The organism is Microbulbifer flavimaris (genome assembly GCF_001641755.2).
GTDB lineage: Bacteria > Pseudomonadota > Gammaproteobacteria > Pseudomonadales > Cellvibrionaceae > Microbulbifer > Microbulbifer flavimaris.
On sequence record NZ_LRFG02000002.1, the window covers coordinates 115344 to 173014 of the forward strand.

Consider the following 57671-nt stretch of genomic DNA (forward strand, 5'->3'; position numbering starts at 1 on the left):
CACCATTCCAGCTCACTTCCCCGGCAACACTGCCGCGCAGCGCCGGGTGCAGAACTGGCCGCCCCTCGGTGCGATTGATGGGCACACCGGAGAACATCCGGTCCCGCCAGCGCTCCACTTCCGCCTCGCGCGCCAGCTGTAATAAATTTACAAAAACCCCGTCATCCACAAGGTTTTTGGAGTAATCCAGCAGAAACGAGGGCAGCTCGAGGGAATAGCGCTTGGCGCGCGCGGGATCAGTCGCAAACAGGTCCCGCAGATGGGTGTTGCGCATTCGCCCGGTCAGCGCCTCCAGCTCGCGCCAGCTTTGGGTTTGAGTAATATCCATAGTGCCCCCAATAAATGCGGCCCATGGGAGTCAGGGCCGCAAGGTCGAATTATTCTTGCTTATTGACTAGCGCCACCTCTCAAAAACCGGGATGACAACGCTGTCATTTCGACTAGAGAGTCCCACAGAGAGACAACGCTGTCAATCCACTCTTGTAGTAAAATTTCAGGATGTGTCGTGAGCCGCAAAGCCCCCCCCGCAGGCTGCCACCTGCGCCCAACGAGGTGTTTTTTGCTGCTAAAATGCCACCCCTTGGCCCGCGAGGAACGCACTGCGGGGCCGCAAACAATAAGGATCAGCGCCCTCAATGAAAGTCACTATCAATGATGTCGCGGCCAAGGCCGGCGTCTCCATCAAGACCGTGTCCCGGGTCATCAACAATGAGCCCTCGGTGCGCCCAGCCACCAAGAAGAAGGTTATGGACGCCGTCAAGGAGCTTAACTACCAGCCGAATCTGGCCGCCCGCAACCTGGCCGGCACCCGCTCCTACACCATCGCCTTTATCTACGATAACCCCAACGCCTACTACGTCATCGATATGCAGAACGGCATCCTGGACGCGTGTAAAGCCAGGGGTTACGAACTGCTGATCCACCCGAGCAATTCCAAGTCACCCGACGTGCATAAGGAACTGGAAGATCTGGTGGAACACTCCAAAGTGGCCGGGCTGGTCCTGACACCGCCCTTTTCGGAAACACCCGAAGTGATCGAGACAGTCAAGAAACTCGGTGTGGACTATGTCCGCATCGTGTCTTCCGAGGCTGCACAGAAAGACGAAGACAACTGTATTCAGGTGGATGACAGCAGTGCAGCCTACGAGCTGACCAAACACCTGCTCGACCAGGGGCACAAGCGCATCGGCTTTCTCTGTGGTGGCGAGGAGCACGTTTCTACCCACGGCCGACTGGATGGCTTCAAACGTGCCCTGCAAGACGGCGGCATTGCCCCGCAACAGGAGCTGATTCTTAAAGGTGAGTACTCCTTTGACTCGGGGGTGCAGGGAGCCAAGAAGCTGCTGCAGTCAGACAATCCGCCCACAGCCATCTTTGCCAGCAACGATGAAATGGCCGCTGGTGCGCTATTCGCGGCGCGACTGATGAATATCGACATCCCGGCACAGCTGTCCATTGTCGGCTTCGAGGACAGCCCCTTCTCCCGCCAGACCTGGCCGAAACTGACCACCGCCCACCAGCCCAACAACGAAATTGCCAAGTGCGCAGCGGCCCTGGTGCTCAGCAAGGCCCGCAGCAAGGGCGCAGCCGAGAGCGGCTCCGCCAGCAAAGAGGCGGGCATTCAACGCACCTTTACCCCCTCTCTGGTCGAACGCGACTACAGCGGCCCCGCCCCCTCCTGATCGACCATGGCGGGCTGCCCCCTCCTCTTGCCACAACCGAATTCCACTTAAAAAAAAGCCCTCAATATTGAGGGCAAGATGACGAGAACCAACGAGAAACAGAGAGACTTAAACAGACACTCGGGGTTACAAATTCATCGATTGGGGATTCACTTCCAGCTGCGCATCTTGTGCCCCTTCAGGGCGTAGAACAGGATGAACAGATAACAGGGCAGTGCGACCCAGTAGCCTACCTGGGTACTCTCTGCGGCGTGGGCCAGCTTGCCGAACCCAAGCGGGATAATGGCACCACCCGCAATACCCATAATCAGCAGCGCGGAACCCTGGGCGGTGAAGCGCCCCAGCCCCTGCAGCGCCAGCGGCCAGATAGCCGGCCATACCAGGGCGTGAGCAAGCCCCATCAGGGCGACAAAGGCGACCGTGTCCGGCACCATGGGTACACCGCTCCAACCCCACAGCACGCTGGCAATAGCCGTGCTTTCCGAAGATCCAAACAGGGCACCCATGACACACAAACTGCCGGCAATGGCAGAGCCGAACAGTGCCTGCTGCTGACTGATAAAACGGGGAATACCAAACACGCCGATCAGGTAACCGATCACCATAAATACCATGGTGTAGGAGGTGAGTGAGGCGTAATTGGCAAGGCCCAGGCGCTCACCGTAGAGACCGATGGTGTCACCGGCGATCACTTCAACGCCCACGTAGGCAAACAGGGCCAGTGCACCCAGGACCACCTGCGGGTACTGCAGAATGCCGGACTTTTCCTCAGTATGCTCGCCGGTCTCCTCCTCGATGTCGGGCAAGCCGGAAAGCTTCACCAGGCCCACCAGCAGGAACAGCAGTGCCGCCATATAGATGTACGGCATGATCAGGCGGTTGGAGACTTCCTCCAGTTTTGCCGCCCGCTCGGCTTCACCCAGCTTGCTGATAGCCTCAGTATTGAAATCCGCCAGACCCGACAACACCAGGGCAGTGAACGCGATTGGCGCCAGTATGCCGGCACCCTTGTTAATGATGCCCATCACCGCAATACGGGTGGCCGCACTTTCGGCCGGCCCCACTTTCACCACGTAGGGGTTAGAGGCCGTTTGCAGGATTGTCAGGCCAGCGCCGAGGCCAAAGAGAGCCAGCAAGAATACGGGGTAGCTACCGGTCTGGGCGGCGGGGATAAAAATCAGCGAAGCCACGCCCATGATGCCGAGGCCAATCGCCATACCGTCGCGGTAACCAGTACGCCGCAGGATATAAGACATCGGCAATGCCATGACCGTGTAGGCGATATAAAAGGCGAAGGTAACGAACAGTGCCTGGAACTCGTTCAGCTCACAGAGGACTTTCAGAAATGGGATCAGTGACCCATTCAACCAGGTCACAAACCCGAAAATAAAAAACAACATACCGATGATGGCCATCGGCAGCAGGCTGCTTCTTCTCGATTCGCTTTGTTGCAGGACTGCAGTTTCCATAGAGCACCTTTATTATCGTTGTCGTGGTCTTCGCCACGGTCGTGGAGCCGGTCGTCTACCCGGCAAATACTTCCCGGCCGGAAATCCAGGTCTTTTGAACCTGGAGTTCGTCATTCAGCAAAATCAGGTCTGCGGGGCCACCCTCGGTAACACACCCACCCTCGTAGCCGAGGAACCGGGCCGGATACAGAGAGGCCATACGCAGTGCTTCAAAGAGATCGACACCACACCAGCGGTGCGTGTTACGCACCGCGCTGATCATATCCAGGTGAGAGCCAGCGAGCTCACCGGTGGTGGAAGTCAGCTTGTCCCCCTCCCGTGTCACCACGCGATCAAACAGCGGAAAGCTGGTCTGCTCACTGCCCACCAGCGACATGGCATCGGTGACCAGCATGATCTTGCCTTTCGGCTTCGCCTTGATCGCCAGCCGCATCGCTTCGGCACTGACATGGTGACCGTCAGCAATAAGGCCGCACCAGGCCTCGTCACTGATCAGGGCCATGCCAACCATGCCCGGCTCGCGGGAATGCAGTGGCGACATGGCGTTGTACAGGTGGGTAAAGCCGGTCGCCCCCGCCTCCAGCGCCGCCGCTACGGTTGCACCGTCGGCATTGGAATGGCCAAGACAGACTTTCACCCCCAGCTCCACCAGCTTGCGGATATCCACCGGGTCAACATTCTCGGGGGCCAGTGTCACCATCTTGATACCCAGGTCGTCCCGGGCGTAAATTCCAAATTCTTCATCCGTCAGCGGACGGATAAACCGCTCTTCGTGGGTTCCCTTCTTGGGCGCACTCAGGTGCGGCCCCTCGAAGTGCACCCCGAGAACCCCTGGCACAGATTCGCGGATCGCGGCACTAACCGCCTCAGCGGCATCTTGCATGACCGCCACCTCGTCGGTGATCAGGGTCGGCATGAAACCGGTGGTGCCATAACGGGCATGCGCCGTACTCATTTTGCCCAGCGCATTGATGGACGGGTCATTGTTGAACAGCGCACCGCCGCCACCGTTCACTTGCACATCCACAAGCCCTGGGGCCACCAGTCCCTGCAGGCGCACAGCACCCGCAGGGGCTTCCCCCCCAAGCTCGGCGATACGGCCATCGTCGCCCAGCGTGATAGCGACATCCGTGCGGATACTCTCGCCATCGAACAACTTTTCCGCGATCAGGGTACGCGCCACGTCTACTTTCCTTCCCGGCATTCAGACTGTCTGGGTGACTTTCTTGAGACCAGCCGGCTCATCCGGGTTGATACCCCGACTCACTGCCACATGGGCCACATCGATATAGAAACGCTGCAGCAATGCCAACGGCGCCACACGCGGATGCACGCCTTTACTCGGCACGTGCAGGTTCACCAGGGTGCCGCCGCGGCGGATGATGTCTGCAATCTGTTCGCTGTGAGCCTCAAAGGACTCGTCCTCGATCGGCACGTTCACCACGGTCAGCTTCTGCTCTACCAGTGTCACCGGGCCGTGCAGGAATTCCGCACTGGAGAAGGACTCCGCATGGATATTGCAGACTTCCTTGAGCTTCAGTGCCAGCTCGCGGGTGATGCCGTAACCCGGGCCGCGCCCGAGCACCACCAGGTTTTTCACCGCCGCCAGATCCTCCGGCCGCAGCTGAATCTCAGAATTCACCGCCTCGCGCAGGGTTTGCGGCAATGCCTCGACAGAGGAGAGCAGTTCCTGGTCCTGGGTCCAGTTCGCCACCAGCTGCAGCACTGCCGACAGGGTAGCGAGGTAGCTCTTGGTAGCGGCAACCGCCTTTTCCGGCCCGGCTTTCAGGGGCACCATCAGGTCGACGATCTCGCCGATGGGCGCAGACTCGTCGTTAACCAGCGCCACCACATAGGCACCCGCCTCCTTGGCCATGCGGGCCTGGGCGAGGATATCGGGGCTGCGGCCGGACTGGGAAATCACCAGCACCAGCGCATCCTCGAGTTTCAGCTTGCGGCCGTAAACGCTGGACACGGAGGGCGCGGCGGCAAATGTGGGAGTTCCGGTCTCGATCTCGATCAGGTACTTGGCGAACACCCCGGCGTGATCGGAGGAACCGCGACCGACAATCATGACAAATCGCGGCGGTTCGCGGCGCAGCCGCTGTCCCAGCTCCGCCATCATGGGGGCGTTGTTCTGCAGTTGCTCCGCAATGCGGTCCGGCGCCTCGCGGGCCTCAGATTCCATCACAGTGGTGACCATCGCGTTGTCTACCTGTGTTGCCTCTGCCGTGTTTGCTGCACTCATATCACTCTCAGTCGTTATCCGTTAACCAAACAGGGCGCTGCTGCCCGCTTTGTTCGTTGCACTCTTCACTTCCTCGGCTTCGCGAGCCAGGGACTGCTGGGCAAAGTACATGCAGCCCACCTCCGGCGGATCCAGCGGATCGGTCAGCCGCTCCACCACATGGGGGGCCAGCCAGGGACGCAGGCGCGGCGCCAGGCCGCCGATCATGGACAGCCTGGGGGGCTTCTGCTCCCACAGCTTGTCGGCCAGGTCACTGATGTAGCCTGCGCCGTCGCGAACGATCGCCACCGCCACAGGATCACCGGATTCCGCGCATTCGATCACGGGCACCGCCATCCGCGCGTAGTGGCTGGAGGACTTGCCGCCGATCTTCTCGAATACCTCGTTGGCATCGCGGGCATCGAGGGCTTTCAACAATTCATCTTTAAGGCGTGAGTCTTCAGCCAGGCCGTCCAGGGCCATAAGTAGATACTTGATGGCTTCCATTCCCATCCACGCGCCACTGCCCTTGTCGCCATGGGGAAACCCGTGGCCACCGACCAGGAGACTGCGGCCATTGACCCATGAATAACCGCAGGAGCCGGTGCCGGCAATGATGACAGCGCCATCGCCACCACGGTGGGCACCGAGACAGGCGGAGTGCTGGTCGGTGGTCAGATACATCTTCTTGAAGGGATGCGCCCAGGAATCCATCTCGTGGTAGAGCCGCGGCATGTTGACGCCGGCAAGACCGACGCCTGCCACCAGCTCGCTCAAGGTATCCGGTGGCAACTCGGCATCGGCCAGCGCCAGGGCGGCGGAACGGACGATGGAATCAATCGTCTGGGCATAGCCATGAAGGGGATTTGCAGGGCCGGCGACTCCGGTGCCGAGTACCCGGTTTTCGGCATCGATCACAGAGGCGCGGCACTTGCTGCCGCCGCCGTCGATGCCAATGTAAAGTGTATCCCTGTCTCTCAAAGCAACCATCTAAACCGGCCTCTAAGATTTTGTATTGTTATGTGTCCTCGCCGGGCTTCCCAACTTTTCCCCCGGGGAAACGCGGCTGACGCATTGCAGGCGCCAGTACGAATAGCTTGGATACTACAGGACGGATGACAGCGTTGTCATCCCATTTCCCAAGAAAAATAGAACTAATACCGCACTGCGCTGCACACTTGCACAGAATTTAAACAACTTCTGCCCAATCACCTGCAGTATAGGAGACCTCAACCGACTCTATCAGCGGCAGAAGCCACAAATATGCCGCCATTGCCACCGCCAGCTCCCTGCCCTCTGGGCCGTCATACCACCTCACAATTTCTGCAATAACCACGTCACACATTTTTGCGATAAAGCGCGCGCCAGTACTTCACCGGCGAGGCCGCTCAGGGACACACAGGAGGTTACGCAAGTTGAACATTACAGGGAGCTTGTTGCAGCGGGTACTGCTTGCCGCGCTGGTCTGGTGTTTTTGCGCCGGGGCTATGACCCAAGAGGCCCAGGAAGCCCAGGACGCCCAGGACGCCCGTGGGGCGCAGACACTCTTTCGCATGACGGGCTCCAATACCATCGGCGCCGAGCTGGCACCGCTGCTTGTACGTGGCTACCTGGCCGACCTGGGTGCCACTGACATTCGCCAGCGCAGCGAGGGCGAGCGTCACTGGATCAACGCCAGCTTGGAGGGCCGCGAGATCACAGTACCCATTGTGGCGCTAGGCTCCAGTACGGGGTTCAAGGCCCTGGATTCCGCCAGTGCCGATATCGGTATGGCCTCGCGCCGGATCAAACTCGCTGAGGTCGAAAAACTCGCCCGCTTTGGAAACATGTCCGGCGCAGAAGCGGAACACGTCATTGGCCTGGATGCTCTGGTAGTTGCAGTCCATGCCAGTAACCCGATAACGCAACTGACCATTGGCCAGCTGCGTGGGATCTACCGTGGCGAGATTCGCAATTGGCGCGAGCTGGGCGGTCCCGACCTGGCTATTCGCGCGCTGCACCGCGATATCGAATCCGGCACCCGGGCCACCTTTGACAAGGAGATTTTTGGCGGCGGCCATCCTGCCGCCCGCGGGGTGCACGAGGTCTCCGGTAACGCTGAAACCCACCAGATCGTCCTGCAACAGCCCGGCGCTATCGGCTACCTGCCGTTCGCCGACGCCGGAGATGTCCGAAGGGTGGCCATCAAGGCCGGGGACCTGTCTGCGGTGATACCGGACCGGGGCATCATCGCTACCGAAGATTTCCCCCTGACCCGGCGTCTCTACCTGTATAGGAACCCGAGCCAATACCATCCGCATGTGGAGAGCTTCTTGCGCTTTGTCGAAGGCAGGGCAGGCCAGGCACTGGTGGCCCAATCCGGGTTTATCAACTTGACTCCTGTCGCGCTGTCGATGACACCCTATCCGAATGCACCGGAGGAATATCGCGCCCTCATGGAGCGAGGCCAACGCCTGAGCATTTCCTTCCGCTTCGCCGACGGCAGCACCGAGCTGGACAGCCGCGCGCGGAAAGACCTGCGTCGCCTGCAGGAGTACATCGAGCAATCCGATCGTGCGCTGACCCTGACACTGGTGGGCTTCTCGGATCGCAAATCCAATGAGAAGATATCCGACATCATCTCCCGGTTTCGCGCCCTCAAGGTACAGGGGGCCCTGCTGCGAGATCACCAGCTGGGCGACAGCGATATTCTTGCCCTCGGCGCCTTTGCGCCACTCACCAGCAACAGTGAGCACGCGCCGGTGAAAAACAGCCGGGTTGAAGTCTGGATCGATAGCGGCGACGTAGGAAACCCTGACTGAGGGAGCGATCACCGGTCAGGAGCGTCGCCCCGCGGCGCCAGGGTGGCGACTATATTTGTGGTAATCGCTGCGTTTTCATTCTGGCGCATCGATCATCGCAAGTGGACAAAGATGATAAGCAAAGCGTTCACGGTACGCAGGGCAGAGACGATGGCCACTCAAACCGTTACCGGCACAACCGCTTTTACTGCATCCCTCACCGGCCGCGCCGCGCGGCTGCTACTGGCACTGTTTTGCCTGCTGGCGCTCACGAGCTGCTCCAGTATCCAGTTTGCCTACAACCAACTGGACACCTGGTTGCGCTGGCAACTGAATGACTATGTCGATCTCAACCGCAACCAGAAAGACCAACTGGCCTCGTCCCTGGAAAGCTTCCACATCTGGCACCGGCAGACCCAGCTACCCCGCTACGCCGAGTTCCTGGAACAGCTGGCGTATGAAGCATCTAATGGCGATCTCGAGGAAGTCTCCCTGCCCGCCCTGGAAGATGACATCAATCAGTTCTGGGACACCACCAGCGGTCAGCTCTACCAGCAACTTTTGCCGCTCACCGCACAGCTCACACCGGCGCAAATCGATGAGCTCGAGCAAGCCCTGCTGGAAAAGAGAATGGAGTCGCTGGAAAAGTGGCAGACATCCCCGGAGAAAGTTCGCGAGCGTCGCAACAAACGCATCCGCAAACAGAGCCGCCGCTGGCTCGGTTCCATCAATGAACGGCAGGAACAACTCATTGGCGCCTTTGTCCACCAAGTGGCCTACAACCCGCTAATCCGGGATCAACAGCGACAGATCTGGCAAGCGCGCTTTATCTCCCTGCTGCGGGAGAAACCACCGGGATACCAGGACAAACTACTGGACCTGATGCACAATCCGGAACAACTCTGGTCTGAGGATTACCGGCGTATGCAGGACGAGCGACGCAAGCAGGCGATGCAACTCAGTCGCGAGCTTCTGGCCAGCACCACGCCGGCACAGCGCCGTCACTTGACCGAGACTTTGCGGGACTATGCCGTGGATTTCCGCACCCTCGCCCAGCGCTGACCACAGTTTCTCCTGACTTACCTGACCGCAAGTGGTTTTGCCCCTCCTCCGCTGGCGAGCGCTCACTGCGACTGATAAGCTCGCCGCTTCCATTTAGCGAAGCGAGGAAAACCTGTGCGTATCGACTCCGCCACCCGAGATCAGTTACAGGCGTGGGAAAAAGAACTGAGTGCGCAATACCAGCGCATCTGCCAACACGAGCTCAACCTGGACATTACCCGCGGCAAACCCTCCGCCGATCAGCTGACCCTGTCTGACAAGCTCGACGGTATCCTGGGCGGTGAATACCGTGCAGGCGACGGGACAGATACACGCAATTACGGCGGTCTGGACGGCCTGACCTGTGCCCGTGAAATGGGTGCCGACATCCTGCAGGTCCCCACCGCTGAGGTCATCGCCGGCGGCAACAGCTCCCTCACCCTGATGTATCACGCAGTCCTGACCGGCTACCTGTTCGGTTTTGCCGGCAATACCCCCTGGCGTGAAATGAAGGAGCCAAAGTTCCTGTGCCCGGTGCCCGGCTACGACCGTCACTTCGCGATCTGTGAACAACTGGGTATCGGCCTGGTCAATGTCCCGATGACCGCTACCGGACCGGATATGGATGCGGTGGAACAACTGGTGAAAGAAGACCAGGAAATTATAGGCATGTGGTGTGTGCCGAAATTCTCCAACCCCACCGGGGTTACCTACGATGAGGTAACCGTTGAGCGCCTGTCCCTCCTGGGCAAGATTGCCAACCCCGGCTTCCGCATTTTCTGGGACAACGCCTACGCGATCCACGATCTGGAGCAGCAGGTCAACCTTCCCAACCTCCGCACTGCCACTATTGAGAACGACACAGTGGACTGCGTGTTGCAGTTCGCCTCTACTTCCAAGGTGACCCATGCAGGCGCGGGCGTGGCATTTGTCAGCGCGAGCCCGGCCAACCTGGCTTCCCTGAAACAACAGATGCAGGCCATGACCATCGGTCCGGACAAGGTGAACCAGCTGCGCCACTCGCGCCTGTTCCCCGAGTTCTCGATGCTCAAGGATCACATGAAACAGCACGCGAAGATCCTGCAACCCAAGTTCGCGCTGGTGCTCAAGCACCTGGGCGATGCTTTTGGTGATTCGGATCTGGGCGAATGGGAAGAGCCCAAGGGCGGCTACTTCGTGTCCTTCGATACCCGCCCCGGCTGCGCCAGGGCCGTGGTGAAGCTGGCGGCGGATGCCGGCGTCAAACTGACCCCCGCCGGTGCCACTTTCCCCTACGGCAAGGATCCGGAAGATCGCAATATCCGCATCGCCCCCAGCTTCCCACCGATGGAAGAGCTGGATACGGCCATGTCCGTATTTGTACTGTGCGTAAAGCTGGCCAGTGTGCGCAACGCGCTGGAATCTTGATAAGTAGCTAGACGACAGCCTGATTAATCACTCAGGCTGCATGCGAAGGTAAAGTGCTGGGTCGGCCATTTCGAAACCGTCGGCGACAGGGACGTCGCCGACGGAGCATACAGGGACGTACCTGTGCGTTTTCGAAATGGCCGACCCAGTGCTTAAGCGCCACTGCCCTCGATAAACACCACCGCCTCCCGGACCACAACTCAAACATCGGCGAGATACCGCCGGGCGAACTTCGGATCCACCTGCTCCAGGTCCACCACCACCAAGCCATCCACCGAATCACAGAAATCCGGATCCACGTTAAAGGCATGGAAGCTGGTGCCGCCGGGCTTGGTGACAGAGGCGTACTTCCTAAATAGTGGCGGTAGCATCACGCCCTCCTCTTTGAGCAGTGTTTTCAACTGAACCATGTCCTGTACCGGATCACCGCCCAGGACCGGCAGATCACTGCGCGCCTCCGCAAAGGGTATACGCGCATCGCCCAGCGGAGCCTCGGCCGCATAATGATGCAGGAAGTAGCGCACGATGGCGGACTTGGCCCGCACTGAGAAATCCCCGGGCATGGATACCGGCCCGAATAGGTAACGCACCTGATTGCGGGCAATCCACTGGCCGATCCCGCACCACAGCAGGTCCAGCCCGCGACCGCGCCAGTATTCGGGCTGCAGGAAACTGCGCCCGAGCTCCGCCGAGCCCGGCAGGCTGTCTCTTGGCGGCTGACGGTAATGAAACAGGGTGCTGCTATACACCTGCTCCGGTGTCAGACCGTCAGTTTTTGCCAGGCGATAGGCACCGGCAATCTGCTGTCTGTCCTCATCCCATAACAACAGGTGATCGTAGTGGGCATCGAACGCATCCCAGTCCCGGCTGAGACCTGTGCCCTCACCCACCGCGCGAAAGGTCATTTCCCGCAACCGGGAGAGCTCGCGCATCACCGGACAATCCGGCCGTTGCCGATATAAGCGCACGGTAAAGTTTCCCTGACGAACCAGCTCTTCACAGGTAGTGATCATCTCCGCAACTTCTGCCACCGGCTCGGCAGCGGCTATGGGCTCTGGACCCAGGGCCTGTGGTGAACGGTGCAACTGGTAGACATGCTTGCGCCACAGGGCCGCCTGAGCCCTCGGTGCCAGCGGCCACTGCTGTGCATGCTGCGCGGCCACCGGGTTGCCGATACGGATATCGATACTGCGCCGCTGCTGCTTGAACATCTCCCGGATCAGCCATAGTGTCGAGAGCGGGCGGTTGACCATGGACAGGCCGTAAAACCACCAGGAATTGCGGCCGCGCACCTGTATGGGCAGAATCGGCGCTCCTGTCTTTTCTGCAAAGCGCACAAAGCCCGGGTTCCAGCGACCATCGCGCACGCCTTTGGGGGTCAGGCGGGACACCTCACCGGCGGGAAACACAATAATCGCACCACCGGCATTCAGATACTGATAGATTCCCTCCACGTCGCCCCGGCGGGTGCGACCCTTGAAGTTGTCCACCGGCAGCAGGTATCCGCGCAGCGGTTCCAAGTTCCAGAGGAGCTGGCTGGCGATGGCTTTCACATCTTTGCGCACCCGCGCCACCATATCGATCAGCGCCAGCCCATCCAGACTACCGAGCGGATGGTTGGACACAATCACCAGCGGGCCGCTGGCGGGGATACGCTCCAGCTCCAGCGGATTCACGTCATAGCGGAATTCGAAAGAATTGAAGACCTGGCGGATAAAATCCAGCCCGCCCAGGTGGGGGTACTGGCGACCAAATGCCTGCAAGTGCTCCTCGCAACAGATCTTTTTCAGGGCGGCGGTGGCCAGCTTGCGGGTCGGCCTTTCCGGCGCTTGGCTGAACCAGGGGTTCTTTTCCAGCAGGGTGTCCAGTTGAATCATGCCGCAACAGCCTCCGTCATGATCCGGGAAATTTTCGGTGAGCGGTGCCAGTTCAGCAGGTCCAGCTCTCCGCTCTGTTGCTCGACTACCGCGGTCATGGAATCCACCCAGTCACCACAGTTGGCATAGATAATCCGGTTATCATCGCTCCCGGCCTCCCGAATGGAGGCGCGATGAATATGACCGCAGATCACCCCGTCGAGCCCCTTCCGGGCACTCTCCTTAATGGCCACATCCTCAAACTTTTCCATAATGCGGCGGGCCGCATTGACACGATTCTTCACGTGATTGGCCAGGGACCACCAGGGCAGATCGAAGCGACCCCGCCAGTAGTTGATCCAGCGGTTCATGCGCAGGAGCAGGTAATAGCTCTGGTCACCGAGGTGGTAACTGACAGGATTGATGGAAATCTCGTGTTCGAACTGATCACCGTGCGTGACCCAGTAGCGCTTGCCGTTTGCAGTCTCATGTACATAGTCCCGCTCGACGCGGATATTGCCCAGTCGCTTGCCGGCCCAGCTGCGCATGGGCGCATCGTGGTTACCCGGCACATAGATGACTTCCGGCGTCTGGCTGCTCAGCTCAGCCAGCATGCTCATCAGTATTGAGGAGTTATGACACCAGCTGCCCTTACCCTGGGCCATGGCCTTCATATCGAAGATATCGCCGACCAGGTACACCGTATCAGCGCGGTTCTGGTCGAGGAAGTCAGCCAGACGCTGCGGCTCGCTGTCCCTACTGCCCAGGTGCACATCGGAGATCCACAGTGCGCGGTAGCGGTTGCTCATGGCAAAGCCCTGCTTATTGCTTTGCGCGCACTTTGCCCGGATTAGATGACAATCAGAGGGCGATTTATTGACCGTAATATTGCAGTGCCCAAAAGCTTTTGGCGCTCAACTCCTTCAAAAGGCTGAAAGAAACCCCTTACCTACCTTGTCATATCAACAAACCAGCTAATAGAATAAAAAACCACAAAAAAAGAATAATGAAATATTTTTAACTACCAGCAAAATTAAAACATAAACAAAGAACTGACAGATTCATTGTTTCGCGCCTAGCAATAATTGGCGTAATTTGAAAAGCATTTGGAGTGAGGAACATGGTTGGAGCGCAATTTACTTTGATGCGCGCCGTCAGTTCCTTTCACGGAAGGAACAACCCGCTACCTGGAAAAGTGGATAGTGCCTCTGATTGAGTCGTTTTAGTTAGTGGTCCACTGCCAGGCAAGAGGTTGTCTAAAGGGCCGTTAATGGCCAGCTCTGCACAGCTGCAGATTCTTTGATAACTGGAAGTTGATCATCATAAGGAGGAGAAAGTGACATACTCTAGCGCAGATACCCTGCCGCAACCCGGCATTCGCCCGTTAACAGAGGAAGAGCTTGAGGAAGTAAATGGCGGAATCATACAAATCATTGCCGCAGCCGTTATAGGTGGCGCGATATCAGGTGCTGGTAGTGCGATGAATGGCAAAAGCTTCTGGGGCGGCTTTACAAGCGGTGCGGCATCTGGAGCACTAGTCGGTAGCGGAGTCGGCATATTCGGCGTGAGCGCTGTTGCCGGGACAACACTTATTGGAACAGGAGCTGCCTTGGGCGTAGCATCTCAGGCTGATTAATGATCTGCTGGCCGCCCAGTGCCCAGGGCGGCCATTTCTCAGGGGTTAACTCATGATTCAAGGAATAATCACAAGCTTATTGGTGATAGGCGTAGGCCCTCACATCTTGCGCGAGGGTATCACTAAAGCAAAATTAGTTTCTCTTTTTGTGCTTTTTACGATAGCTCAATACATTATTCAGATCATTCACTACGATACCGAAAACATAAAATCTATGGTGATTGCTTTATCTATGGGGCTCTTAAGTACAGTTGGCTGTATTTTATTTACACGGATAAAGTGGTTTCTTGAAGAACAAAGTTCTCAGCGAAAAAAGTAAATTTAAAACCCGGTTTTCCGTCCGGCTGCAAATCCAAAAAAGGGTTGCGAGAAGGAAGCACACTAATTCCTCACACGTTCAATCTGCTCAAACCGAGAAACACTAGCCAGGTAGTCTTCCCAACTGCTGGCGAGCTCCTCCGTCTGAAAGCGCTTGTACTTCTCCCGATCCAGCCAGAATACCCAGGTTCTTACACCCCTCAGGTTAACCAGGGGCAGATTCTCGATGGCCTTGGGGCCGGCATCAAAGACGGAGCCGGCGCGGGAGTTCTGGATCATGTCGCTGACAATGGTCAGGCGCACATCCCCGGCTCTGGGGTCGATCCTGCGCAGGGCAGCCACGTCGGACAGCGCCTCATAGATCGGTGATTCCTTCTGCTCGCCGGACGTCACCACAGACGCTATCGCCTGCTCCAGCGGCGTGGCAAAGCGCTCAGAGTAGAGGCGCTCGATAAAGACCCGGTTTGAGGTGAGCATATCCGCATCGACAGCGGAGGGTGGTTTGCACAGTTCGATCACCGGCTCCGAGAGTCCACTGTAACGCTCATCCAGCACAAAGATGGAGAAGCGATCGTTGATCGATGCATCCCGGAGCAGGCCGGAAATATGGATTTTCAGGAAGTGCGCCTGATGCGCTGACAGCGCATCGGAGACATCAATGATCATCAGGTGGTGGGCAGCGCGCGGCAGGTGCTCGTTGCAGAGGCTGACCCGGTCGTAGTCATTGTCCGGGGAACGCACGACCTGCAATATGAAAATTCCCAGGGCAACCAGTAACGCGGCTCCTGTACCGAAGATAAAGACTCCCTTTCTGTCTTCGGTGGACAGGCCGCGGCGCGACCTTCTCAATCTGGTTCTTGATCTTGCCCGCCTGGTCATTACGCGCCACCCAATCCGTTCTCACGTTCGATATCGACAACCAGTGTCTCCAGCTTGCGCTGGGCCTCCTCGCACTGTTGATTGATACCGGCCATGGCGTCGGCATAGGCCCGCTCCAACTCCGCGAACATCCTGTCGAAGGCAGCCAGGTCGGTCTTGTGCTGCTCCAGACCAGTGGTGTTGAGTTTGGGCAGCGTATCGAGCTCGAAGCGCAACAGCTCACCGAAGTAGGCAGCGCGGCGATTCATCATCCGTGCAGAATAGGACTGGTAGTAGCGCACCAGTTCATCCAGTAAGCCCTGGGCCTTGATGATATCTTCCTCATAGTGACTGCTGATTTCTTCACTGCGCTCGATACTGGACTTGAAGGCGATGTACTGGGAGCGGATTTCCTTTTCCTTCTCCGCGAGGGACTGGCGGGCCTCCTCGGCAATGTCATTGATCTCATCCACCGCATCTGTGCAGCTGTGAGCCCATTGTTCCTGGAGTGCCCTGGCCCGCCGCGTCATGGCGGTAAAGCCGGGGTAGCGATCATCCACCACGAAGAACTTTGCCGTGAGCAGGATCAGTGCAATAGCGCTGACAATCACCATGATCCAGGCATTAAAGTCGTGGATGCCCAGTGGGGCGCCCCAGAGGTTCATCACCGCCAGCTTGGAGGCGACAAACGGATTCAACTCCAATGCCTCCCGGTAGTGACCAACCCCGAGCACGAATGCAGTGGCAAGAATAGCGACGCCGACAAACAGGATGGTCGACACAAGCTTGCGGGCCGGGTTGCGATGGAAGGTGCCCCGCAGCGCAAAGGCCGCAAACGCAGCCAGCCCAAGGTTCACCAGGGCGATGATAAAGGCCTGGAAGAAGCCACCCACCAGCCCCAGCTCACTGCCCTTGGACAGAAAGAAGGAGTTCAGGGCGGTCTCGGCGATGACAATAAAGAAGATGATGGCGTAATGGAGGATCTTCGACTCGCGGTAAATGGCTTCCCGCGTAAGACCGTTGCGGTGCTTGAAGATTTCCAGGTCCATGCGTACAGCTGCGAAATCTTTCGCCGCCCGCTTCAGGTCCTGGGTAATGGTGGAAAAACGGCTGGCAATCTGCTGGCCGACGCTGCGTTCGGTATGGGTGATTTCCTGGTAGAGCTGGCGGATATCCACCTCTTTGCGGGCTTCCACCTGCTCATCAAGCTGTTCCTGCCGATCGGTGTGCACCCGTCCGATGATCTCCCGAATGACGTAGGAGCGCAGGCTCTCTTCACTCTCGGTATGGCTGATACGGTCGACTTCAGGGATACCCGCTTTGACGTCGCGTTCGACGCGTTCCTCGAGCTTGAGGGCGGAAATGGCGGCGTTGGTTGCCGGAATCGTGCTCATGACTTCACCTAAAAGACATCCACTACATTTAGGTTGCAGCTCTGCCGCAATGTCGTTAACTCAACGAATTCGGCGACGGTATGACTACCGGACCGATTGACGGAAAATTCTGCTTACCTTTCAGAATAGCTGGTGGGAGAGCGCGATTGCCCGGATGCGATGAACCGCATCCCTAGCTGATGAATTACGCGCCTGATTTTGCAACAGCCGCTCGCTTTCCCCTCACATGCCGGCTTGTGCGTGTGATCCATCGCGGAATCGCTATCCCGGCAGGGAACGGCAGGTCCGGCAGCTATGCTTACTGTCCGGCATACTCTTGGACCCGGCCACGCTGATGGATCGCAAGACCCTGCTGATTCTGGAACTGGTTGTACTTTTCGGCGCCATTCCCATCGCCCTGTACTTCTATCGCTCCGAGACAGCATCCTACATTATTGCGCTGTTGCTATGCGCACTTGCCTGGTGCTTCACGCTGCTTCTGCTCGACCCGCGCTTCAAGCGCTTCCGGCTGTGGAATACGGACAAGTTCCACGAGTACCTGCCCCAGGTCCTGCGCACCTTTGCCCTCGGCGCAGTCATCATTACCGTCGCCAGCTGGCTCCTGGCCCCCGAATACTTTTTTGCCCTGCCACTGGAACACACCGGGATGTGGCTCACCCTGCTGGTGCTGTACCCCCTTCTGTCAGCCTGGCCGCAGGAGCTCATCTTCCGCACCTTCCTTTTCCACCGGTACAAGAATGTGGTGCACAGTAAACAGAGCCGGGCACTGCTCAGCGCCACCAGTTTTGCCTGCGCCCACCTGGTATTCGCCAACTGGATCGCCGTGGTGGGATCGTTTTTCGCCGGTTTGCTGTTCGCGCGCACGTACATGCGCTCCCGCTCCACCCTGCTGGTGGCGGTTGAGCACAGTCTCTGGGGCTGCTGGCTGTTTACCGCGGGGCTGGGGATTCATTTTGACAGCAGCATGATTGCCAGCGCTTGAGGCACGCCCGCTGTTGGCCCGCTCAAAAATAATCGCGCTCTGGGAAGGTGGTGGTCGCAGATGTAAGGAGGGAAGAGTGAGTCAGCAGAGGGGAAGAGCGGCAGCATAGGCCTGCCGCCCGCACTCACTCGCCGTCTTGCGGGGGATGCATTGGCGTCGGGAAGGGGAACTTGGCAATCTTGTCGCCTTTGACTTCGACGATCTTGCCGGTGCCCTCTTTCTCCACTTCATCGATGCGCACGATGCTGTGCATGGGGATGTAGGAACGCGCTACCGAGGCAAACTCGGTCTTGAGCTTCTCCTCCGTGGGGTCCACCACCAGCTGGGATTTCTCACCAAACACAAACTCCTCTACCTCGATAAAACCGTACATATCGCTCTGGTAGATGGCCCGGGCGTAGAGCTCGTAGACCTGGTTCTGGTTGTGAAAGATGACTTTGTAGATCGGGTTCGCCATAGATGTCTCTGACGGGGTCCTGCCCCCTGGGAATACTAGTCTCGACTTCCGCAGATAAGCGGGGCCGGAAAAAGCGCGGAAGCATAGCACAGCTGTGGTCGGCCTAATACTGCCGGCCGGCGCGGCTGTCTAGGCAGTGAGGGGCCGGATCGCTATAATGCCCCACCTTTTGATTTGACCAGTTTTTAACCAGGCCCGTTATGTCCGAGACCCCGATCGAAAACAGGGTGAAAAAGCTCTACATCAAGACCCACGGCTGCCAGATGAACGAGTACGATTCGGCGCGTATGCGCGATCTGCTCGGCGAGTCCCACGCCATGGTACCCACCGACGATCCCGAAGATGCGGACGTCCTGCTGGTCAACACCTGTTCTATCCGTGAGAAGGCACAGGAAAAATTATTCCACCAGCTGGGGCGCTGGAAGCACCTAAAGGAAAAAAATCCCGGCCTGGTGATCGGCGTGGGCGGCTGTGTGGCCAGCCAGGAGGGCGAGGCCATCGCCAAACGCGCCCCCTACGTGGACCTGATTTTCGGTCCCCAGACTCTGCACCGCCTGCCGGAGATGATGGAGACCCGCCGTCAGGATACCGGCGCCGTGGTCGTGGACGTCACTTTCCCGGAAATCGAGAAGTTCGACCGCCTGCCCCAGCCGGAGGCCGACGGCGCCACCGCGTTTGTCTCCATCATGGAGGGCTGCTCCAAGTACTGCACTTTCTGCGTGGTGCCCTACACCCGCGGGGAGGAAGTGAGCCGCCCGGTGGCGGACGTGCTGGAAGAAGTGGCGCACCTGGCCGACCAGGGCGTGCGCGAGGTGAACCTGCTGGGCCAGAACGTCAACGCCTACCGGGCGCCCGGTGACGACGGCCAGATTGTGGATTTCGCCGAGCTGATCACCTACGTGGCCGCCATCGACGGGATCGATCGCATCCGCTATACCACCTCTCACCCGGTGGAGTTCTCCGATGCACTGATCGATGTGTACGCCGAGGTACCGGAACTGGTCAACCATCTGCACCTGCCGGTACAGAGCGGTTCGGACCGGATTCTGATGGCCATGAAGCGCGGCCACACAGCGCTGGAGTATAAGTCCAAGATCCGCCGCCTGCGCAAGATTCGTCCGGATATCTGCCTGTCGTCTGACTTTATCATCGGCTTCCCCGGCGAGACCGACAAAGACTTCGAAGACACCATGAAACTGATCCAGGATGTGGGCTTCGATATCTCCTTCAGCTTTATCTACTCCTCACGCCCGGGCACACCAGCCGCGGACCTGCCGGATGAAACGCCGGAGGAAGTGAAGAAGCAGCGCCTGCAGCTGCTGCAGCACCGCATCAACCAGCAGGCGGCAGAGATCGCCCGCCGTATGGTGGGCAACACCGAACGTGTACTGGTCACGGGCGTGTCCAAGAAGGACCCCGGCCAGCTGCAGGGCCGGACCGAGAACAACCGTGTGGTCAACTTCCGTGCCGACGATATGGCACTGATCGGCAAGTTCGCCGACGTGGTGATTGAAGAGGCGCTGCCCAACTCACTGCGGGGCACGCTGGTTGACTCAGAACTGGATGGTCCGCTGTTCTGAGGGTCCAACCAGAGCAGTTTCGGGGCTGGCGGCCCACTGGCCATGGCCCCAAAACTGTAATACCCGCATGTTATAAATGGCTTTATTAGTTAGAAGGTATTGGTCGTATAGTGGCCTTTCCCCTATCGGGAAAATCGGTATACCCTAGCAGTGAATCCCCCAGATAAAGGTGCCGGAAACCAATTTGGAAACACATACCCTCGCCCACAGCATCACCCTCGAACCCAACGACGCGCGCCGCCTCGCCAATCTCTGCGGCCAGTTCGACGAACACCTGCGTCAGATAGAACAGCGACTCGATATCGAAATACGCAATCGCGGCAACCAGTTTGCCTTTTACGGCGAGCCCAAGAGTGCCCGTGCCGCCGGCGAGCTGCTGAATTTCCTTTATGACGAAACCGAAAAGCGCGACCACCTGACACCGGACGAGATTCACCTCGCCCTGCAGCAATCCGGCGTGGAAGAGCTGATGGAAAAGAGTGACGCCGAGAGCGGCAGCGATGCGGACGAGGTCGTATTGATCCGCACCAAAAAGTGCTCCGTGCGCCCGCGGGGGCTGAACCAGCGCAAGTACGTGCGCGCGGTGCAGACCAACGATATCAACTTCGGCATCGGCCCCGCCGGTACCGGTAAAACCTACCTGGCCGTGGCCTGCGCCGTGGAGGCACTGCTGAAGGATGAGGTGGAACGCATCCTGCTGGTACGACCGGCGGTAGAGGCCGGCGAGAAACTGGGCTTTCTGCCCGGCGATCTGAGCCAGAAGGTCGACCCGTACCTGCGCCCGCTGTACGACGCCCTGTTTGAAATGCTCGGGTTCGAGACCGTTGGCAAGCTGATCGAGCGCAATGTGATCGAGGTAGCACCGCTCGCCTATATGCGCGGCCGCACCCTGAACAATGCCTTTGTGATCCTGGACGAGAGCCAGAACACCACCCGCGAGCAGATGAAGATGTTCCTGACCCGGATCGGCTTCGGCTCCACGGCGGTAATTACCGGTGACCCGAGCCAGATCGACCTGCCCCGCGGTCAGGCCTCCGGCCTGCGCCACGCCATTGAGGTTCTGGGCAAGGTCAACGGTATCAGCTTTACGCACTTCGGCGCCAAGGATGTGGTGCGCCACCCGCTGGTGCAGCGCATCGTAGAGGCTTACGACATCCACGAGGCGGCCCGCGAAGCCGCCGACAAGCGGAGTGAAGACGCGGCCTGAGGGCCGCGCTTCCCGCAATCCACCCATGGTAGACCTTCACCTGGATGTGCAACGGGCCAGCCGTGCCGATGACCTGCCCACCGACGAGCAGATCCGCCAGTGGGTGCTGGCGGCCCTGAACGGCCACCGAAACGAGGCAGAACTGTCCGTACGGATCGTCGATGCGGATGAAAGCCAGCAGCTGAACCGCGACTATCGGGGCAAGGACAAGCCTACCAATGTATTATCCTTCCCGGCGGACCTGCCCGAGGCTGTGGCCCTGCCGCTGCTCGGTGATCTTGTGATCTGTGCACCGGTTGTTGCCACAGAGGCGGCAGAGCAGCACAAAGCGGCCCCCGCGCACTGGGCACACATGGTGGTCCATGGCACACTGCACCTTCTGGGTTACGACCATATCGAGGATGCCGAGGCGGAGATTATGGAAAGCCTGGAAGTGAAGGTGCTGGCCGGGCTCGGTATTGCCGACCCCTACCAGGCCGCAGGTCAACCGACTGAGGCCCCCGGGGCCTGATCGCCGGCAAGGCGCTATTGAGACACGACGAGAGAAACCGGAGCATGGCCACATCCATGACCACAGACGAACCCCCAAGTAGCCAGTCTTCCGGCAAGCCCCGATCGGGGGAGAAGAACTGGCTGGAAAAACTGTTCGGCGCCTTTTCCGCTGAACCCAAGTCCCGCGACGAGCTGCTCGACATCATCAAGGATGCCGCAGACAACAAGCTGGTCGACGCCGAGGCCCTTTCCATCATCGAAGGCGCACTCGACGTATCCAGCCAGCAGGTGCGGGAGATCATGATTCCCCGCTCGCAGATGGTGGTTGTCAGTCTTCAGGACACGCCGGAAGAATTCCTGCCCAAAATCATCGACTCCGGCCACTCGCGTTTCCCGGTCATCGGCGAAAGCATCGACGACATCCGCGGCATCCTCTTGGCCAAGGATCTGCTGCCGCTGATCCTCAAGGGCATCGAGGGCTTCGAGCTCGAGAGCCTTATCCGCCCCGCGAACATCATTCCCGAGAGCAAGCGCCTCAACATCCTGCTGCGGGAATTCCGTGAAAACCGCTACCACATGGCGGTGGTCATCGACGAGTACGGTGGTGTCTCCGGCGTGGTGACCATCGAGGACATCCTCGAGGAAATTGTCGGCGAGATCGAAGACGAGACCGACGAGGAAGAAGCGGACAGCTTCATCCGCAAGGTAGGTGACAATGACTTCATCGTGAAGGCCCTCACCCCCATCGAAGAGTTCAACGAGTACTTTACGAGTGAGCTCAGCGACGAGGAATTCGACACCGTCGGCGGACTGATCATGCAGTCTTTTGGTCACCTGCCCGGCCGCGACGAGGTCACCGACCTGGGGAATTTCCGCTTCCGGGTCCTCTATGCCGACAACCGCCAGATACACCTTTTGCGGGTCAGCCGCCAGCAGCGGCAGCCTCGCGAAGAGGAGTAACCAGCGCGACGCCCGGATGCCCCGCATGCGCGGGGCACCAGTGAGACAAGATCCATGCGAAAACTGTTTCTGCCCCTCGCCAGTGCCGCCGCCGGCGGCCTGATGACCCTGTCCTTTGCGCCCTTCGACTTCTGGCCCTCAGGCCTGCTGTCGCTGGCCCTGTTCGCCTGGCTAAACCTGTACGCTGCGAAAACCGGACGACTGGGCAAGCGTGCCGGATTCTGGCTGGCGTTCTGCTTCGGGTTGGGCCTGTTTGCCAGTGGCGGCTCCTGGGTTTACATCTCCATCACCGATTTTGGCGGCTCCTCCATGGCGTTGGGCCTGCTGTTGACCGGCGGTTTTGTCGCCATCATGGCTGCCCTGCTGGCCGTGCCGTTTCTGTTGATCGGCCGCTTCACCGGCAACCCTCTGAGTTTCGCCCTCGCCTTCCCCGCCCTGTGGTTTCTGAGCGAGTGGTTGCGCACCTGGATTTTCACCGGCTTCCCGTGGTTATTTGCCGGTTACGCCCACATTGGCACCTGGCTGGCCGGCTGGGCGCCCGTGTTGAGCGTTTACGGTATCGGCCTGCTGCTGGCCCTCTCCGCTGCCTGCCTCGCGCTGCTGGCGACGGGCAGACTGCAGCTGCGCGAGCAGAAAGCCCATCTGGCACTGCTCATTACGGCCGCCCTCACCTGGCCAGCCGGCGCCCTGCTCTCACAGGCCGCGTGGACGGAAGCGGGCGAAGAGATTGCCGTGGGCCTGGTGCAGGCCAATATTCCCCAGGAAAAAAAGTGGCTGCCGGAATTCCGCGGTGAAACCATCAGTCGCTACCAGGAGGGCACCCGCCAGCTGGCCAGCCAGAACGTGGATGTGATTATCTGGCCGGAGGCCGCCCTGCCGCTGCTATACAGCCAGGCCCCCAACCTGATGCAGGCCCTGCAGAGGAATGCCGAGCAGACCGGCATCGATCTGATCAGCGGCATTCTCTACGATCGCATCGAAACGCCCGAGAACGGGAACCCGCGGCGGCTGGTGCATAACTCCGCCGCCGTATTCGGCCGCAGCCCCCATGTGTACCACAAGCGCCACCTCGTGCCCTTTGGCGAGTATGTGCCGCTGGAAGACTGGCTGCGCGGCACTATCGAGTTCTTCGACCTGCCCACTTCCTTTATCCGCCCGGGGCCGGACGAGCAGCAGCCACTGCTGGCAGCCGGTGCCGGCTGGGCACCACTGATCTGCTATGAAATCGTTTATCCGGCGCTGGTGTCGGAGAGCGCCCTGAGCTCGGAAGTGTTGCTGACCATCAGCAACGATGCCTGGTTCGGCGCCTCCATCGGGCCCCTGCAACATATGCAGATGGCACAGATGCGTGCTCTCGAGACCGGACGTTATCTGGTGCGGGCCACCAATACCGGAGTGACCGCCATCGTCGACCCGCGCGGGCACATTGTCGAGCGCCTGCCCCAGTTCGAGCAGGCCACCATGACCGGCAAGATCAGAGCGAAGAGTGGCGCTACGCCCTTCATGTTGCTGGGAATCTGGGGAATGCTGGCTCTAGCAGCCGTCATGCTCGCCGCAGCCCTGCTGCTCCAGCGCACACGCGGCGCGGCCGGGGAGCCGGTGCTTGCCAGCGAGGCGGCCGAAGGCAATTGAGCCCGAGCCGCCTGGCCGAAAACCGGATTTAAAAGGGAATTCGGAACTGTATAACGTCGATACCGGTATTGAGGCGGGTCAGGCTGGCACTGGAGAAATGTTGGTACTCCAGGGAAAAAGCCCTGAAGTCGATTCCGAAGCCGGTCCTGAAATTGAAATGGCTGACCAGAGGTGAGCCGTCGACGTAGGAAACACCCACACGGCCGTAGACGCTGCCGCGGCACCACTCCCAGCCCGGGCGCAGCACACGGGTAATGGAGGCAGCGTAGCCGAGCCGTTCCTGCTCCCCCTCAGCCGTATCCCCCTGACCGAGAATGACTCCGCCGAACTCCCATCGTCGGTGCCGGTAAGACAATTCTGCTGCCGTCATATCGCCGTTAAACAGTGCCTGGCCGAGGCCGACCGAGACAATATTTTGACGACTCTCCTCTGCCGAGACATCTGCAGCTGCAAATGACACGGCGGCAACAAAAATTAACTGAACCCCAAAAAACCTCGCTGCTACCGCCAAGGCCCTGCTCAACATCCTGTATACCTCTACCGCGCAGGTGATGGGCCACATCCGTTGGCCACAGATCAATCGCAGTATAGAAGCACCCCGCTTTAGGCGCCCACGCAACGCAGAAGCCGCTGGCAACAAGCATTGCGATCAGGTTCCTCATACTTGCCGGTGCGACAAGGGAGCAGAGGAACAAGAGTGCACAGGAACAAGAGAGCAGAGAAACAAGCGGGCGCCTAAAGCCACCAGCGCCTCAGGCGATTGGCTTACACTGCGCATAAATTGCCTGAAGAGCCCAAGGGGCACAGTGAATCACGCTACTGACTGCTATTATGCTGACCAATAAATGACAAAAGGCACGGATGCCCACTCTATGCATTGTTTAATTACCGGCGGCACCGGCTTGATCGGCCGGCACTTTTGCCAGCAGTGGCTTGCTCGCGGCAATACCGTGACAGTGCTGAGCAGACAACCGGATAAAGTCAGGGAACTGTGCGGCGAGACTGCCACCGGTGTGGCCGAACTGCACCAGGTAGAGGAACCGGTGGATGTGGTGGTTAACCTGGCCGGTGAACCCATTAACCACCGCTGGACAGAGAAGCGCCGCGAAGAAATCCGCAACTCCCGTATCGATACCACAGAATTGCTGGTGCGCTGGTGCCTGTCACTAACGCAACGCCCGCGTTTCGTCCTGTCCGGTTCCGCAGTGGGCTATTACGGTGACAGAGGCGGCGACCTGCTGAAGGAAAGCAACCCGCCGGGAGGCGGTTTTTCCGCCGAACTCTGCCGTGACTGGGAGGCGGCCACCATGCCCCTGCAGCAGGCGGGGATTTGTGTGGGCATCATGCGCACGGGAATCGTCCTCTCGACCCGCGGTGGCGCACTCACCCAGATGCTGCCCCCGTTCCGGCTCGGCGCCGGCGGGCCAATGGGATCGGGCGAACAGTGGATGAGCTGGATTCACGAGGACGATATCGTCGGGCTGATGCTGCACGCCATCGACCGGCACGTATGCCTGCCATTCAACGCCTGCGCACCCGAGGCAGTAACCAATAACAGCTTCGCCCGGCTGCTGGCCAAGCAACTGCATCGGCCCTGCCTGGTACGCACTCCGGGCTGGGCGCTGAAATTGATGTTCGGTGAAATGGCGGAGGAGCTGCTGCTGGCAAGCCAGCGCATGGAGCCGCGCACAGCACTGGATACCGGTTACACCTTCCGCTTCCCCACACTCGAGGCCGCGCTCGCGGACTTGCTGGACAACCGCCAGCCCCGCAAAGCCCAGGCCTGAGTCAACATGAGCGGGGAGCCCCTGTTCCGGGCTCTTTATTGAGCGGGGAGCCCAAGAGCGACCGACAGACGGTCAGGCCGCCTCTTCACTGGCCTCCAGGGCCTGCGTGAGGTAGCGGCGGCCGGATTCTCCCTCCACTGCCTCTGCAGCGCACTCCATCGGTGCAGAGCCGACCCACTGCGCATGCCAGCGGTACCAACGGGGTTCTCCCGCCTCTATACGCAGCTCGATGAAATCAGCCTCCACGGGATCGATGCGGAATTCCCGCACAATCTGCCCGGCAAAGGTCTCGAAGTTCTTGCGGACCAGACCACCCGCCTCACTACCGGCGGTGAGAAACACCAGATCGCGGCCACCACGGCGCACCCGGCGGAAGCCAACCTCCACCAGACGATTCAGGCGATTGTGTAACTGAAGGGGAGAAAAAGACGCTGGAATTGCCATCATTTCAGCGGTACCTCTTTTATTCTTATGGTTGCTCTCCACAGCCACTGCTCCATTGCTTTTCAACCAACGAACGCCACTGTGGGCTTCACATCTTTGGCCCCGGAATCAGGACCCTACAAGGCATTATCGTGACCGGAACCGGCGGCCAAATTCTGTCTTTTGACGCCAGTTTCGCAGCCTGCCCGAGCCTCTAGCCTTGAGAAGACGGACAGGGGCATTAGTTCCTCAACATTTATGTTCTGGCGGCAGAGGCCTCCAGTAATACCACCACTGACCAAGCAACTCGCGCCAGTAAACCTGAGTACGCAGCATGGCAGAAGCCGTCGGCAGCCAGCTCAACAACCCGCTCTGGGCGCGGGGAAGCAGCTCGCCGGGCGCCCCCACCGCAAGTGGCTGTACCTGCAGGCCGGCGCGGGCAAAAACCCGGGCCGCCCGCGGCATATGCCACCAGTGGGTGACCAGCACAATGCTTTCAACACCGGAGTCATGAAGGATCGCCGCACTGTTGACCGCGTTCTCGGCCGTGGTACGGCTGCAATTCTCTTGCCAAGTCACTGGCCTCTGCAGGCGCTCCTTCATCACGGCCGCCATCAATTGGGCCTCCGAGTCCCGTTCACCGGCATAAACACGTCCGCCGCTGACCAGCACCGGCAGCTGGCCGGGGCCCTTGTCCACAGCCCACATCAACCGCTCGAGACTGGTGGCAGAGAGCCGTTCGTTACCACTCTTCTCATCCCGGTAACGACCTGCGCCCAACACCACCACAGCCTGGGGCACGGCCTCGGCCTGGGGCGGCGCCTGCCCCACCTGCTTACCGAGCCAGTAGGAAAAGGTCGGTGTCGCCGAAATCCACAGGGTCGCGACAGAGAGAATAGCCAGCGGTAGTGACAGTTTTGCGAAAACCGTCGAAGAGGGCAGCAGCCACAGCACAAGAGCCAGCAATAGCCCCAGCAACGGTGCCAGTGGCGGCATCACCAGGGTGGTCAGGGCAGCCTGGGATTCCATCAGCGCTCGAGACCACCGGTAATCTGGCGAAAGACACCGTACCCGCAGCGATGGCAGGGGGTGATCTGGGTGTTCTCGGGGGGAAGGGCGCGGTAACCGCAGCCCAGGCACTGCAATTCCTCCCCCGCACCCACGGTTTCGCCGGCCAGGGCCCAGGGCTCTCCGGCCCGGATACAGCGCATCAGCTTGGGCCAGGCAGTCTCGGTGGGGTCTGCGGCATCCAGAAACAGCTCTCCGGCGCGCTCTTCAGTGGTTTTCAGCTCACCACCAAGGCCGCGCAGGTACTTCGCTGCCCGGTGCAGGTCGTCCTTTAGCCAGGCGCGCAGAAACGCCATCTTATTGGCCGTGAGTTCCTCTACAGCCAGCTCACCCTCGACCAGATTTTCCAGATCCTGGCGCAGTTCTTCCGCCAGATCCTCCTCAGGGGGCAACTTCGGTTCCTTCGTCATGGCATCCCTCATATAATTCCGCGCTTTCCAGTGTACGAATAGGACTGGAATTCCCACTACGAATTGAGTCACAGAGTATAGGTTCCCGCCGATGGAAGAGCAGTACAACCCCTCCGCAGTCGAAGCCGCCGCCCAGGAGTTCTGGGAGGAGCAGAAGAGCTTTGAGGTCACGGAGGACACCAGCAAGGAAAAATTCTACTGCCTGTCCATGTTCCCCTACCCCAGCGGCAAGCTGCACATGGGGCATGTGCGCAACTACACCATCACGGACGTGATCTCCCGCTTCCAGCGCATGCAGGGCAAGAATGTGCTGCACCCCATGGGCTGGGACGCCTTCGGCCTGCCGGCGGAGAACGCAGCGATCCAGAACAAGACCGCCCCGGCCAAGTGGACCTATGCCAACATCGATTACATGAAAGGCCAGCTGAAAGCGCTGGGCTTCGGCTTCGACTGGTCCCGCGAGCTGGCTACCTGCCAGCCGTCCTACTACCGCTGGGAACAGTGGTTCTTCACCCGCCTGTACGAGAAGGGCCTGGTGTACAAGAAGAACTCGGCGGTGAACTGGTGCCCCCACGATGCCACCGTGCTGGCCAACGAACAGGTCGAGGACGGTGCCTGCTGGCGCTGCGGCACCACCGTGGAGCGCCGCGAGCTGGCCCAGTGGTTTATCAAGATCACGGACTACGCCGAGGAACTGCTCAACGACCTGGACAAGCTGCCCGACTGGCCGGAGCAGGTGCGCACCATGCAGCGCAACTGGATCGGCAAGAGCAAGGGCGTGGAGCTGAGCTTTGCCCTGCCCCACACCATCGCCGGCGTGGACCACTTCGACGTGTACACCACCCGCCCTGACACCCTGATGGGTGTCACTTATGTGTCCATCGCCGCCGAGCACCCGATTGCGCTGGAACTGGCAGAGAACAATGCCGAACTGAAGACCTTTATCGAGGAGTGCAAGAAGCAGTCCCTGTCCGAGGCCGACATGGCCACCATGGAAAAGCGCGGCATGGACACCGGTATCAAGGCGGTACACCCGATCACCGGCGAGGAAGTGCCGGTGTGGGTCGCCAACTACGTGCTGATGGATTACGGCACCGGCTGTGTGATGGCGGTGCCGGCCCACGATCAGCGCGACTGGGAATTTGCCCGCAAATACGACCTGCCGATCCAGCAGGTTGTGGCCCCGGCCGGTGACGAAACCATCGACCTCGACACAGAGGCCTTCGTCGACAAGGGCGTGTTGGTGAACTCCGGTGGTTTCGACGGACTGGACTTCGAGGCCGCCTTCAACGCCATCGCCGATGCCCTCTCTGCCGCCGGCAAGGGCCGCGTGACCACCAACTACCGCCTGCGCGACTGGGGCGTGTCCCGCCAGCGCTACTGGGGCGCACCGATCCCCATGTTCAACCTGCCCGATGGCGGCGAGATCCCGGTTCCGGCGGACAAGCTGCCGATCCTGCTGCCGGAGGATGTGGAGCTGGACGGTGTGCAATCACCGATCAAGGCAGACCCGGAGTGGCGTAAGGACGACCTCAACGGCGAGCCCGTCGAGCGCGAGACTGACACCTTCGACACATTCATGGAGTCCAGCTGGTACTACGCCCGCTACACCTGCCCCGACTTCGAGCAGGGCATGCTGGATCCGGATCGGGCCAACTACTGGCTGCCGGTGGACCAATATGTGGGCGGTATCGAACACGCCATCCTGCACCTGCTCTATGCGCGCTTCTTCCACAAGCTGATGCGTGACGAGGGCCTGGTAGATAGCGACGAGCCCTTCAAGCAGCTGCTGTGCCAGGGCATGGTGCTGGCGGAGTCTTTCTACAAGGAGAAGGACGGCCACAAGACCTGGATCAACCCCGCCGATGTGGATGTCGAGCGCGACGAGAAAGGCAAGGCCATTCGCGCCGTCGAGCGCGCCACCGGTGAGGAAGTCATCGCCGGCGGCGTCGTCAAGATGTCCAAGTCCAAAAATAACGGTATCGACCCGCACGCTGCGGTCGAGGAGTACGGTGCCGACACCGTGCGCCTGTTCACCATGTTCGCCGCGCCGCCCGAGCAGACCCTCGAGTGGCACGATGCCGGTGTGGAGGGCGCCAGCCGCTTCCTGCGCAAGCTGTGGAAGACCGTGCAAGGCCACCTCGCGACCGGTAGCACCTCCGCCACTATCGATGCGGGCAGCCTAAGTGACAAGCAGCAGCAACTGCGCCGCAAGACTCATGAGACCATCCAGAAGGTCAGCGATGATTACGGCCGCCGCCAGACTTTCAACACCGCTGTTGCAGCAGTGATGGAGCTGTTGAACGAGGTGGGCAAGCTGGCGGAGCGTGACAGCGAGCAGGGTCTCGCGGTAGAGCGCGAGGCCCTGGAAGCCGCCGTCCAGCTGCTGGCACCCGTCACCCCGCATATCGGCCACCAGCTGTGGCAGGCGCTGGGTAACGAGACCGCGCTGGTGGATGCCCCGTGGCCGCAGGTGGATGAAAAAGCCCTGGTACGCTCCAGCATCACCCTGGTGGTACAGGTCAACGGCAAGGTGCGGGCCAAACTCGAAGTCCCGGCGGATGCCGACAAGGAAACTCTGGAGCAGCTGGCACTGTCGAATGACAACGTTCAGAAGTTCATTGGTGACGCGACCGTGCGCAAGGTGATTGTGGTCCCGGGCAAGCTGGTCAACGTTGTTGCCAAGTAACTCTGGCGCCAACTAACTCAGCCGCCAGGTAACCCTGGTTTCCGGGAGACCCGCCTTGTACAAACTGATTGCAATCGCCGTGGCCAGCCTGCTGGCCACCGGCACTGTTCACGCCAAGAGCCTGTCCAATCAACTGGTCGGACAGTGGCAGAGCCAATGCAAGAAAGCCTCCGGTCGCTACCTGCAGGTTATCAGCCGCTTTACCGAGGCGGGGGAATACAGGGCTACCAGCAACTTTTACACTGACTCGGCCTGTAGCGCCCCGATGGGCATGGAGATCGTATCCACCGGGCGTTACCGGCTGGGCGCGCTCTTCACCACTGCGGCCGGTGAATCAGCCCAGGAAATTGATCTGGATGTTGGTGAACTGCGCAGTGGCGGTATGACATTGCCCGGTGCCGGGGAGCGGGTGCACCAGATCATTTCGATCATCGACGGTAGACTGGTGTTCGGTGATGCTCCCGGCTTGCCAGCGGTAACCGGCGGCCAGCGCCCGACCAAACTCAATAAGAACTTCTACTCGAATAAACAATGACTAAAATTCTTGCCCGTACACTGGGCATCTTTATTGCGATAACTCTGGTCAGTAGCTGTGGCTGGCACCTGCGCGGCGCCCCCAAAAACTTCCCTCCCGGCAGCGAGCTCTACATCACCGCCGAGGATCCCCGCTCCGATATTGCCGAAGAGCTGACCCGACTGCTGCGCAGCGGCGGCATTCCCATGGCGGAAACGCCGGCACTCGCCGACTATGTGCTCACCATCCACAAAGAGGATGAACGCCGCCGCACCGTGGCTGTGGATGCCAAGGGGCGCGCCGCCGAGTACGAACTGATCACCAGTGCCCTGTACAGTGTTGCCGACAGCAATGGCCGCGTGCTGCTCAACAATGCAGAGGCAGATGTCTACCGCACGCTGGAGTGGGATGACAACGAGGTAGTGAGCAAGGGTGAGGAAGAATTGCTGTTGCGCGAGGAGATGCGCCGCGAGCTGATCGGTCGCATCATCGACCGCCTGCGCCGCATCGATGTCGGCGCCACCCTCGAAGAACGCAGTTACTGAGGCGGCCTCTCCCATGCGCCTCAACCCCCGCCAGCTACCGCAGAGCCTGAACAAGGGCCTCGCCCCCATTTATATCGTCTCCGGGGACGAGCCGCTGCTGGTGCAGGAGTGCTGTGACAGCATTCGCGCCGCCGCCAAAAAACAGGGCTTTAACGAGCGTGAACTTCTCCATGCGGAGCACAACTTCGACTGGGGGCAGCTGCTCGCATCCGCCGGCAGCATGTCCCTGTTTGCGGAAAAGAAACTGATCGAGGTGCGCCTGCCCAACGGCAAGCCCGGGGACAAGGGCAGCAAGGCCCTGCAGGAATTCGCCCAGATCGGCGGTGAGGACCTGGTCCTGCTCCTGGTGCTGCCCAAGGTGGACCGCTCCCAACTGAACAGCAAGTGGATGAAAACACTGGAGCAGCGCGGTGCGCTGATCCAGGTATGGCCCGTAGACGCCAACGAGATGCCCCGCTGGATTCATCAGCGCCTGCGCGCCGAGGGGCTGGACGCCGAGCCCGAGGCCATCCAGATTCTCGCTGAACGCGTCGAGGGCAACCTGCTGGCAGCCAGCCAGGAAATAGAGAAGCTCAAGCTACTGAGCAGCGACAACCTGATCACCGCCGCCACCATGAACGACGCGGTGGCCAGCTCCGCCCGTTATGACGTCTTCGGGCTGATTGATCGGGCCCTGGCGGGCGATGCCGAAGCGGCCGTAAAAACCCTGCACGGGCTGCGCGCCGAGGGCGTGGAGGCGCCAGTGGTGCTCTGGGCCCTGGCACGGGAGATCCGCAGCCTGCTGGAGATCGGTGAAAAACTGGACCAGGGCCAGCCGATCAACCGGCTGGTGCGTATCCAGAAACGCCAACCGCTGGTGCAGACTGCCCTGTCGCGGCTGTCGCGACGCCAGCTGGAGGCACTGCTGTTGCGTGCCCGCGCAGTGGACAACGCCATCAAGGGCGGGCGCGAGCTCAACCCCTGGACGGGCCTGCTGGAGCTATCTCTCAATCTCTCCGGCAAGCGCAGCCTCTGATTCTGTAGAGACTGCCCCACTCGCTGCGAGGCCCCCCCACCCCTTCCATCGTTTCGCACTGCGCCATCACCTCACATTGCAGTCCCGGGACCGGGAAATGCCCTGACGGTTGTCAGGAAATGCATTTTGCGGATCGCTACCGGGCGATTACATTGAATGGGCCACACCCGGCCCACCGTGAGGAGCGCAATGAGCGAGCAGCAGCCCCCCTTTGCCCAATCCGGCACTCATGAGGTATTCAACCAGGCACCGCCACTGGCGGGCCATAACCTGTATGCCGCGGACCACGCCCTGCGGGATGCCGTCCGGCGGTATGGTGCCCACTGGGCCGAGGATGACCTGCAGCGCTACGGCGAGGTCTGCGGCCGCCCGGAGATGATCCAGCGTGGCTACGATGCCAACGAATTCAAACCGCTTTTTGAGAGCCATGACCGGGTCGGCAACCGCATCGATCTGGTGCGTTACCACCCCTCCTATCACCAGTTGATGCAGCTGGCCCTGTCGGAGGGGCTGCACAGTGCACCGTGGACTGATCCCGGTCCCGGCGCGCATGTCGCCCGGGCGGCCAAGTACTACTTGCACTGCCAGCTCGAGGCCGGCCACGGTTGCCCGGTGACCATGACCTTCGCCTCGGTGCCCTCCATTCGCCTGGCGCCGCAACTGGCGGATGAGTGGCTGCCGAAAATCACTGCCCGCGGCTACGACCCGTCCAACCGCCCCCACTTCGAAAAAGCCCAGCTGACCATCGGTATGGGCATGACAGAGAAACAGGGCGGCTCGGATGTGCGTGCCAACACCACCACGGCAAGCCCGGTGGGAAATGGCGATTACGAGCTGACCGGCCACAAGTGGTTTACCTCGGCACCCATGTGTGATGCCTTCCTGATGCTGGCACAGAGTGAAAACGGGCTCAGCTGCTTCCTCGTGCCGCGCTGGCGCCCGGACGGTAGCAAGAACCCGATTCAGGTACAGCGGCTGAAAAACAAGGCCGGCAATGTCTCCAATGCCTCGTCGGAAATCGAGCTTCGCAGTGCCCTGGGCTGGCTGGTGGGTGAAGAGGGACGCGGGGTAAACGCCATCATCGAGATGGTGGCCGCGACCCGCTTCGACTGTATGATCGGCTCCGCCGGCGGCCAGCGCCAGGCAGTGGTTCAGGCCATGCACCACGCCGCCAACCGCAACGCATTCGGCAAGCACCTGATCGACCAGCCGCTGATGCAGAACGTGCTTGCCGATCTGCAACTCGAGGTCGAGGGCTCCGTGGCCATCACCATGCGTATGGCGCAGGCACTGGACCACCTGGAAGAAGAGGCGCAGCAGCTGGTGATGCGTCTCGGCACCGCGGTGGGCAAGTACTGGATCTGCAAGCGCACACCGCACCACGCCTACGAAGCCATGGAATGCCTGGGGGGTAACGGCGTGGTGGAGAATTTCATCACCGCGCGCCTCTATCGCGATGCCCCCATTAACGCCATCTGGGAGGGCTCCGGCAATATCCAGGCTTTGGATGTGTTGCGAGCGCTGGGCAAAACACCGTCGGTTCTACAGGCCTGGTATGCAGAGCTGGAACAGAGCGCTGGCGCTGACCAGCTGCTGGACCGGTGCGTACACCGACTCAAGAATCAGCTGGCAGATTCCGATCAACTGCAATATCGGGCCCGCCACCTGGTGGATCAGCTGGCCCTGACCATGCAGGCCCACTTGCTGGTACAGGGCGGCGACAGTGCCGTGGCCGAGGCTTTTATCGCTTCACGGCTCGGGGCCTCCGGCGCCCATAGTACCGGCACCCTGCCAACGGGACTGGATGTGAAAATGATCATCGAGCGAGGCAACCCACACTGCGGATACTGAGCAAACCGTCGGGTAGAGCCTGCCCCCTACCAGGGCAGCACCTCGCCGTCCCAGAACAGTAGTTTGCCATTGCGCTTTTCATCCAGCCCTGCCAGCACATCCACAATGCGCTCGGCGCTGGTCGCAGCGCTGTACAGCTTGTCTTCGCGAATATTTTTCTGGAAGGGTTTTGAGAGCTCGGTATCCGTGGTGCCCGGGTGCACTGCCACCACGCAGCAGTGATCCAGCCTGCGCCCCCACTCGATCGAGAGATTGCGGACAAACATATTGAGCGCCGCCTTGCTCATCCGATAGCTGTACCAGCCGCCCAGATTGTTGTCACCGATACTGCCCACCTTCGCCGACAGCGATGCCCACACCAGCGGATGGCTCGGTTTCAGCGCCGGCGACAGTGCGCGGGCAAGATGCATATGGGTGATGACGTTGATGCGCATGGATTCCAGCAACCAGGCGTCTTCGCACTGGTCGAGCGCCTTTTCCGGCCCGTGATCATCGGTATGCAGAATGCCACAACAACAGATGACCCAATCCGGCGGCGCTCCTTTTTCTGCGATAAATTCAGCCACCTGCGTGACCGAACCGGCATCGGTGAGATCGGCCTGTAAATGATACGCAGCGGTAAAACCCTCTGGCGCCTCACCGCGGCGACTGACGGTCAGTAATTCCGCGTCGGGAAAGCGCTGCGAAATTTCAGAACCCAGCGCCGCGGCGATACCGCCACTGGCGCCTGCGATAAGAACCCGCTCAGGTTGATCAACTACTGCCATCTCGGTCAAACCGCCTTTTTCTGGTCTGTTTCCTCGGGATATTCACCGGCGACTTTTACTGCTTTACCAGGCTGCTTTCCTTCCTCGTGCTCGCGCTGCCCGGGCTGCACCGACTGTTCACGCACCACCCGCAACATGGGTTCATCGGAACGAAAGATCAGCCCGTGAATCTCAGTGGCATTCTGCCCCTGCAGTAGCTGCTGCAGGAACTGAATGATCTGCGCAGAAATCTCCTGCCCCGGCACCAGTACCGGGATCCCCGGCGGATAGGGCACTATCTCATCTGCGCTGATGCGCCCTACCAGGTTTTTCTCCGCCTGCACGCCGTTATCCATCAGCGCCAGCTCCTCGGTTGCCGCAAAGTAGGCATCCGCGGGCAGGCATTTAAGGCGCGTGAACTCTGGCAACCGCCGCGGGGAAGTGGCGTGCAGACGCCGCCGCGGATACTGCGCGAGCTGCTTGAATGCATGTACGAGGCGCAGCAGCTTGCTCTCGGTGCTGCCCAGCGTCACCAGCACGCTCACAGTGTTGTACGTAGTCTTTTCGACCTGGATTCCATACTGGTCAAAGAGTTTGATCTGCATTTCCTTGCCGGTAAAACCACTGGCGGAAATATCGATGGTGACCTTGGTAGGATCGAGACGGATGCCATCACTGGTTAGTGGCGCCGGTATCAGGTCCTCGCGGGTGAGCGCGCGAAAAACACCGGTCTGGTCCACCGCCCGGCGCAGGGTTTCCACCATCTGCAGGGAACGCTCCAGGCGACCGTAGCCTTCCATCGCCGCCTGCTTCCGGGCCACGTCCAGGCTGGCGATCATGGCGTACTGCGGGCTGGTGGAGGCGTGCATATTGAGGTTTTCGCGGAAACGGAATTCATCAAAATCGGGATCCTGCACGTGGATCATGCTCGCCTGGGAAAATGCCGAAAGGGTTTTGTGGGTACTCTGGGTCACGTAATCAGCACCGCACTCCAGGGCGGTTGGACGCAGCAACGGATGGAAGTAGCCGTGGGCATACCAGGCCTCATCCACCAGCACCTTGACGCCCAGCGCATGGGCGCGCTCAATGATTGGGCGCAGGTCATAGCGCAAACCGTCGTAAGTGCACGAAGTGAGAACCAGCAGTCGCGCATCTCGGTTCTCCTCCAGAGCACGCTCGATATCCTCGCGGCGCACCGGTCCGTATATACCGAAGTCAGGATGTAAGGTGCATTTCAGGTAAATGGGCTCGCAGCGATTCATGACAATCGCGTGGTGGACCGACTTGTGACATGCCTGGTCGACGATGATCTTGCCACCTCCGCCGAGGATTTGCTGAATAACCACTTTGTTGGCGGTGGAGGTGCCGTTGGTCAGGAAAAACGTCTGCCGGGCCCCAAACGTCTGCGCGGCCAAGTCCTGTGAAGCCTGGATGACCGAGTGGGGTTCCAGCAGGCTATCGAGCACCTGCACTGATACCGAAAGATCGGTATTGAATACGTGCTCACCCATAAAACGGTAGAAATCTCCCACCCAGGGGCTGTTGCGCAGACTGTCACCGCCGGAATGCCCCGGGGTATGCCAGGCATCCCTTGCGCTGAATACGTAGTCCCTGAGGGTATCGGCGAAGGGAGTCGAGGCGCGCTTGGCGATAAACGCCTGCACCAGGCGGAACATATGGTTGAAGTTGCCCTCGCGGCGATCGAACAGTTCGTCGAAGCGCTGACGCAAAGACACCGAAATATCGCAACCGAGTGCGACCAGGAACACGTTCAGCTGGGCCCGCACCAGATGCAGGCGATCCGCCAGCTCTTCCGCCGCAGCCAGGCCCGGGGCCTCCACACCAGCGTCCACGATCAGGGCCTGCAGTTTGTCGTCTTTCAACAGCAGCCGTTCGGCAGCGCTGGGCAGCACCGCACTGAAGCGCAGGCCAAAGGGATTTTCGTGCTGGGCGGCGGTGTTGTTGAGAGCCTTGATCCAGTCCTGGCTCAGCTGCCGGTCGGCACTGACCAGGGCCACATGACACTCCAGGGGTTGTTGCCCCTCTCTCAGGTTGCCCAGGTCCGGCATGGTACCTTCCAAAATCTACAACATTATTTGAAAAGCATAGCCGTGAAGCGCCACTCTGCTCCCGGTGATGGGTAATACTGCTTGCTGAAACAGAAAGCAAGCTGCTGATTTTTCAGGGGTTTCTCTGTCACCGCCTCGGCGTTACGCCTCTCGGGAGCAGAGGCGGCTCAGAACCTGGCGCTGCGGACGCGACCGTCAAACTCCAGGCAGTCGACAACCCGCTGGCGCTGCACCGGCGACAGCGTATCGAGGGGGAAGTAACCCATCTCAGAGTGCTCATCAGAGAGGGTGATGACGCCCGAATCGACAAAGTGGGCGCGAAAGATAAATACGTGGGAACCGTATACCCGGTGATAGTAAATACCACTCAGGTAGTCGATCCCCACTTCCCGGCCCAGCTCTTCCCGGCATTCGCGCAGCAGGGCCTCGTGCACCGTCTCGCCGCGGTCCAGCGCACCACCGGGCAGGCCCCAGCTGCAATCGGCATAAGTCGCCCGCAGCTGCAGTATCTCGCCCGCCTCATTGGTAATGACCGCGTGAGCACTGAGGCGATAGGTGTCCTCAAACCCCATGACGAAATTCCCCGCTAGTTGGCACCACTGCCGCCTGCAGTGCGTGCCAGGTTAATGAGCCCCCCTGGCCAGCTCAAACCCGATTCCAAGGGTATTCACGTATTCGTCGTAATCGATCAGGCTCTCGCCATAACCGGTAAAGTACTTCACATAGCCGCGAACCCGGTTACCCATCGGAAAGCCCCAGCGCAGCTCGAAGGCACCGCGATTGTTCGAACGCAGGTTGTTGCGCAGCTTCAGGGAAACGCTGTGGTTATTGCGTGCGTTGTAAGTGCCGGAGAGCTCAAAGTAACCGAGGTAGGCCTCGATATCGGGGTTGTCATCCTCCTCGCTGTCCTCCGGTATCCGGTACCAGGGCTTGAAGCTGATAAGCATGTTTTCCCGCTCGAAGAAGAAATTGGCATAGACACGGTTCCAGCTCCGCGAGAGTGGCTCGCTGCGGCCATTGGACTGGTGGTTGAGCGCCAGCTGGTTGGCGACGTTCTGAAACCCGAACACACTCCAGTCATTCAGCCAGGTCACGATCAGTTCCGGTTCGTGATTGGTCTCGCGAAAAGGGGAGGAGGCATCGGAGTTATAGGCCTGCCAGAAGCTCCTGTTGGTGTAGGCGAGGCTCATAAAGGAAGCCTTGCCCAGAAAGCCCCGCCACACCGGCACCTGCACCGAGAGCTGAAACTGCACCTCGATCTCATTGAGGTGGATATCGGCGCCTTCCTCCTCGAAATCTTCCAGCCCCGCCTCGTTGGGCGCAGGGTTATAGACCACCGGCAACAGGTAGTTGACCTTGTGGGATGCCAGCGTAAAGGGGTTGTTGGCGGCATCGCGGATCGCCTGAGCGGCCTGGCTGGTGGCCAGCTCGGTGGTGGTCTCCGTCTTTCCTGGCAGTGGCTCCGCCACGGTGCCGAACAGCGGCTGCGGCTCACGCTCGTGGGGCGCCTCCCGCACCCGCTCGGCGCAGAAGCGGCGCATCTCTTCCAGGGTGATACTGGCGGGCGCCACCAACAACTGTTCGCGCAGGCAGTTATCCTCCCGCTGCTCAATGGGCAGTTCCTCCGGCGAGCTGACAATAGGGAGATCGGGCTCTGCAGGCTCCCCCTCCATCGCGGCAGGCACTTCTTGTGCGACCGCAATCCGGGCGAATGCGAGAGGCGCGAAAAACATCAAGACGAGGAAAAGTCTTGGGGCACGACCGTGTGGCAAAGCTTGTCTCCTGGCATCACTGCGGGGGCCCAAGCTTACACCCCGGCAGGCCAGAATGCTTCCGACGGGGGAAATGTTTGAACGCGAATCAGGCTAATGGGAGAGGGGCCACGGAGTTTCGAGCGCACGGGTAACGCCTGAACCGGAGAATCCCTATTCGAACCGATATAGACACTGGCGCGCGGCAGCGCTCACGCCAGCGCCTGCAACTGGGATGACCACTCAAGGTCCCGCAGCCGCACCTGCCAGAGCCGGCCGGTGCTCGATGGCCAGTCGTAGCCGATTAACAGCCCGCGACTGTCTAGGAAGCAGTGGGCATCCCGTTCCGCCTCGTCGCCGTGATAAATAAAGGCGGAGATATCCGGGCCGAGCTCCTGAGCACCCTGGATAGCCGCATCCCCGGCCATGGGCCGCGCGGAGCGAAAACTGATACGCGGTGCCAGGAGCTTGCCGCGCTGGGATGGGTCGACGATATCCGGACTGACCACTTCCAGCCCCTCGCGACGCTGATCGAGCTTCAGCAGCAGCGGTCCCATAAAGATCCGCATCAGGGGGAACAACAGGCGGTTATGCCCCTCTAGCTCGGCCTGCTGGGGGCCGTTGGGCCCGGTCCAGTGTGCGGCGATGGGGTCGCCCATGGCAGGCTCCCCGGCGGCCGGCTGCAACGCGTAGTGAGCGTTCACCTCGTCCACCTCGTCGCGCCAGCGGATTTCGCACTCGGTTACCAGCCCTTCCTGTAACCGGGCCCGCACCGCCATGCCGAAACCCTGCTCACCGACCAGCCGCTGGCTGACCACTATTCGCTGTCCCTGATCGTTCAAGCCCAGTTGCCAGCTGTCCTGCACCGGCATGGTGCGGCCATCGCAACTGTATTCATAACGTCCCTGCGCCAGCGTGGAACTCAATCGCATTGCAACCTTCCTCCCTGTTCCGTCCCGCTCGATACCCTGTCGGGTGGAACTCATTGCACGGGAAAGTATTGCACAGCGGGGGCTCCCTGCGCCGGCTTTGGCGCCCCTTCACGCTCCACTTGAAACTTACGTGCCAACTGAAAAAGTGATCACAGATAGCGCTGCCAGAAGTGTGCAGCCCCCATATTTTCATCCAGCACATAGGGCTCAAAACCGACTTTGCGATAGGCTCGTTGCGCCGGTCGGTTTTTTTCCAGAACTTCCATCGTCAGCTTGCAGCAACCGCGGCGTTTTGCCTCTGCAGCGACCAGTTCCAGCATCTGCCCGCAAACACCGCCCCCCCGGGCCTCCCCGGTGACGATCACATCATGAATATTGACCAGGGGCTTGCAGGCAAAGGTGGAAAAACCGGTGAAGCAATTGACCAGACCCAGCGCCCGGGAATCGTCAAAGGCCAGCACGGAGAAAGCCCCGGGGAATGCGGCCAGTTTCGACACCAGCTGCTCGCGGCAGGTATCGCTGAGGGGTTCACCACCACCGTAGGGGTCCCGGGCATATTCATCCATCAGCTTTACCAGTGCTTCGGCGTGCTGTGAGTTGGCATAATCCGCGAGCACAATGTCGATGGTGTTTTTGCTCATGAGCACTCCTGGTGAATCGGCAAGATGGCGTCCATAAGGGCTGTACCGCCAAACGGGGTTTCAAGATGGGGATTGTCTCAACCGGGGCTGACTAACTTTCCGACTGCTTGTCCGAATCGGCACCCGGCGTGGAGAGGCTCTTTATGTAGTTACGCAGGCGGATACGCTGGGCCAGGAGCCAGCGGGCCCGTGTGCGATGGCGGCAGAGCGGGCTGGCGCGGTAGGGACGCCGGCGTCGCTGTTGCGGCTTGCTCTTCCTTCTTCTCATCCTTTTAGCTCCTTGCCCGTGTCAGGTTGGGTGCCGCCAAACAGTAACAGGCGGTCGGCACTCGGCTGGAGCTGCAGATTAGCAAAATCAACCCGGTAATTCAGTGTCGCATCCGCCGGCCCGGCAGATGCCGCTTGGCCCCCTGCCCCATCAGGAGTAAGCTCGATCAGTCAGTGAACAGACAGTCTTTCTGGAACCCTTTTGTGCGCCCCTTAAAACACCTGATCGAAAATAATCGCCAGTGGTCACAGGCCACTTCCAAGCACCACCCGGATTTTTTCCTCAAGCTATCCAAGCAACAGTCACCCGAATACCTCTGGATTGGCTGTGCCGACAGCCGTGTACCGGCCAATGAAATTGTCGGGCTATTACCGGGAGAGCTGTTTGTACACCGCAATGTCGCCAACGTGGTGGTGCACACGGACCTCAATTGCCTGTCGGTGCTGCAGTACGCAGTGGAGATCCTCAAGGTCAAGCACATCATCGTCTGCGGACACTACGGTTGCGGTGGTGTGCAGGCGGCGCTGGAAAATCAGCAACTGGGCCTGATCGATAACTGGCTGCGCCATATTCAGGACGTGCGCGACAAGCACCAGGCACTGGTGAAGCTGTTCCAGGAGCGGCAGCGGGTTGACCTGCTGTGCGAGCTCAACGTGCTCGAACAGGTCGTCAACGTATGCCAGACCACCATTGTCCGCGACGCCTGGCAACGCGGCCAGGCACTCTCCGTCAACGGCTGGGTCTATGGCCTGCGGGACGGACTGGTGCACGATCCCGGCATCTCGATCACCAGCACCGAAGAGATTGCCGAGATCTACCACAATGCGCTCGCCAATATCGCCCAGCGCGACGCCGAGTAGCAGACTTCCCCTCCGATTTTTTTTACACTCCCGCCTCGACTTTTTCACAGCCCGGTCCGCGCCGGGCATAGCAGTTGCCTCACGGGAGAGAGCATGTCCGAGTACCGCGTTTGGGAATGCCAGATTTGTGGCTGGGTGTATGATGAGGCCAAGGGCTGGCCGGAGGATGGCATCGCCCCCGGCACCCGCTGGGAAGACATCCCCGACGACTGGGCGTGCCCGGAATGCGGCGCCGCCAAGGAAGACTTCGAGATGCTGCCGGCCGCCTCCCAGCAGGAGCAGCCCGCCAGCGAGAGCGGTGTAAAACCTGCCGGGGAGAAGGCACCAGGCGCCGAAAAAGCCCCCACGGCAACCCAGTCTGGCGGTTACCGCATCTGGGAGTGCATGGTTTGCGGCTGGGTCTACGACGAGTCCAAGGGCTGGCCCGAGGATGGCATTGCCCCCGGCACCCGCTGGGAGGATATCCCCGAAGACTGGTGCTGCCCGCAGTGTGGCGTCGGCAAGGACGAGTTCGACATGGTGCTGGTGTCCGAGGAAGCCCCGGAGCCAGCGACCACCAGCGAACCCGAGGCGCCTGCAGTGGATAGTGGCCGCGAGCCGCTGGTCATCATTGGCACCGGTCTCGCCGGCTACAACCTGGCGCGGGAATTCCGCAAGCTGGACCAGCGCACACCGCTGATCATGATCACCGGTGACGACGGTACTTTCTATTCCAAGCCACTGCTGTCTGCCTCACTGGCCCACGGCAAGACGCCCCAGCAACTGGCAAGCGCCTCCGCCGAGGACATGGCCAGGGAGCTCAGCGCAGAAATCCTCGTGCACACCCACGTCAGTGATGTGGATGCGGACACCCGCACCCTGACCCTGGTCCCCGAGGACGGCAGCCATCAGGCCACACTCCGCTACGGCAAGCTGGTCTTTGCCACAGGCGCCGCCTGCCGGCCACTGCCGCCTATGGCCGGCGACGGCCTCTCGCGCCTGTTCCGCATTAACAGCCTGGGTGACTACCACCGCTTCCGCACTGCCCTGACCAGCCAGCGCAAAGTCTTGCTGATTGGTGCGGGCCTCATCGGCTGCGAGTTTGCCAATGACCTGACTCAGGCCGGCTACGAGGTGGACCTGGTGGACCCGCTAGCCTGGCCGCTGGCGACCCTACTGCCGGAGGCCGCCGGTCGCGACCTGCAAAGCGCGCTTGAACGGGCCGGTGTGCGTTTTCACGGTGGCCGCAAGGTAGCGACGCTGAACCGCCGCGACGGCGGCATTACTGCCGAGCTGGATAATGGCGACACCCTGGAAGCAGATATCGCCCTGGCCGCCCTGGGATTACAACCCAACACCGGCCTCGCCGAAGCGGCCGGGATTAGCGTCGATCGCGGCATCGCCGTAAGCCGCACCCTGCAGAGCAGCAACCCCGATATCTATGCCCTCGGTGACTGCGCCGAGGTAGATGGGCACCTGCTGTATTTTGTCGCTCCCCTGATGCAGTGCGCTCGCGCCCTGGCAAAGACCCTGTCCGGCGACGAGACACCGGTCACTTACGGTGTGATGCCCGTCGCGGTGAAGACTACCTTGCGCCCCACTACCGTCTGCCCGCCCAGCCCCGGCAGTGAAGGCGAATGGAAAGTTGAGGCCAGCGCCGATGGAGTTTGCGCCGAATTCCGGGGGCCGGACGGACAGCTGCTCGGCTTCGCTCTGACAGGCGATGGCATTGCCCGCCGCGACAGCCTCTCGGACGAATGCCAACCAATAATGACCAGATAAGGGCGGTAGAGTCAGGAGACTGAATCTGCCACCGGGTCGTCCCTGCCCACGGTGATGAGGTGTTCCGCGCATCACCGAACGGGCATTGACAGCTTATTTGCCGTAGAATGGCCGCCTTCACTAGAAATGATCAGTTTTTAAGCAACAGTATGACCACACAGCACTCCACGGCCCCCGCTCCTAACGCACTACAGAGCCGCGCCCTGCGCGACACCCTGGGGCAGTTCGCCACCGGCGTGACCGTGGTTACCACCTGCGATGCCAGTGGCACCCCATTGGGGATGACGGTCAACAGCTTCAACTCTGTTTCCCTGGATCCGCCGATGATCCTGTGGAGTATCGACAAGCAGTCCCTGGGCTACGAGGCCTTCACCCAGCAGCCTTTCTTCGCTGTGCACATCCTCAAGGCCGATCAACAGCATGTCTCCAACCTGTTCGCCGGTCGCGGCGCCGACAAGTTTGGCCAGGTGCGCTGGCATCAAGGGGCTGAGCAGGTACCGATCCTGGAGGACTGTGCAGCCTACTTCCATTGCCGGCTGAGCAACTGCGTAGAGGGCGGTGACCACACTATCCTCCTCGGGGAAGTGCTGGACTTCAAAGCCGAGGGCGGCGAACCGCTGGTCTTCCACCGCGGCTGCTACCGGTCCCTGTCCGCCGACGACTGACCGGCGGGTAAAAATCATCCACAGATTAGTGGCCCGGTTGTCACACCCGCGTCATACTTCAGGCGCAGACTGCCGGCATGGCAGACGTGTTACCGTACAAGTTACCCTACTGTGAACGTATGCAGATACCGGGCACCCTCTTCTGCTTCGCACATCGCGGCTACCGGGAAAAGGCCACAGAGAACACTCTGGAAGCCATTCAGCACGCCCTGGAGTTCGATGTGGACGGCATCGAAATCGATATCTGGAATGTCGGCGGACAGCTGCTGGTCCAGCACGATCGGCGGCTCGGCCGCCTGATTGCCGGCAGCGAACTCATCACCGACCTCTGCCCCGAAACCCTGCGCGAGATGTTGCTCCCCTGCGGCGGCCGCGTGCCCACGCTGCGGGAAGTATTGGAGGTGGTGGGCAATCACGCCCAGCTCAATATCGAGCTGAAAGGTCCCAACTGCGCCGCCCTGGTGGCAGCGGAGCTCGAGTCCTACGTCCGCGACCATGGCGCCAGTTTCGAGCAGTACCTGATTTCCTCCTTCGACCACCGCCAGGTTTACGAGAGCCTGCAAATACTGCCGGAAGTGCGCCGCGGCGTGCTAATCGACGGCATTCCCCTCGACCTGGCCGCCTGCACCGAACCGCTCAAGGCCTATTCCATGCACCTCAGCCTGGACTTTGCCGACGCAGACATGATCGCCGACGGCAAGCGCCGCGGCCTGAAAAGTTACGTCTTCACCGTCAACAGCATGGAAGACCTGCGCCTGGTTGAGGGCATGGGCGCTGAAGGCGTGTTTACCGACGAGCCGAAGCTGGTGATGAATTACAACGCGTCGAAGACCGCGGAGGTGGTGATGCAGCAGCATTTGCAGCCGCCGGAAGAGATGGCGGATGAGCCGCCGGCCCAGGCGACGACTCCGGTGGTGAGTTCGCAGTCAGGGCCGGTTTAGCCGTGCCACGACTCATGGCCAAGCCCCTTGATTCGCTCACTCAGAATCAGATTGGAGAGCATGAGAAGAATGAAAATTCGATACAATCTCCCCGGTCTCAGCGCTGACATAGTACACCGGGCTAATTTCCCCGGTATTGGATGAGAGCATCCAGAAAAGTTCGCCAGTCACTTTGTCACTACCTACGCGCCGATAGATCAGTTTTCGCAAAATCGCACTCTCTTCTACTGGCTCCACTACATGCCCCCTGCTCCTTGTATATTCATCGAGGATGTCCTGCGCCTCTTGCCAAGACAATTCTGGCTTACTCTTCAATCCAAAATCCATGACCACCTGCGCAGTGGCGATCACTGGCAGTTTATTTTTTTTATTCACCCATATGCGTAAAAAAGCCCCTTCAACGGGGATGCCATTGATCTCTTGTGAGAAGTCATACCGAATTCGGTCACCCCAAGGGGTAATCTCGCTCAGGTCCCACTTCTCTCCCCCAACAAACGGCATATAGATGGAGAGTTTGGCTACAATCTCTTCTATTGCAACGCCAGGTTTGAGACCGAGCTTCTCGGGAATAGCCTGTATCCTGAGCAGCTCTCCCGAGGAATCTACCTCATATGAGCCGAAGAACGCCTTTCCAAACTTATCAAACCTCAGCCCTGCAGCCTCCAGCACCCTCGCCCGCTTCTCACCAAGTGAATCCCCACTCAGCCACAAAGGGCGATTTTTCAGGGTTTCACCAGGCCGATAAATCAGCTCGTTCTGAAGGTTCTCTCCCACCGGCCGAATCCTGAAGAGGGAATCCCCCTCCCTAACCACACCCGAGACTCCCTGCACTCGCTGCCCGCTGTCATCAGCGGTAATGATGCTCTCTCTTCTCAGGGTAAACCTCACATAGCTGTCCTCCCTCCACCGAACCTTGCCTTTGATGTGTACCAGACCAGATTCACTTTCATTGATCACTTCAGAAAGCACCACCTGTCGATTGAACGCGCCAATGCGAATCTCCACTGGCCTTCCAAGGTTTTTACTGGAAGCAATAGTGCCCACGCTGATCCTTCCGATTCCTGCATCAACAAGATCCCCTCCATTAGCGACCTTCAGATCAGAAAGAATCAACTCGCGAAGGTTTGAGTCAAGAGAGCGATTTTCCACCTCAGTGTAACCGTGAGGTGTAACGACGGTTAATAGAAAAATTAAAGATAGTGATAGCGCTCTTTTGTCCATCATTTCAGGCCCTCGAAATTAACTTTTCCTATGAGATTCGAACCTTTGCAAACGAGCCGCTTCAGTAACTGGTCTAACGCTCCACAGATTGCATTACAACCCAAAAGCACAGGTAACACTCTTGATCGTGCCAACAAGTGCCAGAACGAGGGAAATGAACGCCAATATCTTTCTCTTTTACTTCAATGAAGCATTGCGGCTGACTCTGATTCAGGGCCAGGGATCATGGTGGTCTTACAGGGAGCATCGTGCGATCGGCATAAGGCCCCTGAAGTACATATGGGCGGAGGGGCATCCAGCAGGCAGACTGAGAAATGAAGTAAGGGTTTGATGGAAGGGCGGGGGAAGCGGCAATCTAACGGAGCATTCTCGGGGGAACGCTCAGTGGCTATCGGGGTGCTTCACTTTGCCATGTGAACCGGTGCTTAGCCTCGACGTCGCCGCAGTTCCACCAAATACGAAAAAGGCCGAATCCTTTCGGATGCGGCCTGGAGGGAAAAAAAGTTCCGTGGGCGCTGGTCGTGCGCTAAGCGGGATGATTCGCGGGCTGCGCCCGCTCACCCCTTCGGGGTCGCCTGTCCAGGCGCTCTGCGTCGCCACGCTGCGGCTCCTTGTGAACCGGAGCTGTGCCTCGCTCCCACAGCTGGAACCCAATACGAAAAAGGCCGCATCCTTTCGGATGCGGCCTTTTTCGTATTTGGTGGAGCTAAGCGGGATCGAACCGCTGACCTCAACACTGCCAGTGTTGCGCTCTCCCAGCTGAGCTATAGCCCCAAATTTTCGCTTTCGAAGTGCGTTTCCCCTGAAAGCGAGGCGCATTTTAACAGTGCGCCGGCGCCTGTCAACAGAAAAAATAACTTTTCAATCAATCAGTTACGACCGGCGCGTCGCCTCTGGTTTCGGGCGGGGTTGCCGCCGTCCTCAGGGGCTTAGACCAGCCCCGCGTACTCTTTCTCCCAGCGCTTCAGCACCTTCTTGCCGGCGCCACCGAGGACGTCCACGGCGTGGCGCAGGCGGGCGCGGCTCAGGTCCGGGCCCAGCAGCACCATGGCATCCATGACCGAGAAGGAGGCCGTGGTCCCGCTGATGGCCACGAACAGGGGCGCGTTGAAGTCCTTGAGTTTGATCTCCATGGCGGTGGCCAGGGATTTCACTGTCTGGAAGATGCTGTCGCGATCCCAGCTGCGCAGGGCCTCCAGGCGCCACAGGGCAAACTGCAGCAGCTTTTTCTGCTCGTCCAGCTCCAGTTTGTTGTCGGCGAAACTGGCCTCGGTCAGGGGCAGCTGGCCGGCGGCCAGGAAAGCGACCAGCGGTGCGAAGTCGCCGAAGGTCTCCATGCGCTCCTTGGCGTGGGGCAGTACCTTGAGCAGGTTATCGCGGTTGAGCATCCACTGGGTCAGGCGGTCCGCCAGCTGCTCATTCTCCAGCTCGCGGATCCACAGGCCGTTCAGCCAGGACAGCTTCTTTACATCGAACACCGGGCCGCCCAGGGAGACGCGATGGATGTCAAAATGTTCCAGCATCTGGTCCAGGGTGAACTTCTCGCTCTCGTCCGGCATGGACCAGCCCATGCGGCCGAGGTAGTTCAGCAGTGCCTCGGGCATAAAGCCGGCACGCTGGTAATAGAGAATGGAAGTCGGGTTCTTGCGCTTGGACAGCTTGGTCTTGTCCGGGTTACGCAGCAGCGGCAGGTGACACAGCACCGGCATGTCCCAGCCGAAGTACTCGTACAGCAGTTTGTGCTTGGGCGCGGAATTGATCCACTCTTCGCCGCGCAACACGTGGGTGATCTCCATCAGGTGATCGTCCACGACGTTCGCCAGGTGGTAGGTGGGCATGCCATCGGACTTGAGCAGGATCTGTGCATCCACTTGGGCCCAGTCGATCTCGATTGGGCCGCGCAGCAAGTCTTCCACCACGCAGGTGCCGCTCTCGGGCACGTTCATGCGCACCACGTAGGGCTCGCCGGCGGCCTTGCGCTTCTCCACTTCCTCTGCCGGCAGGGCCAGGTCGCTGGGCTTCAGCGCGGTGCGGCCGGCCTCGCGAAGCTCTTCCCGCAGCTTTTCCAGCTCGTCGGCGGTGCGGTAGCAGTGGAAGGCATGGCCCTTCTCCACCAACTGCTCGCAGTATTTGCGGTAAATGTCACCGCGCTCGCTCTGACGGTAGGGTCCGTGGGCGCCCTCCACATCCGGGCCCTCATCCCAGTCCAGCCCCAGCCAGCGCAGGCTGTCCAGAATCGCTTGCTCCGACTCCGGAGTACTGCGCTGCTGGTCGGTATCCTCGATCCGCAGTACAAACTGGCCGCCCTGGGCGCGGGCAAAGCACATGTTGAACAGGGCGATATAAGCGGTGCCGACGTGGGGATCACCGGTGGGCGACGGGGCAATTCGGGTTCTTACGGTCATAACAAACCTGATTGGGGATGTGGATTGGGGTCAAGTTTAGGCGCGGCATTATAAAGGCGACGGTGGCCAGCCGCACAGTCCAGAAAGCAGAACCTGTATAACCCGACATTTGGCGCAAATCTGCACCAACAAAAGGAAAAAAGCCCCAAAACAACGTGACTCACATCACAAAAAAGGTAATATTGCGCCCATAAAGGCTACTTGGCCCTGACACCATATGCCAAAGTCAGCCATCTGGTACGTAAGTGCTTGCGTACTGGGATAAAGAACAGAATCAGAACATCGCTTTACAACAATGGACTTCGGGGAAAATTGGAAATGAAGACCTCTATTCGTGCTTTCGTTGCTGCCACATTGGCTATCGGGTTGAACTCGTCGCTTTCAGCTGCACCGGTTCAGGGGACTCCCGGACCTTCAGATTCCACTGGCACTTTTGAAATTACCCTCGGCATTACAAAACAAATCATCGTCACTAGCCTAGCCGATCTACCGCTCCCTTCAGGAGTGGCCGGGAACCCTATTACAGGGCAAGAAGACATTTGTGTCGGTGGGATTGGATTTGAGAGATACAGCATAGATTTACTTAGTGCAAACGGGAGCTCAGGCGGAACAGGCACTGAACCTTACGAGCTGGCTGGAGTGAATGACTCTCTTCCTTACACTGTCGAATTTTTAGACAACATTGATAATTCAGGAACGAGATACACCCCTGCAGCTGACGGAAGCATTGCAGATACCTTCCTCCGAACCCAGACACTGTCTTGCACAACCGAAAACGCTCGTATTTACGTAACGGTCTTGGCAACAGACTGGGAAAGCGCTTCGAGTGAGTCCTACGCTGACACCCTCACAGTCACAGTTACAGCTGAATAGTGATGGTGACTGAGATCGCTAGCGTTACCAACGCTAGTGATCGTCGGTTATCTACCAATGAAGCAAATAACAATTGGAGGTCTTTTTACGCTTTTAATCACTGTCCACTCTCTTGACAGCTGGGCAGTCGCGCGGGCCATTTTCACTCTAGATACTGCAGCGCCAGATGGCTTTTCTGATTTAATTGAGCCCCAGAGTCTAGTAGCAGATCTATATTTTGGTAATCGCGAACTTGGTTCCGTCCAAATCACACTCGATCCCGGTACTGTGCGCTTTGAAAATTCGGAGCGCGTATTACAACTACTTCCGAAAACGCTGGACCCAAACCTCATCAAGTCGCTAATACAGCGGCCCCTTGCCCGTAACGGCGACAAGCTCTGTCACGCTTTGCAGAAAAACAATTGCGGCATTCTGAACCCGACTGATATCGGTCTGATCTACGACGAAAACCGCTTCCGGATCGATCTGTTTATTGCCCCGCATCTGCTACCCCAGCGCGCGGCGATCGAAGATCCCTACCTGCCGGAATCCAGCAGCGAATTCTCCTTCGTGCAGAACCTGACCGGCAGCTGGTCCGGCGTCCAGAGCGAGACTGGGCCTGATTCCGAGGCCTTCTCACTGTACGGACAATCAATCCTCAGCTTTGGCGAAAGCGGCCTGCACAGCCAGTGGACGGTAGGCGATCAGGATGACGGGCAGATTTACCAGCTGCACTGGACGCGGGATTATCGCGGACGTGCTTATTCTGTTGGCCTGATACAACCCTACAACAGCTTTAGCAGCTTTACCGCTGCGCCCTACCTGTACGGTGTCGAGTATCGCAGTTCCAATAACAGTCGCGCCGACAATCGCTACCAGCAGGGTGCGCCGCTGGAAGTAAATATGCCCGTGCGCGGGCGGGTGGAAGTGCGCCGTGACGGGCGACTGCTGCACAGTGAATTGCTGGAAGCCGGCAACCAGCTGCTGGACACTTCCAGCCTGCCCGGTGGCGCCTACGAGCTGGAAATACGCACCCTGGATGACAGCGGTCGTGTGATTGCGGAGTATTCTGAATTCTTTGCCAAGGACTCCCTGCTGCCCGCCCCCGGCGAGTGGCGCTGGAGCCTGCAGGCCGGACAGCCCGCGCAGCTGAACCCGACAGAAACCCTGCCGGATGCTGCGGAAGATATTTTCCTGCAGGCGGGGGTGGCCCGGCGCGTGCTCGACAATGCGGGGCTTTTTACCAATGTGGCGGCCACCAACAATACCCAGCTGCTGGAGGTCGGCGCTCGCTGGGTCACGCCCTACCTGGAACTGTCGCCAAGTCTTCTGGAGACAGACAGCGGCCGCAGCGGCTACCGACTCTACGCCGCACTCACGACCCCCTGGTTCCAGCTGAGCGCGAATGAGTCCCGCCTTGAGGATCAGGGTAGCGCGTTCGTGGCAGATGACTATGCACTGCTGAACCGGGGCTTCCTGCAACGCAATGCCAGCCTTACGGCACCTCTGGCAGGGGGGCAGTTGGCCGTGCGCTACAGCGAGCGGGACCGCGGAGTTTCCCTGTCGCGCCCGGAATTCACCCTCGATGATGAACAAACCGCTGCGGAACGACTGACCACGCTGGAATACCGTCGCAACCTGTTCCGCACCCGCGACTGGCTCGGCGAGCTGACCCTTGCCCACAGTGATGCCGATGGCCAGCAACTGACCACTGCCAGCTTCCAGATGCGACTGCGTAGCGGCCGCTGGAACCACAGTGCCCGCCTGCGCAGCGATAGCGGAGATGCGGGCAGCGAGGGGCTGCGAGCCGGGTTCGATTCCACCTGGAACGATCGCGACCTCTGGGCCCTGGAGCTGGACCAGCAGCTCTCCGCAGAAACAGACCAGGACGGGCACTACCTGCGCAGCAATACTCGCCTCGCCGGGCATCGAGGCTTCGCCAGCTCCACGGTGCAGTACCTGAATAAAGGCCCACAGCAGTCCCTCAATTACCTGGGCAGCTTTTCCACCAACCTGATGACCAATGGCGATGGCTTTGCCTGGGGTGGAGAAAGGCCCTACGGCAGCGCCGTGATGGTCGACATCGACGGCAGCCCCGAACAGGACTTCGAGATTCTGGTCAATGGGGTACGACGGGGCTACGCGAAAGGTGGCGGCAAGTCGCTGATCAACCTGCCGGCATTCGGCAGCTACGAGGTGGCCCTGCGCCCGCTGGAAGACGGTTTTTACGATTACAGCGAACAGAGTGAGATCCTTACCCTGTATCCCGGTAACGTGGCCCAGGCAGAATACGCTATCCAGCCATTGATCCTGGCGCTTGGCCGCATCGTGCAAGACGGTTCCCCGGTCGCACATGCAAAGATTAGTATCGGTGAATACAGCGCGGTGACCGACGATATGGGTGTATTCCAGATGGAGATGCGGGCAGATCCCAGGCGCCTGCAGGTGCCGCCAGTGCGCTGGGGCAACTGCCGGGTTGCACTGCCGGAGCAAAGCTCGGGTGATCACTGGGTCAACCTGGGTGTGATTGATCTCGCTACTGCGCAGTGCTTCGAAGAGGGGCTTGAACATGCGAGCCGCTAGCCCTGCCCATATTCTTCTGGCCGCTGCGGTATTTGCCCTGGCCTCGCCGGCCTCATCGGAATCCACTAACGCCCGGCCCTGTGACAATGGTGCCGGCCCGCCCAATGACCCGGCGGCAGCCGGTTACGATGAGCGCTTGATCGGTGTCTGTCAGCTCGAAAATACCGACAATACTTTTGCCTTCAAACCCTCTATCCGTGACCAAGGTAATGTGACCTTCGCCGTGCGCAGCTGCTCACCGGATGGGGCCAGCGAGACCTGTGAGTTCGCCACGCCCTATGCCGTGAGGTTAACAGGGCCTACTACGCGAAATGGGAAAAAATTCGTGCTCGAGGGTGCGCAGGACGAAGCGGACGTGACGCTGACCTATTCCAGTAGCGGGATCTCAGAGGCACTTTCTCCAGGTGAATTCTCCGGGCTATTTCCGGGTGGTGCCAATGGACAGCTGGTGCCAGCAACGATCAATGTTTCACTCCAGAACCTGGGCAAGCTGAAAAGCACCACCTACAGCGGTACCTTCACACTCGGGGTCGACCAGTGTGGTGACAATGACTCCGGTGGTCCGACACCCTGTGATGGCACCAAACCGGTGACCCGGCTTGCAACCGGGGAGGAGGTCACCTTCACAATCAACCTGGTGATTGATGCGGAAATCCGGATTTCCGGCCTGGAAGATATGGCGCTCGTGGCCGACGGAACAGGTGCCTATCTGGATAGCCAGCAGTTCTGCGTGTACACAACTTCAGGCGCCCTCTACCGGATTACGGCAGACAGCCAGAACGGCAGCGGAAACTTTCTTCTGCAGGGCACAACGCAAAGCCTGCAATACGAAACCGTCGTATCGGCTCTCGCGGGAAGTTCCGAAGCGTTGCAGGAAGCGGTGATTTCCTCCAATACCTGGCTGGGTCACCCCCAGCCAGACTGCAACGGCTACGCAGAGGAAAACATGCGTATCGATATTCGTGTGCCCCCGGCCGAGATCGGGAGTGCCACGGAAACCAGTTATTCCGATACCCTGACGCTGACGGTGGAAGTGGAGTAACTGGTTTAATCTGCCAGCGGCAGTCGGATTTTTTCCGTGTTCCCTGCGGAACGCGTCAGCAGGGAAAGATATCCGCCGTCTAAGTTGGCCTCCAGCGGCAGTCCGGTACCGGCGTATATGCGCCCTGTCAGCGGCAGGTCGTTACACTGCTCCTCGGCTGCGCAGTACTGCGCCTTCGCGATTTCCACGTTGATATTGCCGCGATTAAGCAGTGTCCAGTTTCCATCCTCACGAAGCAGCTCTAGTTGATACTGCCCCTCCTGTGGCTGCACGAACACCAGTGCCTGGTAGGCCACGAGTATTTTCAGCGCCGTGCGATCGGTCTTGATGTCGCCCACTACCGGTTTGAAGGTCACCCGATAGACTTTTTCGGTATCGAGGTTCCGCTCCAGGGACATCAAGCGAAAGCGCTTCTGCTCGCCCGGGCCAATGACCGCCTTGGAGGGACTGACCAGCAGTTTGAATTCCCGCGGGTCCACCACGCGCACACGCTGTTCTTGCGGGGTGCCGGGATTATCCACACGGTAGATCTCTGTCTGCAGATACAGGTTTTCCGCGTCCGGATTGGTCACCACGATGTCATCCCGCGCGTTGGGCACGTCGTCGAGATAGACGATGATCTTGTCCAGCGCCATCGCGGCAGACAGGGGGCCGGCCGCGATGGCGAAGATCAGGGCAAAAAGGATGGAGAGATTTCTGGCTACTGACTTTCTCATGGGCTCAGGCTTATGGTGACACAGAGCCCCATTCTAAATGGCGCCACCGTGGAAACAACTATTGCGCCATAATCATCACCTCTGTGCGCTGCCCCTTTGTATCTCGCCCGGCGTCCTGGCCCGTGCCGGGCACGATCGGCAGGCAGTGGGCGTCGCGCCTGCCGGAAAAGCTCTGAATCAAGGCGCCGTCCTGGTCCCGTACCTCCACCCGGTAGTGATCCTCAGGTTGCCGATACAGGCAGAGCTTCGTTTGTGTCCCCACCGGTGAATGATGTAACTCCGCACGTGGGGCGATGTGGAGGGTGATACGGGCCGATGCCGTGGCCGTTGCCGCATCGCCGACCGCCAATTGCCAGGGGCCAAGCCCCAGCACGCCGAGCAGGACCAGCGCCGGGGGAACATCCTGTTTTACACCGCTCACATCACACCTCTGGCCGCGCCTGGCAGCGCGGTAACACTGTCCCCCTCGCCAGTGTAGACCGGTGGGACCGGGCGCCTTGCGGTAGTCAGGCCCGGACTGTGTTTTGCGCCGCTATCGCCTTGCAAGCGCGCACGCAGCGACTATTTTTCCTGTATGGCCGCGGCCCACGGCCCTGACCGGCCCGGGGGTCACCGCGGAGCATCAATCTGAGTTCAGTTTGTTGCGAAGAGCGCCGGCGCGGGCACAGCGCGCGCTCCCGAAAGCACAATAACGCCCGCCGAACGGATCGACTCCATGCTGATAGCGCACCGCGGTGACACCAGTCGCCAACCGGAAAACACCATCGCGGCCTTTGAGGGCGCGCACAGCCTCGGTGCCTGCGCCATCCAGGCCCAGGTCCAGTTCAGCTCCGAGGGCACGCCCTGGTGCTTCGCCCAGCCCAACCTCAAACTTCCCGGTGCCCGCAGGGCCAAACCGCTGCACAAGATCAGCGACCGCGACCTGCGCCAGCTGCCAATGAACACGTTTGCCCAGTTGCTCGATTGGGCCAGCAGCCACCGGCACCTGGACTGGTTTATCGAGTTGCAGGACAAGACGCTGAAAAGCGTGGGCGCCGAGCAGGCGGTGGAAGCGGTAGCCCGACGACTGCGACAGCAGAGCGACTCCTTTGCCATATTGACCAGCGACTGCCGCAGTTTGCGCCTGGCCCGCAGCATCGGCTGCCACCAGGTAGCATTGAAGCTGGACAATGTCGCCCAGTGCCTGTCCATGGAGGTCCTGACCCTGGCGCCGGACTACCTGCTGATCCGTGACTCTCAGATCGAGTATGCGGAACTGCCGCCGGGCCCCTGGCAGTGGGTGGTCTACGAGGTCAATTCCGCCGATGAGGCGGTCCAGTGGCGTGCCCGCGGCGCCCATCACATCCTGACCGGTAACCTGCCCCTGCTCATGCGCTCCCGGGAAGCCAGCGATGTCTACGGATTTTGATGTGCTGGTGGTTGGCGCCGGCATCCAGGGTGCCGGTGCAGCAGACGCGCTGGCCGAGGCGGGCTATCGCGTCGCGATTCTCGAGCAGCTGGGTATCGCTGCGGCCACCTCCTCCCGCTCCTCGAAGCTCATCCACGGCGGGCTGCGCTACCTGGAGAGCGGCCAGTTTCACCTCGTCTATGAATGCCTGCGCGAGCGACGCTGGCTGCTGGCCAACAAGCCGCAGCTGGTGCGCATGGTGCCGTTTTATATCCCTGTCTACCGCCACAGCCGCCGCTCCCCGTGGACGGTGCGACTGGGGCTGACAATCTACTCACTGTTGGCCGGGGTTATCAGTGGCCACTCTCGCTTCCGCGCAATCCCCCGCAGCGAGTGGGAGCAGCTGTCAGGCCTCAACCGTGAAGACCTGATTGCCGTCTACCGCTATTACGATGCCCAGACCGATGACGCGGCGCTGACCCGCAACGTGGTGGAATCCGCCGTGGCACAGGGAGCGCACCTGATCTGCCCCGGCAGCCTCGTGGGCGCTGAACTGACCAGCCAGGGGATGCGGGTGGACTATGTGGCCGATGGTCAACTCAACACCCTGCGGGCCCGGGTGCTGGTCAACTGCAGCGGCCCCTGGGTCAATACCACCAACGAACGCTGTTCGCCCCAGACGCCACTGCCGCCACTGGATCTCGTCGCCGGTACCCATATCGAGTTGCCACTCGCCCTGGGCGACAAAATCTTTTATGTCGAGGCCGAGGACGGCCGCGCGGTTTTTGTCATGCCGTGGCAGGGAAGAACACTGGTCGGTACCACCGAGCGCAGCTACCAGGGTGACCCACGGGATGTGGCGCCGACGCTGGAGGAAGAGCAGTACCTGCTACACACGGTGCAGCGCTATTTCCCCCAGACCCGGGTGCTGCGCGGCAAGGATATCTGCGACAGCTGGGCCGGGCTGCGGGTGTTGCCAAGATCGAAGGACTCACCGTTTTCCCGGCCGCGGGATACCCTCATCTGCTGCGACGACCAGAAGCGCCCGCGGGTGCTCGCCGTTGCCGGTGGCAAGCTGACCAGCTACCGGGCCACCGCGCGCAAAATCGTCAAAATCCTGCGGTCGACGCTGGAATCACCAGAGCCGGAGACAGCGGAGGAGCCCGCCGCCAAAACCGGTAACAGCCGCTCCGAGAAGGAAAACCACTGACTTCGTCGGTACCGGGCACCATCGCCTTTCCCCTATAATGCGGGCACATTTTTTGTTGTCCCGAACACGCTGTTTGTATGTCCGATTCCCCTACCGTTCCGGCGCAGAGCGCCAACCGGCAGACCGTCTCCCACCGTTTCTGTACAGCACCGCTGATGGACTGGAGCGACCGCCACTGTCGTTATTTCTGGCGGCTGCTGACCCGGCGCGCCACCCTCTATACGGAGATGGTGACCACCGGCGCCCTCCTCTTCGGGGACCGGGAGCGACACCTGGATTTCAACCCGGAAGAGCAGCCGGTCGCTCTGCAGCTCGGCGGCAGCGCCCCGAAGGAACTGGCCGAGTGCACGCGGCTGGCTGAACAGTGGGGCTATAGTGAGGTCAACCTCAACTGCGGCTGCCCCAGTGACCGGGTGCAGTCGGGGCGCTTCGGTGCCTGCCTGATGGCCGAGCCGGCCCTGGTGGCGGATTGCCTGGCCGCCATGCGCGATGCGGCCTCCATTCCCGTCACCGTCAAGCACCGTATCGGTATCGACGACATGGAGGATTACGCCGGGCTGACCGCGTTTGTGGAAGCTCAGGCCGCGGTGGGCATCCAGACGTTTATTGTCCACGCACGCAAGGCCTGGCTGAACGGACTCAGCCCGAAAGAAAACCGGGAAATCCCACCGCTCAAATACGACATGGTTTACCAGCTCAAGCGGGATTTTCCGCAGCTGGAAATCGTCCTCAATGGTGGCATCAATACTATCGAGGAATGCCAGCAACATTTGCAGCAACTCGATGGTGTTATGCTGGGGCGAGCCGCCTACCAGAACCCGGCCATGCTGGCCGAGGTCGACAGCCGCCTCTTCGGAGATGACGCCGGACCAACGCCGGTAGAGGTCGTCGAGCAGATGTTGCCCTACATCGAGCGGGAAATGAGCCGGGGCCAGCGATTGAACTACATCAGTCGGCACATGCTCGGGCTATTTCAGGGCGTGCCCGGCGCCAGGCGCTTCCGCCGCCACCTGAGCGAAAATGCCCACAAACCCGGCGCAGGTCCGGAAGTGATGCGCGAAGCCCTGGCCCTTGTGACACAGGCCGCCTGAGTCGGAATTCCCATGGGGCGGTGACGTTGATTTGATTTTGCAGAAAATAACAGTAGGGAAGTGAGATGAATAAACTGGAACAATTGCGCCAGCGCAGCCTAGTCGTAGCGGATACCGGCGATATCGAGGCCATCCGACGCTACCGGCCTCACGATGCCACTACCAATCCCTCGCTCCTGTACAAGGCCGCCCAGCTGCCCCAGTACCAGCCCTATCTGGTGGACGCCCTGGCCTGGGCGGATCAACACAG

Annotated in this window: 53 protein-coding genes and 1 tRNA gene (2 of these 54 cut by a window edge); 28 read left to right on the forward strand and 26 right to left on the reverse strand. The window is 60.0% G+C overall.

The window, feature by feature from the left end; genetic code table 11:
* Window positions 1–328, reverse strand: the beginning of a protein-coding gene (gene pgi, locus AWR36_RS05350; protein WP_067082193.1) for a glucose-6-phosphate isomerase. The gene continues 1337 nt to the left of window position 1, outside the view; 328 of the gene's 1665 nt are visible here — the first part of the coding sequence; its start codon is at window positions 326–328; the stop codon falls past the left edge of the window.
* Between the two features lie 307 nt (window positions 329–635).
* On the opposite strand from pgi, the gene AWR36_RS05355 reads away from it, so the two are divergent.
* Window positions 636–1682, forward strand: coding sequence for a LacI family DNA-binding transcriptional regulator (locus AWR36_RS05355; RefSeq protein ID WP_067082196.1), 1047 nt, complete (start codon window positions 636–638; stop codon window positions 1680–1682).
* A gap of 149 nt (window positions 1683–1831) precedes the next feature.
* On the opposite strand, the gene AWR36_RS05360 is transcribed toward AWR36_RS05355, so the two are convergent.
* Genes AWR36_RS05360 through nagK form a run of 4 tightly spaced genes read right to left on the reverse strand, consistent with a single transcriptional unit; the run spans window position 1832 to window position 6368 of the window.
* Window positions 1832–3151, reverse strand: a complete 1320-nt coding sequence (locus tag AWR36_RS05360; protein WP_067082199.1) for a sugar MFS transporter — start codon at window positions 3149–3151, stop codon at window positions 1832–1834.
* Between the two features lie 55 nt (window positions 3152–3206).
* Window positions 3207–4334: an N-acetylglucosamine-6-phosphate deacetylase gene (nagA, locus tag AWR36_RS05365; protein WP_096866618.1), complete on the reverse strand. Its 1128-nt coding sequence runs from the start codon at window positions 4332–4334 to the stop codon at window positions 3207–3209.
* 21 nt (window positions 4335–4355) lie between these two features.
* Window positions 4356–5399, reverse strand: coding sequence for a glucosamine-6-phosphate deaminase NagB-II (gene nagB-II / locus AWR36_RS05370; protein ID WP_231745259.1), 1044 nt, complete (start codon window positions 5397–5399; stop codon window positions 4356–4358).
* A 21-nt stretch (window positions 5400–5420) separates the two neighbouring features.
* Window positions 5421–6368 (reverse strand): N-acetylglucosamine kinase, encoded by a 948-nt coding sequence (nagK, locus tag AWR36_RS05375; protein WP_067082209.1) that lies wholly within the window; start codon window positions 6366–6368, stop codon window positions 5421–5423.
* 425 nt (window positions 6369–6793) lie between these two features.
* Here nagK and AWR36_RS05380 point away from each other — a divergent pair, with 425 nt between their 5' ends.
* The 3 genes from AWR36_RS05380 (at window position 6794) to AWR36_RS05390 (ending at window position 10606) form a co-directional block, all read left to right on the forward strand.
* Window positions 6794–8179 carry a substrate-binding domain-containing protein gene (locus AWR36_RS05380; RefSeq protein WP_141398473.1) on the forward strand — a complete coding sequence of 462 codons (1386 nt, stop codon included), beginning with the start codon at window positions 6794–6796 and terminating at the stop codon, window positions 8177–8179.
* A gap of 150 nt (window positions 8180–8329) precedes the next feature.
* Window positions 8330–9220, forward strand: a complete 891-nt coding sequence (locus tag AWR36_RS05385; protein WP_067082215.1) for a DUF6279 family lipoprotein — start codon at window positions 8330–8332, stop codon at window positions 9218–9220.
* A 114-nt stretch (window positions 9221–9334) separates the two neighbouring features.
* Window positions 9335–10606 (forward strand): aminotransferase class I/II-fold pyridoxal phosphate-dependent enzyme, encoded by a 1272-nt coding sequence (locus AWR36_RS05390; RefSeq protein ID WP_067082218.1) that lies wholly within the window; start codon window positions 9335–9337, stop codon window positions 10604–10606.
* Window positions 10607–10806: 200 nt separating this feature from the next.
* Here the strand turns inward: AWR36_RS05390 and AWR36_RS05395 are convergent, their stop codons facing one another.
* Entirely contained in the window at window positions 10807–12483 is a 1677-nt protein-coding gene (locus AWR36_RS05395; RefSeq protein WP_067082221.1) for a lysophospholipid acyltransferase family protein, read from the reverse strand.
* Complete coding sequence (locus AWR36_RS05400) at window positions 12480–13271, reverse strand: UDP-2,3-diacylglucosamine diphosphatase (RefSeq protein ID WP_067082224.1); 792 nt, start codon at window positions 13269–13271, stop codon at window positions 12480–12482. Before AWR36_RS05400 ends, AWR36_RS05395 begins: the two co-directional genes overlap by 4 nt.
* Window positions 13272–13798: 527 nt before the next feature.
* On the opposite strand from AWR36_RS05400, the gene AWR36_RS16065 reads away from it, so the two are divergent.
* A complete protein-coding gene (locus tag AWR36_RS16065) occupies window positions 13799–14098 on the forward strand; it encodes a hypothetical protein (RefSeq protein WP_141398474.1) in 300 nt (99 codons plus the stop codon).
* A gap of 381 nt (window positions 14099–14479) precedes the next feature.
* Here AWR36_RS16065 and AWR36_RS05410 read toward each other — a convergent pair whose 3' ends face one another.
* Window positions 14480–15265: a hypothetical protein gene (locus tag AWR36_RS05410; protein WP_141398475.1), complete on the reverse strand. Its 786-nt coding sequence runs from the start codon at window positions 15263–15265 to the stop codon at window positions 14480–14482.
* A 29-nt stretch (window positions 15266–15294) separates the two neighbouring features.
* Window positions 15295–16668 carry a hypothetical protein gene (locus tag AWR36_RS05415; protein ID WP_067082232.1) on the reverse strand — a complete coding sequence of 458 codons (1374 nt, stop codon included), beginning with the start codon at window positions 16666–16668 and terminating at the stop codon, window positions 15295–15297.
* A gap of 334 nt (window positions 16669–17002) precedes the next feature.
* Here AWR36_RS05415 and AWR36_RS05420 point away from each other — a divergent pair, with 334 nt between their 5' ends.
* Window positions 17003–17650, forward strand: coding sequence for a CPBP family intramembrane glutamic endopeptidase (locus tag AWR36_RS05420; RefSeq protein ID WP_067104580.1), 648 nt, complete (start codon window positions 17003–17005; stop codon window positions 17648–17650).
* A 124-nt stretch (window positions 17651–17774) separates the two neighbouring features.
* On the opposite strand, the gene AWR36_RS05425 is transcribed toward AWR36_RS05420, so the two are convergent.
* The gene (locus AWR36_RS05425; protein WP_176491099.1) at window positions 17775–18107 is read right to left on the reverse strand and encodes a DUF1820 family protein; all 333 of its coding nucleotides are present in this window, start codon (window positions 18105–18107) and stop codon (window positions 17775–17777) included.
* Window positions 18108–18307: 200 nt separating this feature from the next.
* On the opposite strand from AWR36_RS05425, the gene miaB reads away from it, so the two are divergent.
* The 5 genes from miaB (at window position 18308) to lnt (ending at window position 23978) form a co-directional block, all read left to right on the forward strand.
* Window positions 18308–19687, forward strand: coding sequence for a tRNA (N6-isopentenyl adenosine(37)-C2)-methylthiotransferase MiaB (gene miaB / locus AWR36_RS05430; RefSeq protein ID WP_067082238.1), 1380 nt, complete (start codon window positions 18308–18310; stop codon window positions 19685–19687).
* Window positions 19688–19871: 184 nt separating this feature from the next.
* Window positions 19872–20894, forward strand: coding sequence for a PhoH family protein (locus AWR36_RS05435; RefSeq protein WP_067083923.1), 1023 nt, complete (start codon window positions 19872–19874; stop codon window positions 20892–20894).
* Between the two features lie 25 nt (window positions 20895–20919).
* The gene (ybeY, locus tag AWR36_RS05440) at window positions 20920–21405 is read left to right on the forward strand and encodes an rRNA maturation RNase YbeY (RefSeq protein ID WP_067082241.1); all 486 of its coding nucleotides are present in this window, start codon (window positions 20920–20922) and stop codon (window positions 21403–21405) included.
* Window positions 21406–21461: 56 nt separating this feature from the next.
* Window positions 21462–22346: an HlyC/CorC family transporter gene (locus tag AWR36_RS05445; RefSeq protein ID WP_231745260.1), complete on the forward strand. Its 885-nt coding sequence runs from the start codon at window positions 21462–21464 to the stop codon at window positions 22344–22346.
* Window positions 22347–22400: 54 nt separating this feature from the next.
* Window positions 22401–23978: an apolipoprotein N-acyltransferase gene (gene lnt, locus AWR36_RS05450; protein ID WP_067082243.1), complete on the forward strand. Its 1578-nt coding sequence runs from the start codon at window positions 22401–22403 to the stop codon at window positions 23976–23978.
* 28 nt (window positions 23979–24006) lie between these two features.
* Here lnt and AWR36_RS05455 read toward each other — a convergent pair whose 3' ends face one another.
* A complete protein-coding gene (locus AWR36_RS05455; protein WP_176491101.1) occupies window positions 24007–24438 on the reverse strand; it encodes an acyloxyacyl hydrolase in 432 nt (143 codons plus the stop codon).
* A gap of 412 nt (window positions 24439–24850) precedes the next feature.
* Here AWR36_RS05455 and AWR36_RS05460 point away from each other — a divergent pair, with 412 nt between their 5' ends.
* Window positions 24851–25765: a TIGR01777 family oxidoreductase gene (locus tag AWR36_RS05460; RefSeq protein ID WP_067082249.1), complete on the forward strand. Its 915-nt coding sequence runs from the start codon at window positions 24851–24853 to the stop codon at window positions 25763–25765.
* A 72-nt stretch (window positions 25766–25837) separates the two neighbouring features.
* Here AWR36_RS05460 and AWR36_RS05465 read toward each other — a convergent pair whose 3' ends face one another.
* The 3 genes from AWR36_RS05465 to AWR36_RS05475 form a co-directional block, all read right to left on the reverse strand.
* Window positions 25838–26212, reverse strand: a complete 375-nt coding sequence (locus AWR36_RS05465; protein ID WP_067082252.1) for a hypothetical protein — start codon at window positions 26210–26212, stop codon at window positions 25838–25840.
* A 225-nt stretch (window positions 26213–26437) separates the two neighbouring features.
* A complete protein-coding gene (locus tag AWR36_RS05470; RefSeq protein WP_082679423.1) occupies window positions 26438–27217 on the reverse strand; it encodes a YdcF family protein in 780 nt (259 codons plus the stop codon).
* Entirely contained in the window at window positions 27217–27666 is a 450-nt protein-coding gene (locus tag AWR36_RS05475; RefSeq protein WP_067083929.1) for a zinc ribbon-containing protein, read from the reverse strand. Before AWR36_RS05475 ends, AWR36_RS05470 begins: the two co-directional genes overlap by 1 nt.
* Before the next feature lie 91 nt (window positions 27667–27757).
* Between AWR36_RS05475 and leuS the strand changes: the two genes are divergently transcribed.
* The 5 genes from leuS to AWR36_RS05500 all read left to right on the forward strand — a co-directional run bounded on the left by leuS (window position 27758) and on the right by AWR36_RS05500 (window position 34280).
* Complete coding sequence (gene leuS, locus AWR36_RS05480) at window positions 27758–30355, forward strand: leucine--tRNA ligase (protein ID WP_067082256.1); 2598 nt, start codon at window positions 27758–27760, stop codon at window positions 30353–30355.
* Between the two features lie 55 nt (window positions 30356–30410).
* Window positions 30411–30890, forward strand: coding sequence for a hypothetical protein (locus AWR36_RS05485; RefSeq protein WP_067082260.1), 480 nt, complete (start codon window positions 30411–30413; stop codon window positions 30888–30890).
* The gene (locus AWR36_RS05490; RefSeq protein WP_067082263.1) at window positions 30887–31414 is read left to right on the forward strand and encodes an LPS-assembly lipoprotein LptE; all 528 of its coding nucleotides are present in this window, start codon (window positions 30887–30889) and stop codon (window positions 31412–31414) included. The genes AWR36_RS05485 and AWR36_RS05490 overlap by 4 nt, the downstream gene beginning before the upstream one ends.
* 13 nt (window positions 31415–31427) lie before the next feature.
* Window positions 31428–32429: a DNA polymerase III subunit delta gene (gene holA / locus AWR36_RS05495; RefSeq protein WP_067082266.1), complete on the forward strand. Its 1002-nt coding sequence runs from the start codon at window positions 31428–31430 to the stop codon at window positions 32427–32429.
* A 189-nt stretch (window positions 32430–32618) separates the two neighbouring features.
* On the forward strand, window positions 32619–34280 hold the full coding sequence (locus tag AWR36_RS05500; RefSeq protein ID WP_096866619.1) for an acyl-CoA dehydrogenase family protein: 1662 nt from the start codon (window positions 32619–32621) through the stop codon (window positions 34278–34280).
* 26 nt (window positions 34281–34306) lie between these two features.
* On the opposite strand, the gene AWR36_RS05505 is transcribed toward AWR36_RS05500, so the two are convergent.
* The 7 genes from AWR36_RS05505 to AWR36_RS16180 all read right to left on the reverse strand — a co-directional run bounded on the left by AWR36_RS05505 (window position 34307) and on the right by AWR36_RS16180 (window position 40687).
* Complete coding sequence (locus tag AWR36_RS05505; protein WP_067083931.1) at window positions 34307–35047, reverse strand: SDR family NAD(P)-dependent oxidoreductase; 741 nt, start codon at window positions 35045–35047, stop codon at window positions 34307–34309.
* A 5-nt stretch (window positions 35048–35052) separates the two neighbouring features.
* Window positions 35053–37095: an aminotransferase class I/II-fold pyridoxal phosphate-dependent enzyme gene (locus tag AWR36_RS05510; protein WP_082679424.1), complete on the reverse strand. Its 2043-nt coding sequence runs from the start codon at window positions 37093–37095 to the stop codon at window positions 35053–35055.
* 167 nt (window positions 37096–37262) lie between these two features.
* Window positions 37263–37667 carry an NUDIX hydrolase gene (locus AWR36_RS05515; RefSeq protein ID WP_067082270.1) on the reverse strand — a complete coding sequence of 135 codons (405 nt, stop codon included), beginning with the start codon at window positions 37665–37667 and terminating at the stop codon, window positions 37263–37265.
* Between the two features lie 51 nt (window positions 37668–37718).
* Entirely contained in the window at window positions 37719–38867 is a 1149-nt protein-coding gene (locus tag AWR36_RS05520) for a phospholipase A (protein ID WP_231745261.1), read from the reverse strand.
* A gap of 191 nt (window positions 38868–39058) precedes the next feature.
* Window positions 39059–39778: a hypothetical protein gene (locus AWR36_RS05525; protein WP_067082277.1), complete on the reverse strand. Its 720-nt coding sequence runs from the start codon at window positions 39776–39778 to the stop codon at window positions 39059–39061.
* Window positions 39779–39927: 149 nt separating this feature from the next.
* Entirely contained in the window at window positions 39928–40419 is a 492-nt protein-coding gene (locus AWR36_RS05530; protein ID WP_067082280.1) for a GNAT family N-acetyltransferase, read from the reverse strand.
* 91 nt (window positions 40420–40510) lie between these two features.
* Window positions 40511–40687: a hypothetical protein gene (locus tag AWR36_RS16180; RefSeq protein WP_156417393.1), complete on the reverse strand. Its 177-nt coding sequence runs from the start codon at window positions 40685–40687 to the stop codon at window positions 40511–40513.
* A 203-nt stretch (window positions 40688–40890) separates the two neighbouring features.
* Between AWR36_RS16180 and can the strand changes: the two genes are divergently transcribed.
* From can to AWR36_RS05550, 4 genes are all read left to right on the forward strand, one after another.
* A complete protein-coding gene (gene can / locus AWR36_RS05535; RefSeq protein WP_067083933.1) occupies window positions 40891–41547 on the forward strand; it encodes a carbonate dehydratase in 657 nt (218 codons plus the stop codon).
* Window positions 41548–41640: 93 nt separating this feature from the next.
* A complete protein-coding gene (locus AWR36_RS05540; RefSeq protein ID WP_067082283.1) occupies window positions 41641–43308 on the forward strand; it encodes an FAD-dependent oxidoreductase in 1668 nt (555 codons plus the stop codon).
* Between the two features lie 149 nt (window positions 43309–43457).
* The gene (locus AWR36_RS05545; RefSeq protein ID WP_067082286.1) at window positions 43458–43973 is read left to right on the forward strand and encodes a flavin reductase family protein; all 516 of its coding nucleotides are present in this window, start codon (window positions 43458–43460) and stop codon (window positions 43971–43973) included.
* A 77-nt stretch (window positions 43974–44050) separates the two neighbouring features.
* Complete coding sequence (locus AWR36_RS05550; RefSeq protein WP_231745262.1) at window positions 44051–44914, forward strand: glycerophosphodiester phosphodiesterase; 864 nt, start codon at window positions 44051–44053, stop codon at window positions 44912–44914.
* Window positions 44915–44950: 36 nt separating this feature from the next.
* Here AWR36_RS05550 and AWR36_RS05555 read toward each other — a convergent pair whose 3' ends face one another.
* The 3 genes from AWR36_RS05555 to gltX form a co-directional block, all read right to left on the reverse strand.
* On the reverse strand, window positions 44951–46138 hold the full coding sequence (locus AWR36_RS05555; RefSeq protein WP_067082289.1) for a hypothetical protein: 1188 nt from the start codon (window positions 46136–46138) through the stop codon (window positions 44951–44953).
* A gap of 695 nt (window positions 46139–46833) precedes the next feature.
* A tRNA-Ala gene (locus AWR36_RS05560) sits at window positions 46834–46909 on the reverse strand.
* 155 nt (window positions 46910–47064) lie between these two features.
* The gene (gene gltX, locus AWR36_RS05565) at window positions 47065–48540 is read right to left on the reverse strand and encodes a glutamate--tRNA ligase (protein ID WP_067082292.1); all 1476 of its coding nucleotides are present in this window, start codon (window positions 48538–48540) and stop codon (window positions 47065–47067) included.
* 318 nt (window positions 48541–48858) lie between these two features.
* On the opposite strand from gltX, the gene AWR36_RS16070 reads away from it, so the two are divergent.
* From AWR36_RS16070 to AWR36_RS05575, 3 genes are all read left to right on the forward strand, one after another.
* Window positions 48859–49413, forward strand: coding sequence for a hypothetical protein (locus AWR36_RS16070; protein ID WP_141398476.1), 555 nt, complete (start codon window positions 48859–48861; stop codon window positions 49411–49413).
* A 387-nt stretch (window positions 49414–49800) separates the two neighbouring features.
* Window positions 49801–51975 (forward strand): TcfC E-set like domain-containing protein, encoded by a 2175-nt coding sequence (locus AWR36_RS05570; RefSeq protein WP_231745263.1) that lies wholly within the window; start codon window positions 49801–49803, stop codon window positions 51973–51975.
* Entirely contained in the window at window positions 51962–53017 is a 1056-nt protein-coding gene (locus AWR36_RS05575) for a hypothetical protein (protein WP_067082295.1), read from the forward strand. The genes AWR36_RS05570 and AWR36_RS05575 overlap by 14 nt, the downstream gene beginning before the upstream one ends.
* A 5-nt stretch (window positions 53018–53022) precedes the next feature.
* Here AWR36_RS05575 and AWR36_RS05580 read toward each other — a convergent pair whose 3' ends face one another.
* On the reverse strand, window positions 53023–53733 hold the full coding sequence (locus AWR36_RS05580; protein WP_067082298.1) for a fimbrial biogenesis chaperone: 711 nt from the start codon (window positions 53731–53733) through the stop codon (window positions 53023–53025).
* A gap of 58 nt (window positions 53734–53791) precedes the next feature.
* Entirely contained in the window at window positions 53792–54154 is a 363-nt protein-coding gene (locus tag AWR36_RS05585) for a hypothetical protein (protein ID WP_067082301.1), read from the reverse strand.
* Between the two features lie 294 nt (window positions 54155–54448).
* Here AWR36_RS05585 and AWR36_RS05590 point away from each other — a divergent pair, with 294 nt between their 5' ends.
* The 4 genes from AWR36_RS05590 to tal all read left to right on the forward strand — a co-directional run.
* Window positions 54449–55141, forward strand: coding sequence for a glycerophosphodiester phosphodiesterase family protein (locus AWR36_RS05590; protein WP_067082304.1), 693 nt, complete (start codon window positions 54449–54451; stop codon window positions 55139–55141).
* Window positions 55125–56330, forward strand: coding sequence for a glycerol-3-phosphate dehydrogenase/oxidase (locus AWR36_RS05595; protein WP_067082306.1), 1206 nt, complete (start codon window positions 55125–55127; stop codon window positions 56328–56330). The genes AWR36_RS05590 and AWR36_RS05595 overlap by 17 nt, the downstream gene beginning before the upstream one ends.
* A 155-nt stretch (window positions 56331–56485) precedes the next feature.
* Window positions 56486–57421 (forward strand): tRNA dihydrouridine(20/20a) synthase DusA, encoded by a 936-nt coding sequence (gene dusA / locus AWR36_RS05600; protein ID WP_067082309.1) that lies wholly within the window; start codon window positions 56486–56488, stop codon window positions 57419–57421.
* A 65-nt stretch (window positions 57422–57486) separates the two neighbouring features.
* Window positions 57487–57671, forward strand: partial view of a transaldolase gene (gene tal, locus AWR36_RS05605; protein WP_067082311.1) — the beginning only. 793 nt of this gene lie beyond the right edge of the window; only the first 185 of its 978 coding nucleotides appear in the window; the start codon lies at window positions 57487–57489; its stop codon lies off the right edge, out of view.

Coding starts and splice junctions, on each gene's coding strand:
- AWR36_RS05355 (WP_067082196.1), top strand. CDS start 636: ATGAAAGTCACTATCAATGATGTCGCGGCCAAGGCCGGCGTCTCCATC.
- AWR36_RS05360 (WP_067082199.1), bottom strand. CDS start 3,151: ATGGAAACTGCAGTCCTGCAACAAAGCGAATCGAGAAGAAGCAGCCTG.
- nagB-II (WP_231745259.1), bottom strand. CDS start 5,399: ATGAGTGCAGCAAACACGGCAGAGGCAACACAGGTAGACAACGCGATG.
- nagK (WP_067082209.1), bottom strand. CDS start 6,368: ATGGTTGCTTTGAGAGACAGGGATACACTTTACATTGGCATCGACGGC.
- AWR36_RS05385 (WP_067082215.1), top strand. CDS start 8,330: ATGGCCACTCAAACCGTTACCGGCACAACCGCTTTTACTGCATCCCTC.
- AWR36_RS05395 (WP_067082221.1), bottom strand. CDS start 12,483: ATGATTCAACTGGACACCCTGCTGGAAAAGAACCCCTGGTTCAGCCAA.
- AWR36_RS05400 (WP_067082224.1), bottom strand. CDS start 13,271: ATGAGCAACCGCTACCGCGCACTGTGGATCTCCGATGTGCACCTGGGC.
- AWR36_RS05415 (WP_067082232.1), bottom strand. CDS start 16,668: ATGAGCACGATTCCGGCAACCAACGCCGCCATTTCCGCCCTCAAGCTC.
- AWR36_RS05420 (WP_067104580.1), top strand. CDS start 17,003: ATGGATCGCAAGACCCTGCTGATTCTGGAACTGGTTGTACTTTTCGGC.
- AWR36_RS05425 (WP_176491099.1), bottom strand. CDS start 18,107: ATGGCGAACCCGATCTACAAAGTCATCTTTCACAACCAGAACCAGGTC.
- miaB (WP_067082238.1), top strand. CDS start 18,308: ATGTCCGAGACCCCGATCGAAAACAGGGTGAAAAAGCTCTACATCAAG.
- ybeY (WP_067082241.1), top strand. CDS start 20,920: ATGGTAGACCTTCACCTGGATGTGCAACGGGCCAGCCGTGCCGATGAC.
- AWR36_RS05445 (WP_231745260.1), top strand. CDS start 21,462: ATGACCACAGACGAACCCCCAAGTAGCCAGTCTTCCGGCAAGCCCCGA.
- lnt (WP_067082243.1), top strand. CDS start 22,401: ATGCGAAAACTGTTTCTGCCCCTCGCCAGTGCCGCCGCCGGCGGCCTG.
- AWR36_RS05460 (WP_067082249.1), top strand. CDS start 24,851: ATGCATTGTTTAATTACCGGCGGCACCGGCTTGATCGGCCGGCACTTT.
- AWR36_RS05465 (WP_067082252.1), bottom strand. CDS start 26,212: ATGATGGCAATTCCAGCGTCTTTTTCTCCCCTTCAGTTACACAATCGC.
- AWR36_RS05470 (WP_082679423.1), bottom strand. CDS start 27,217: ATGGAATCCCAGGCTGCCCTGACCACCCTGGTGATGCCGCCACTGGCA.
- AWR36_RS05475 (WP_067083929.1), bottom strand. CDS start 27,666: ATGACGAAGGAACCGAAGTTGCCCCCTGAGGAGGATCTGGCGGAAGAA.
- leuS (WP_067082256.1), top strand. CDS start 27,758: ATGGAAGAGCAGTACAACCCCTCCGCAGTCGAAGCCGCCGCCCAGGAG.
- AWR36_RS05490 (WP_067082263.1), top strand. CDS start 30,887: ATGACTAAAATTCTTGCCCGTACACTGGGCATCTTTATTGCGATAACT.
- holA (WP_067082266.1), top strand. CDS start 31,428: ATGCGCCTCAACCCCCGCCAGCTACCGCAGAGCCTGAACAAGGGCCTC.
- AWR36_RS05500 (WP_096866619.1), top strand. CDS start 32,619: ATGAGCGAGCAGCAGCCCCCCTTTGCCCAATCCGGCACTCATGAGGTA.
- AWR36_RS05505 (WP_067083931.1), bottom strand. CDS start 35,047: ATGGCAGTAGTTGATCAACCTGAGCGGGTTCTTATCGCAGGCGCCAGT.
- AWR36_RS05510 (WP_082679424.1), bottom strand. CDS start 37,095: ATGCCGGACCTGGGCAACCTGAGAGAGGGGCAACAACCCCTGGAGTGT.
- AWR36_RS05515 (WP_067082270.1), bottom strand. CDS start 37,667: ATGGGGTTTGAGGACACCTATCGCCTCAGTGCTCACGCGGTCATTACC.
- AWR36_RS05525 (WP_067082277.1), bottom strand. CDS start 39,778: ATGCGATTGAGTTCCACGCTGGCGCAGGGACGTTATGAATACAGTTGC.
- AWR36_RS05530 (WP_067082280.1), bottom strand. CDS start 40,419: ATGAGCAAAAACACCATCGACATTGTGCTCGCGGATTATGCCAACTCA.
- AWR36_RS16180 (WP_156417393.1), bottom strand. CDS start 40,687: ATGAGAAGAAGGAAGAGCAAGCCGCAACAGCGACGCCGGCGTCCCTAC.
- AWR36_RS05540 (WP_067082283.1), top strand. CDS start 41,641: ATGTCCGAGTACCGCGTTTGGGAATGCCAGATTTGTGGCTGGGTGTAT.
- AWR36_RS05545 (WP_067082286.1), top strand. CDS start 43,458: ATGACCACACAGCACTCCACGGCCCCCGCTCCTAACGCACTACAGAGC.
- AWR36_RS05550 (WP_231745262.1), top strand. CDS start 44,051: ATGGCAGACGTGTTACCGTACAAGTTACCCTACTGTGAACGTATGCAG.
- AWR36_RS05555 (WP_067082289.1), bottom strand. CDS start 46,138: ATGATGGACAAAAGAGCGCTATCACTATCTTTAATTTTTCTATTAACC.
- gltX (WP_067082292.1), bottom strand. CDS start 48,540: ATGACCGTAAGAACCCGAATTGCCCCGTCGCCCACCGGTGATCCCCAC.
- AWR36_RS16070 (WP_141398476.1), top strand. CDS start 48,859: ATGAAGACCTCTATTCGTGCTTTCGTTGCTGCCACATTGGCTATCGGG.
- AWR36_RS05575 (WP_067082295.1), top strand. CDS start 51,962: ATGCGAGCCGCTAGCCCTGCCCATATTCTTCTGGCCGCTGCGGTATTT.
- AWR36_RS05580 (WP_067082298.1), bottom strand. CDS start 53,733: ATGAGAAAGTCAGTAGCCAGAAATCTCTCCATCCTTTTTGCCCTGATC.
- AWR36_RS05590 (WP_067082304.1), top strand. CDS start 54,449: ATGCTGATAGCGCACCGCGGTGACACCAGTCGCCAACCGGAAAACACC.
- AWR36_RS05595 (WP_067082306.1), top strand. CDS start 55,125: ATGTCTACGGATTTTGATGTGCTGGTGGTTGGCGCCGGCATCCAGGGT.
- dusA (WP_067082309.1), top strand. CDS start 56,486: ATGGACTGGAGCGACCGCCACTGTCGTTATTTCTGGCGGCTGCTGACC.